General features: G+C 67.1%; 53 protein-coding genes (2 of these 53 cut by a window edge). 30 read left to right on the forward strand and 23 right to left on the reverse strand.

Features of this window, described 5'->3' with window-relative positions; translation table 11 throughout:
- The 3 genes in view from AC6I6X_RS09845 to AC6I6X_RS09855 are tightly spaced (at most 60 nt apart) and all read right to left on the reverse strand, a layout consistent with a single transcriptional unit that may run on beyond the window.
- Positions 1–194: the start of an enoyl-CoA hydratase/isomerase family protein gene (locus AC6I6X_RS09845; RefSeq protein WP_497930334.1), read on the reverse strand. Its footprint begins 613 nt before the window's first position; only the first 194 of its 807 coding nucleotides appear in the window; it begins with the start codon at positions 192–194; its stop codon lies off the left edge, out of view.
- Positions 187–1,077 (reverse strand): 3-hydroxyacyl-CoA dehydrogenase family protein, encoded by an 891-nt coding sequence (locus AC6I6X_RS09850; RefSeq protein WP_497930335.1) that lies wholly within the window; start codon positions 1,075–1,077, stop codon positions 187–189. The genes AC6I6X_RS09845 and AC6I6X_RS09850 overlap by 8 nt, the downstream gene beginning before the upstream one ends.
- Before the next feature lie 60 nt (positions 1,078–1,137).
- Positions 1,138–2,277, reverse strand: coding sequence for an acyl-CoA dehydrogenase family protein (locus tag AC6I6X_RS09855; protein WP_497930336.1), 1,140 nt, complete (start codon positions 2,275–2,277; stop codon positions 1,138–1,140).
- A gap of 227 nt (positions 2,278–2,504) precedes the next feature.
- On the opposite strand from AC6I6X_RS09855, the gene AC6I6X_RS09860 reads away from it, so the two are divergent.
- Positions 2,505–3,668 (forward strand): acyl-CoA dehydrogenase family protein, encoded by a 1,164-nt coding sequence (locus AC6I6X_RS09860; RefSeq protein WP_497930337.1) that lies wholly within the window; start codon positions 2,505–2,507, stop codon positions 3,666–3,668.
- Between the two features lie 206 nt (positions 3,669–3,874).
- Positions 3,875–4,639 carry an IclR family transcriptional regulator gene (locus AC6I6X_RS09865; protein WP_497930338.1) on the forward strand — a complete coding sequence of 255 codons (765 nt, stop codon included), beginning with the start codon at positions 3,875–3,877 and terminating at the stop codon, positions 4,637–4,639.
- 182 nt (positions 4,640–4,821) lie between these two features.
- Here AC6I6X_RS09865 and AC6I6X_RS09870 read toward each other — a convergent pair whose 3' ends face one another.
- Both AC6I6X_RS09870 and rdfA read right to left on the reverse strand, forming a co-directional pair.
- Positions 4,822–6,786: an archaea-specific SMC-related protein gene (locus AC6I6X_RS09870; protein ID WP_497930339.1), complete on the reverse strand. Its 1,965-nt coding sequence runs from the start codon at positions 6,784–6,786 to the stop codon at positions 4,822–4,824.
- Between the two features lie 62 nt (positions 6,787–6,848).
- Positions 6,849–7,481, reverse strand: coding sequence for a rod-determining factor RdfA (gene rdfA, locus AC6I6X_RS09875; RefSeq protein ID WP_497930340.1), 633 nt, complete (start codon positions 7,479–7,481; stop codon positions 6,849–6,851).
- Between the two features lie 771 nt (positions 7,482–8,252).
- Between rdfA and AC6I6X_RS09880 the strand changes: the two genes are divergently transcribed.
- Positions 8,253–8,651, forward strand: coding sequence for a hypothetical protein (locus AC6I6X_RS09880; RefSeq protein ID WP_497930341.1), 399 nt, complete (start codon positions 8,253–8,255; stop codon positions 8,649–8,651).
- 35 nt (positions 8,652–8,686) lie between these two features.
- Here AC6I6X_RS09880 and AC6I6X_RS09885 read toward each other — a convergent pair whose 3' ends face one another.
- From AC6I6X_RS09885 to AC6I6X_RS09910, 6 genes are all read right to left on the reverse strand, one after another.
- Positions 8,687–9,439: a TraB domain-containing protein gene (locus AC6I6X_RS09885; RefSeq protein ID WP_497930342.1), complete on the reverse strand. Its 753-nt coding sequence runs from the start codon at positions 9,437–9,439 to the stop codon at positions 8,687–8,689.
- A gap of 186 nt (positions 9,440–9,625) precedes the next feature.
- The gene (locus tag AC6I6X_RS09890) at positions 9,626–11,353 is read right to left on the reverse strand and encodes a cation:proton antiporter (RefSeq protein ID WP_497930343.1); all 1,728 of its coding nucleotides are present in this window, start codon (positions 11,351–11,353) and stop codon (positions 9,626–9,628) included.
- Between the two features lie 128 nt (positions 11,354–11,481).
- Positions 11,482–12,831, reverse strand: coding sequence for an FAD-dependent oxidoreductase (locus tag AC6I6X_RS09895; protein WP_497930344.1), 1,350 nt, complete (start codon positions 12,829–12,831; stop codon positions 11,482–11,484).
- A gap of 146 nt (positions 12,832–12,977) precedes the next feature.
- Positions 12,978–13,235: a DdfA family disk-determining factor gene (ddfA, locus tag AC6I6X_RS09900; RefSeq protein ID WP_497930345.1), complete on the reverse strand. Its 258-nt coding sequence runs from the start codon at positions 13,233–13,235 to the stop codon at positions 12,978–12,980.
- 3 nt (positions 13,236–13,238) lie between these two features.
- Positions 13,239–13,826 carry a DsrE/DsrF/DrsH-like family protein gene (locus AC6I6X_RS09905; RefSeq protein ID WP_497930346.1) on the reverse strand — a complete coding sequence of 196 codons (588 nt, stop codon included), beginning with the start codon at positions 13,824–13,826 and terminating at the stop codon, positions 13,239–13,241.
- A 1-nt stretch (position 13,827) separates the two neighbouring features.
- Complete coding sequence (locus tag AC6I6X_RS09910; RefSeq protein WP_250139451.1) at positions 13,828–14,073, reverse strand: sulfurtransferase TusA family protein; 246 nt, start codon at positions 14,071–14,073, stop codon at positions 13,828–13,830.
- A 246-nt stretch (positions 14,074–14,319) separates the two neighbouring features.
- Between AC6I6X_RS09910 and AC6I6X_RS09915 the strand changes: the two genes are divergently transcribed.
- From AC6I6X_RS09915 to AC6I6X_RS09930, 4 genes are all read left to right on the forward strand, one after another.
- The gene (locus AC6I6X_RS09915) at positions 14,320–15,513 is read left to right on the forward strand and encodes an MBL fold metallo-hydrolase (RefSeq protein ID WP_497930347.1); all 1,194 of its coding nucleotides are present in this window, start codon (positions 14,320–14,322) and stop codon (positions 15,511–15,513) included.
- Positions 15,514–15,521: 8 nt separating this feature from the next.
- Positions 15,522–16,079 carry a YeeE/YedE family protein gene (locus AC6I6X_RS09920; RefSeq protein ID WP_497930348.1) on the forward strand — a complete coding sequence of 186 codons (558 nt, stop codon included), beginning with the start codon at positions 15,522–15,524 and terminating at the stop codon, positions 16,077–16,079.
- Entirely contained in the window at positions 16,079–16,540 is a 462-nt protein-coding gene (locus tag AC6I6X_RS09925) for a YeeE/YedE family protein (RefSeq protein ID WP_497930349.1), read from the forward strand. Before AC6I6X_RS09920 ends, AC6I6X_RS09925 begins: the two co-directional genes overlap by 1 nt.
- 62 nt (positions 16,541–16,602) lie before the next feature.
- Entirely contained in the window at positions 16,603–17,775 is a 1,173-nt protein-coding gene (locus AC6I6X_RS09930; RefSeq protein WP_497930350.1) for an inorganic phosphate transporter, read from the forward strand.
- Between the two features lie 211 nt (positions 17,776–17,986).
- Here the strand turns inward: AC6I6X_RS09930 and AC6I6X_RS09935 are convergent, their stop codons facing one another.
- The 4 genes from AC6I6X_RS09935 to AC6I6X_RS09950 all read right to left on the reverse strand — a co-directional run bounded on the left by AC6I6X_RS09935 (position 17,987) and on the right by AC6I6X_RS09950 (position 24,130).
- Complete coding sequence (locus AC6I6X_RS09935; RefSeq protein WP_497930351.1) at positions 17,987–20,896, reverse strand: PKD domain-containing protein; 2,910 nt, start codon at positions 20,894–20,896, stop codon at positions 17,987–17,989.
- A gap of 312 nt (positions 20,897–21,208) precedes the next feature.
- Positions 21,209–22,006, reverse strand: coding sequence for a ZIP family metal transporter (locus AC6I6X_RS09940; RefSeq protein WP_497930352.1), 798 nt, complete (start codon positions 22,004–22,006; stop codon positions 21,209–21,211).
- 75 nt (positions 22,007–22,081) lie between these two features.
- Positions 22,082–22,957 (reverse strand): universal stress protein, encoded by an 876-nt coding sequence (locus tag AC6I6X_RS09945; protein ID WP_497930353.1) that lies wholly within the window; start codon positions 22,955–22,957, stop codon positions 22,082–22,084.
- Positions 22,958–23,038: 81 nt separating this feature from the next.
- Entirely contained in the window at positions 23,039–24,130 is a 1,092-nt protein-coding gene (locus tag AC6I6X_RS09950) for a CNNM domain-containing protein (protein ID WP_497930354.1), read from the reverse strand.
- Between the two features lie 120 nt (positions 24,131–24,250).
- Between AC6I6X_RS09950 and AC6I6X_RS09955 the strand changes: the two genes are divergently transcribed.
- The 3 genes from AC6I6X_RS09955 (at position 24,251) to AC6I6X_RS09965 (ending at position 27,804) form a co-directional block, all read left to right on the forward strand.
- Positions 24,251–26,833 carry a cation-translocating P-type ATPase gene (locus AC6I6X_RS09955; RefSeq protein WP_497930355.1) on the forward strand — a complete coding sequence of 861 codons (2,583 nt, stop codon included), beginning with the start codon at positions 24,251–24,253 and terminating at the stop codon, positions 26,831–26,833.
- A gap of 94 nt (positions 26,834–26,927) precedes the next feature.
- A complete protein-coding gene (locus tag AC6I6X_RS09960) occupies positions 26,928–27,221 on the forward strand; it encodes a DUF211 domain-containing protein (RefSeq protein ID WP_497930356.1) in 294 nt (97 codons plus the stop codon).
- Positions 27,222–27,234: 13 nt separating this feature from the next.
- Positions 27,235–27,804 carry a VIT1/CCC1 transporter family protein gene (locus AC6I6X_RS09965; protein ID WP_497930357.1) on the forward strand — a complete coding sequence of 190 codons (570 nt, stop codon included), beginning with the start codon at positions 27,235–27,237 and terminating at the stop codon, positions 27,802–27,804.
- A 25-nt stretch (positions 27,805–27,829) separates the two neighbouring features.
- Here AC6I6X_RS09965 and AC6I6X_RS09970 read toward each other — a convergent pair whose 3' ends face one another.
- Both AC6I6X_RS09970 and trxA read right to left on the reverse strand, forming a co-directional pair.
- On the reverse strand, positions 27,830–28,369 hold the full coding sequence (locus AC6I6X_RS09970) for a DUF1684 domain-containing protein (protein WP_497930358.1): 540 nt from the start codon (positions 28,367–28,369) through the stop codon (positions 27,830–27,832).
- Between the two features lie 82 nt (positions 28,370–28,451).
- Entirely contained in the window at positions 28,452–28,892 is a 441-nt protein-coding gene (gene trxA, locus AC6I6X_RS09975; protein WP_497930359.1) for a thioredoxin, read from the reverse strand.
- Positions 28,893–29,257: 365 nt separating this feature from the next.
- On the opposite strand from trxA, the gene AC6I6X_RS09980 reads away from it, so the two are divergent.
- The 7 genes from AC6I6X_RS09980 to AC6I6X_RS10010 all read left to right on the forward strand — a co-directional run bounded on the left by AC6I6X_RS09980 (position 29,258) and on the right by AC6I6X_RS10010 (position 34,602).
- The gene (locus AC6I6X_RS09980) at positions 29,258–29,599 is read left to right on the forward strand and encodes an SHOCT domain-containing protein (RefSeq protein WP_497930360.1); all 342 of its coding nucleotides are present in this window, start codon (positions 29,258–29,260) and stop codon (positions 29,597–29,599) included.
- 5 nt (positions 29,600–29,604) lie between these two features.
- Positions 29,605–29,844 (forward strand): sulfurtransferase TusA family protein, encoded by a 240-nt coding sequence (locus AC6I6X_RS09985; protein WP_497930361.1) that lies wholly within the window; start codon positions 29,605–29,607, stop codon positions 29,842–29,844.
- Position 29,845: 1 nt separating this feature from the next.
- Positions 29,846–30,985, forward strand: a complete 1,140-nt coding sequence (locus AC6I6X_RS09990) for an NAD(P)/FAD-dependent oxidoreductase (protein ID WP_497930362.1) — start codon at positions 29,846–29,848, stop codon at positions 30,983–30,985.
- Positions 30,986–31,612, forward strand: a complete 627-nt coding sequence (locus AC6I6X_RS09995) for a helical membrane plugin domain-containing protein (RefSeq protein WP_497930363.1) — start codon at positions 30,986–30,988, stop codon at positions 31,610–31,612.
- A 209-nt stretch (positions 31,613–31,821) separates the two neighbouring features.
- Positions 31,822–33,246: a cytochrome ubiquinol oxidase subunit I gene (locus AC6I6X_RS10000; RefSeq protein WP_497930364.1), complete on the forward strand. Its 1,425-nt coding sequence runs from the start codon at positions 31,822–31,824 to the stop codon at positions 33,244–33,246.
- Positions 33,239–34,240, forward strand: a complete 1,002-nt coding sequence (gene cydB / locus AC6I6X_RS10005; RefSeq protein ID WP_497930365.1) for a cytochrome d ubiquinol oxidase subunit II — start codon at positions 33,239–33,241, stop codon at positions 34,238–34,240. Before AC6I6X_RS10000 ends, cydB begins: the two co-directional genes overlap by 8 nt.
- Before the next feature lie 32 nt (positions 34,241–34,272).
- Positions 34,273–34,602 (forward strand): hypothetical protein, encoded by a 330-nt coding sequence (locus AC6I6X_RS10010; RefSeq protein ID WP_497930501.1) that lies wholly within the window; start codon positions 34,273–34,275, stop codon positions 34,600–34,602.
- Positions 34,603–34,801: 199 nt separating this feature from the next.
- Here the strand turns inward: AC6I6X_RS10010 and AC6I6X_RS10015 are convergent, their stop codons facing one another.
- On the reverse strand, positions 34,802–36,181 hold the full coding sequence (locus AC6I6X_RS10015; protein WP_497930366.1) for a hypothetical protein: 1,380 nt from the start codon (positions 36,179–36,181) through the stop codon (positions 34,802–34,804).
- 111 nt (positions 36,182–36,292) lie between these two features.
- Here AC6I6X_RS10015 and AC6I6X_RS10020 point away from each other — a divergent pair, with 111 nt between their 5' ends.
- On the forward strand, positions 36,293–36,946 hold the full coding sequence (locus tag AC6I6X_RS10020; RefSeq protein WP_497930367.1) for a helix-turn-helix domain-containing protein: 654 nt from the start codon (positions 36,293–36,295) through the stop codon (positions 36,944–36,946).
- Positions 36,947–36,976: 30 nt separating this feature from the next.
- Here AC6I6X_RS10020 and AC6I6X_RS10025 read toward each other — a convergent pair whose 3' ends face one another.
- The gene (locus AC6I6X_RS10025; RefSeq protein WP_497930368.1) at positions 36,977–38,908 is read right to left on the reverse strand and encodes a bacterio-opsin activator domain-containing protein; all 1,932 of its coding nucleotides are present in this window, start codon (positions 38,906–38,908) and stop codon (positions 36,977–36,979) included.
- Between the two features lie 349 nt (positions 38,909–39,257).
- On the opposite strand from AC6I6X_RS10025, the gene AC6I6X_RS10030 reads away from it, so the two are divergent.
- Genes AC6I6X_RS10030 through AC6I6X_RS10045 form a run of 4 tightly spaced genes read left to right on the forward strand, consistent with a single transcriptional unit; the run spans position 39,258 to position 45,523 of the window.
- Positions 39,258–40,289 carry a 4Fe-4S dicluster domain-containing protein gene (locus AC6I6X_RS10030; protein WP_497930369.1) on the forward strand — a complete coding sequence of 344 codons (1,032 nt, stop codon included), beginning with the start codon at positions 39,258–39,260 and terminating at the stop codon, positions 40,287–40,289.
- 2 nt (positions 40,290–40,291) lie between these two features.
- On the forward strand, positions 40,292–41,551 hold the full coding sequence (gene nrfD, locus AC6I6X_RS10035) for an NrfD/PsrC family molybdoenzyme membrane anchor subunit (RefSeq protein WP_497930370.1): 1,260 nt from the start codon (positions 40,292–40,294) through the stop codon (positions 41,549–41,551).
- Entirely contained in the window at positions 41,544–44,837 is a 3,294-nt protein-coding gene (locus AC6I6X_RS10040) for a molybdopterin-dependent oxidoreductase (RefSeq protein WP_497930371.1), read from the forward strand. Before nrfD ends, AC6I6X_RS10040 begins: the two co-directional genes overlap by 8 nt.
- Entirely contained in the window at positions 44,834–45,523 is a 690-nt protein-coding gene (locus AC6I6X_RS10045) for a molecular chaperone TorD family protein (RefSeq protein ID WP_497930372.1), read from the forward strand. Before AC6I6X_RS10040 ends, AC6I6X_RS10045 begins: the two co-directional genes overlap by 4 nt.
- 70 nt (positions 45,524–45,593) lie before the next feature.
- Here AC6I6X_RS10045 and AC6I6X_RS10050 read toward each other — a convergent pair whose 3' ends face one another.
- On the reverse strand, positions 45,594–46,211 hold the full coding sequence (locus AC6I6X_RS10050; protein ID WP_497930373.1) for a GAP family protein: 618 nt from the start codon (positions 46,209–46,211) through the stop codon (positions 45,594–45,596).
- 580 nt (positions 46,212–46,791) lie between these two features.
- On the opposite strand from AC6I6X_RS10050, the gene AC6I6X_RS10055 reads away from it, so the two are divergent.
- A complete protein-coding gene (locus AC6I6X_RS10055; RefSeq protein WP_497930374.1) occupies positions 46,792–47,535 on the forward strand; it encodes a high-potential iron-sulfur protein in 744 nt (247 codons plus the stop codon).
- Between the two features lie 48 nt (positions 47,536–47,583).
- Here the strand turns inward: AC6I6X_RS10055 and AC6I6X_RS10060 are convergent, their stop codons facing one another.
- Together AC6I6X_RS10060 and AC6I6X_RS10065 are read right to left on the reverse strand one after the other, a co-directional pair.
- Positions 47,584–48,015 (reverse strand): OsmC family protein, encoded by a 432-nt coding sequence (locus AC6I6X_RS10060; RefSeq protein WP_497930375.1) that lies wholly within the window; start codon positions 48,013–48,015, stop codon positions 47,584–47,586.
- A gap of 180 nt (positions 48,016–48,195) precedes the next feature.
- Positions 48,196–49,041, reverse strand: a complete 846-nt coding sequence (locus AC6I6X_RS10065) for a universal stress protein (protein WP_497930376.1) — start codon at positions 49,039–49,041, stop codon at positions 48,196–48,198.
- Positions 49,042–49,429: 388 nt separating this feature from the next.
- Here AC6I6X_RS10065 and AC6I6X_RS10070 point away from each other — a divergent pair, with 388 nt between their 5' ends.
- The 5 genes from AC6I6X_RS10070 to AC6I6X_RS10090 all read left to right on the forward strand — a co-directional run bounded on the left by AC6I6X_RS10070 (position 49,430) and on the right by AC6I6X_RS10090 (position 53,009).
- The gene (locus tag AC6I6X_RS10070) at positions 49,430–49,576 is read left to right on the forward strand and encodes a DUF7512 family protein (RefSeq protein ID WP_250139482.1); all 147 of its coding nucleotides are present in this window, start codon (positions 49,430–49,432) and stop codon (positions 49,574–49,576) included.
- Positions 49,577–50,617 carry a sulfite exporter TauE/SafE family protein gene (locus AC6I6X_RS10075; protein WP_497930377.1) on the forward strand — a complete coding sequence of 347 codons (1,041 nt, stop codon included), beginning with the start codon at positions 49,577–49,579 and terminating at the stop codon, positions 50,615–50,617.
- Positions 50,618–50,711: 94 nt separating this feature from the next.
- Positions 50,712–51,116 (forward strand): helix-turn-helix domain-containing protein, encoded by a 405-nt coding sequence (locus AC6I6X_RS10080; RefSeq protein ID WP_497930378.1) that lies wholly within the window; start codon positions 50,712–50,714, stop codon positions 51,114–51,116.
- 224 nt (positions 51,117–51,340) lie between these two features.
- Positions 51,341–51,751 (forward strand): helix-turn-helix domain-containing protein, encoded by a 411-nt coding sequence (locus AC6I6X_RS10085; protein WP_497930379.1) that lies wholly within the window; start codon positions 51,341–51,343, stop codon positions 51,749–51,751.
- A gap of 4 nt (positions 51,752–51,755) precedes the next feature.
- The gene (locus AC6I6X_RS10090) at positions 51,756–53,009 is read left to right on the forward strand and encodes a M20 family metallopeptidase (protein WP_497930380.1); all 1,254 of its coding nucleotides are present in this window, start codon (positions 51,756–51,758) and stop codon (positions 53,007–53,009) included.
- A gap of 270 nt (positions 53,010–53,279) precedes the next feature.
- On the opposite strand, the gene AC6I6X_RS10095 is transcribed toward AC6I6X_RS10090, so the two are convergent.
- Positions 53,280–53,963 (reverse strand): SCO family protein, encoded by a 684-nt coding sequence (locus tag AC6I6X_RS10095; RefSeq protein ID WP_497930381.1) that lies wholly within the window; start codon positions 53,961–53,963, stop codon positions 53,280–53,282.
- Between the two features lie 132 nt (positions 53,964–54,095).
- Here AC6I6X_RS10095 and AC6I6X_RS10100 point away from each other — a divergent pair, with 132 nt between their 5' ends.
- Both AC6I6X_RS10100 and AC6I6X_RS10105 read left to right on the forward strand, forming a co-directional pair.
- Positions 54,096–55,217 (forward strand): MBL fold metallo-hydrolase, encoded by a 1,122-nt coding sequence (locus AC6I6X_RS10100; RefSeq protein ID WP_497930382.1) that lies wholly within the window; start codon positions 54,096–54,098, stop codon positions 55,215–55,217.
- Between the two features lie 127 nt (positions 55,218–55,344).
- A protein-coding gene (locus AC6I6X_RS10105; protein WP_497930383.1) for a dihydrolipoyl dehydrogenase crosses the window boundary here: on the forward strand, positions 55,345–56,349 show its 5' portion. 615 nt of this gene lie beyond the right edge of the window; the window shows 1,005 of its 1,620 coding nt (coding positions 1–1,005); its start codon is at positions 55,345–55,347; its stop codon lies beyond the right edge, outside the window.

Genomic DNA, 56,349 nt, shown 5'->3' on the forward strand with positions numbered 1-56,349 from the left:
CCGCCGGTGAGCACGAGCACGCGCACGTCGTCGTCCGCGTCGGCGGCGTTCACGGCGTCTTTCAGTTCGGTCCGGACCTGGCCGTTGAGTGCGTTCCGGGCGTCCGGGCGCTCGATCGCGATCGTCGCGACCCGATCGGCGTGCTCACCGACCGCGACGCCGAGCGTGTCGTACTCGTCTTCGAGCTTACTCATCGGCACCACCCCAGTCGCCGCTCGTACCGACGCGCTCGCCGTCCTCCCAGACGTAGAACCCCTCGCCGGTCTTCTTGCCCAGTTTGCCCGCGCGAACCTTGCGCCGGAGCACCTGCGGCGGCCTGAACCGCTCGCCCAGTTCCTCGCGGAGGTGTTCGGCGATGTGTAGCCGCACGTCCAGTCCGACGTGATCCGTGAGTTCGATCGGTCCCATCGGGTGGCCGTAGCCGAGCGACATCGCCTCGTCGATGTCGGCCGGGCTGGCGACGCCTTCCTCGACCATCCGGATCGCCTCGAGACCCGTCGCGAGGCCGAGTCGCGAGGTGGCGAAGCCGGCGCTGTCGCGGACGACGACGTCCTCCTTCTCGATCTCCCGGACGTAGTCGATCGCGAACGCTTCGGTGCGATCGTCGGTCTGCTCGGCGATCACGACCTCGACGAGATCCATCACGTGCGGCGGGTTGAAGAAGTGGAGGCCGACCGCGCGCCCGGGCCGATCGAGCGCGCTGGCCATCTCCGTCACGGACAGCGAGGAGGTGTTCGAGGCGATCACCGTCTCCTCGCCCGTTGCGTCCTCGACGTCCGCGAAGACCTCCTTCTTCAGGTCCATGTCTTCGGGCACCGCCTCGATCACGAGGTCGGCGTCGACGACCGCGTCCGCGAGGTCGGTCGTCCCCGCGATCCGATCGAGGGTCGCCTGCATTTCGTTTTCGGTTACCTTGTCCCGATCGACGCCGCCCTGCAGATTTTCGCGGATGCCGTCGAGGCCGTCCTCGACGAACTCCGCCTCGATGTCCCGCAGGACGACCTCGTGGCCCGCCATCGCGGACACCTGGGCGATTCCGTGTCCCATGCTCCCGGCGCCGAGAACTGCGATCTGCATGTGCGAATGCTCTCCGGTCCGTCTCAAAAACGTTCCCATTCCGATACTCGCCTCGGCGTGCTACAGGAGCTGATCGGCGATGATGTTCTTCTGGATCTCGCTCGTGCCCTCGTATATCTTCGTGATGCGGGCGTCGCGGTAGTAGCGTTCGGCCGGGTAGTCCGTCACGTATCCGGAGCCACCGTGGACCTGGATCGCCTCGTCGGCGACGTCGACCGCGTGCTCGCTGGCGAACAGCTTCGCCATGCTCGAGAACCGGGCGGCGACCTCCTGATTGCCCGCTTCGACCTGGGTCGCGGCCCGGTAGGTCAGCGATCGAGCGGCCTCGACGTTGGTCGCCATCTCCGCGAGTTTGTGCTGGATCGCCTGGAACTCGGCGATCGGCTGGTCGAACTGCTCGCGCTCCTGTGCGTACGCGAGCGCGGCGTCGAGCGCGCCCTGTGCGGCGCCGACGGCCTGGGCGGCGACGCTCGTTCGCCCGGAGGCGAAGAACGCCATCAGCTGGTAGAAGCCCTGGTCGACCTCGCCGATGACGTTCTCCGCGGGGACGCGAACGTCGTCGATGACGACCTCGGCGAGGTCGGAGGCGCGGATGCCGAGTTTGTTGTCGATCTTCTCGGTCGTAACGCCGTCGGCGTCCATCGGGACGAGGAACGCGGTGATGCCGCGGTGGCCCTCACCGGGGCTGGTCTTGGCCATCAGGACGCCGACGTCGGCGACCGTCCCGTTGGTGATCCACATCTTCGAGCCGTTGAGAACGTACTCGTCGCCGTCTCGTTCTGCGCGCGTCTCCATCCCGGCGACGTTCGATCCGTGGGCGGGTTCGGAAATCATCGAACAGGAGGCCGACTCGCCGGCGGCGATCTTCGGGAGCCACTCGTCTTTCATCCACTCGTCGCCGAACTCGACGATCATGTCCGTCCCGAAGCCGGCGGAGCCCACTGCGGAGCCGATTCCCGGGTCCGCACGCCAGAGTTCCTCGGTGACGATCGTCGAGGCGAGTTTGTCCATCCCGGCCCCGCCGTACTCGATCGGGATGTTCGGCGCGACGAAGTCGTACTCGGCCGCCTTCTTCCGGAGGGCTTCGGGATACGTTCCCTCCCGGTCGTGTTCTTCCGCGACCGGCACGATCTCGTTCTCGCCGAACTCGCGCACGGCGTCGCGGATCGCCCGGTGCTCGTCTGACAGTCGAAAAGCCATACGCGACGATCGATCGGCAGTTACAAAATAGCTTCGGTATTTCCAAACGTTGTAAACATCTGGCAGATATAGAAGCTCTACTGTTAGTGTTCTAAGTCAATATCTGAATGATGTAATTCCGGCGTGCGGTGCGCCGCGTCGGAACGCGATCGGCGGACGACCCGCTCGAGTTCCCTCGCCGGCGACGGACCGCAATCTCTATACTCCCAATTCCGTACTACTAGCGTATGTTGGATTTCGTTCGACTCGAAGCCGATCTCGACCAGGAGGAGCGGTTGATCCGGGATACGGCCCGCGAGTTCGTCGCGGAACGCGTCAAACCCGACATCGGCGACCACTTCGAGGCCGGCACGTTCCCGAAAGAGCTCATCCCGAAGATGGGCGAACTCGGGTTCTACGCGCCCAACCTCGAGGGCTACGGCTCGCCGAACGTCTCGGAGACGGCCTACGGACTCCTGATGCAGGAACTCGAGGCGGGCGACTCGGGGCTGCGATCGATGGCCTCCGTGCAGGGTGCGCTCGTGATGTATCCGATCCACGCCTACGGGAGCGAGGCCCAGAAGGAGGAGTGGCTGCCGGCGATGGGCGAGGGCGAGGCGATCGGGTGCTTCGGCCTCACGGAGCCGGAACACGGCTCGAACCCGTCGGCGATGGAGACGCACGCGGAGGCCGACGGCGACGGCTACGTGCTCAACGGCTCGAAGACGTGGATCACGAACGCGCCGATCGCCGACGTCGCGATCGTCTGGGCGCGCGATCGCTCGGCCGAGGACGAACCGGTCCGGGGCTTCCTGGTCGAGACCGATCGGGACGGCGTCACGACGAACAAGATCACCGAGAAACTCTCCCTGCGGGCGTCGATCACTGGCGAGATCGGGCTGAACGACGTGTACGTCCCCGACGAGAACGTCCTGCCGGGCGTCACGGGCATGAAGGGGCCGCTCTCCTGTCTCACGCAGGCCCGCTACGGCATCGCGTGGGGTGCCGTCGGCGCCGCGCGAGACGCCTTCGAGGAGGCCCGCCAGTACGCCCAGGATCGCGAGCAGTTCGGCGGCCCGATCGGGCGGTTCCAGCTGCAACAGGAGAAACTCGCGGAGATGGCGACCCAGATCACGCTGGCCCAGTTGCTGGCCTACCGGCTCGCGGAACTCAAAGAACGGGGCGACATGCGGCCACAGCACGTCTCGATGGCCAAGCGCAACAACGTCCGGATGGCGCGCGACCAGACGCGAGTCGCCCGCGAGATGCTCGGCGGGAACGGGATCACGACGGACTACTCGCCGATGCGCCACATGGCGAACATGGAGACGGTCTACACCTACGAGGGGACCCACGACATCCACACGCTGATCCTCGGCGAGGACCTGACCGGGTTCCAGGCCTACCAGTAGCGACCGGTCCCGGGATCGCCCGTTCCAGGTTCCACCCGTCCGTCGGCTTCCGGTGTTTCACACAGCGGAACGATCGCCGTGTCACGTCTCCGTCGAGGACGCGCATTCCGCGCGTTCCGCATTTCACACCGCTCGCGCGTTCCGCATCTCACGCCGCTCGTTTCACTCTCCGGAACATTGATTGCGATACCCGACGACGTCACGCTATGACCTCGGACCGGAATTCGGCGGGCGGAACGGGCGTCGCGACGACGCGGAAGACGTTCGCGATCCTCGAGACGCTCAAAGCGGAGGCGGGGCTCTCGATCGCCGAGATCACGCGGCGGACGGACCTGTCAAAGAGTACCGTCTACCGGCACCTGCGGACGCTCGTCGACATGGGGTACGTGATCGAGCGCGACGACGACTACTACATCGGGCTTCGACTGCTCGAGATCGGCGAGCAGACGCGAAACCGCGAGGCGGGATACACGGCCGCGAAACGGGCGGTGTTCGAACTCGGGCAGGAACTCGACGAGCGGGCGCTGTTCCTCGTCGAGGAAGGGCTCGAAGGGGTCTACCTCCACCGGTACGGGAGCCGTTCGGAGTCGATGATCGGAAAGCGCCGTCCGCTTCACTCGCTGGCCTCGGGCAAGGTCGTTCTCGCGGAGTGGGACGACGAGAAGATCGATCGCCTCGTCGCGGAGACGGGCCTCGAGCGCCACACGTCGCGGACCATCACGGACCCCGACGCACTCGCCGCCGAACTCGATCGGATCCGCGACCGGGGGTACGCGGTCAACGACCAGGAGTACATGAACGGCCTGCGCGGGGTCGCCGTCCCGGTCTACACGCCGGACGACGAACTGCTCGGTGCGCTGGGAACGTTCGGCCCGACGAGTCGGTTCAAAGATGAGTACGTGCGTACCGATCTCGTCGATCGACTTCGGGACAAGGCCGGCGAAATCACGGTGACGCTCGCGTACGGCTAGCCGGTTCGCCCCGTCAGACGGGCGCACCGAACCGTACTCCGTTCGGGGGCGATGACCGACCTCTGCAGAGCCTCTCGCGTCCCGCTATGTGAAACGCCGGATCGCCCGCCGTCGGCGGAAGAACCGGCGAGCAGGGATCCAGCGCGGACCGAACCGATCCGAACCGCGATCGACCCGGGCCCTCAGATCTCCGAGACCACGCCGTGGTCGCCCTCGATCGCCTGGGCGTCCTCCTCGAGCAGTGCCACGACGAGGAAGGGCGCGTACTCCTCGAAGTAGTCGACGACGGTCGCGATCCGCGCGGAGTCGATCGCCTCGAGCGAATCGAGCAGCATGAACGGGACCGTCTCGTAGACGTCGTGGACGAGATAGCCGGCGAGTGCGAACACCAGCCCCGTCACCTCCCGTTCGCTCTCGCTCAGGTGGTCGATCGAGTCCTCGTAGGCCGCCCCGTCGTCGGTGCTGCGGACGATCTTCAGGTCGAACGTGGACTTCGAGACCTTGCGACGACCCTCCCGCACCTCGCGGGTCGTCCGATCGATCCAGATCCGATCGAGGTTGTCGTACTCGAGCGTGTCGAGGAGGTTCTCCATGTGCTCGTTGAACGCCTCGACAGCGTCGGCCTCGATCTGGTCGATGCGGGTCCGGAGTTCCGTCAGCGCCTCCCTGACGTCTTCCTGTTCGGCTTCGAGGCGGTCGCGCTCGTCGAGTTGGTCCTCGATCGACGCGATCTCGTCGTCGATCTCGTCGCGCTCGCGCTCTTTGCGCTCGAGTTCGAACTCGAGCTGGTTGACCTCCCGGTGTTGCTCGAGGACGTCGCCGTAGTCCTCGGTTTCGAGGTCGTCGATCGTCGCCTCGAGGTCGTCGATCTCGTCGGTCAACGCCTCGCGCTCGGCCGTCAACTCGTCGATCCGGTCGCGCCGGCGCTCGATCTCGTCGTCGATCGATTCGAGGCGTCGCTCGGCCCGGCGGTACGCCGACCGGTTCTCGTTGATCTCGTCGAGCGTCGATCGCTTCTCGTCGAGTTCGGCGCTGACCTCGGATCGCTCCTCGAGGCGGTCCTGTCGCGCGCTCTGGAGCTGTTCGATGGTGGTTTCGATCTGGTCCCGGGCGACCGACGAGCCGCAGGTCCAGCAGGTGATCGACTCGGAGTCGTCGTCGGGAAGCAACTGGTCGGTGACCGGCCCGCTGTCGGTCGCCTCGCCACCGCCGAGGATCTCGGTGGACTCCTCCAGGAGCTGTTCGTTGAACTGGATGGTGCTCTGGAGCTGCGAGATCTCCTCGCTCAGCTCGGCCTTCTCGTCCTGGAGGACGCCGATCTCGGCCTCGAGCCGATCGAGGTTCGTCTCCTCGCCCGTCGAGAGTTCGTCGAGTCGGTCTTCGACCTCCGCTCGCTCGGTCTCGAGCGCCTCGATGCTCTCGCGTTCCGTCTCGACCCGGTCTCTGGTCCGCTCGAGTTCCGATCGGGTCTCGCGCAACTCGTCGAGTCGCTCCTCGAGTTCCGACTGGTCGGCCCGTCGCTCCTCGACGTCGACGTTCGCGTCCGCTAAGTCCGCCTGCGCCGCCTCGAGTTCGTCCTGGAGCCGATCGATCTCGTCGACCACTCGCGTCCGTTTCGCCTCGAGGTCGGGCAGCCGGGTCTCGAGGTCGTCCAGTTCCGCGAGTCGATCGTCGATGTCCCGTTTGCGCTGCTCGTACTGTTCGATCTCGGTCGTGATCGCCTCCGTGTCGACCGGCCGCATGATCAGTTCCCGGAGATCGTCCCCGCGCGCGACTGCCCGGCGCGCCTCGTTCGACTCGAGCAGGAACGCGAACAGGTCGGCGAGTTCCGGATCGTCGAGGTACGGATCGCCGTCGGTGACGACCGTCCCGCCGGCCCGCTGGAGCGATCGCTGGTACGTCTCGTCGCCGAACGAGAGCGTGGCCTCGCCCTCGTCGGCGTCGGCTTTGAGGCTTACTCGATCGCTGCCGAGCGCTGCCATGATCCCCTGGAGCAGTGACGTCCGGTTCGTCGCGTTCCGCCCCGAGAGAACGGTGACGCCCTGCTGGAACGTGACCTCCGTCTCGTCGATGCCGCCGATGTTGTCGACGGAGAGGGTTGCCTGGTCCGGCATCCGCCGCTGTGCCGAGTCAAAACTGGATTCCATGGAGTCCTCTTTCGGTTCCTCCTAAATATGTATTTCCACTTTCAATGCCGGGGTCGAGTCGCTCACGTGCGATCGCAGCCACAGCCCCGTTCGTCGAGCAGGTCCCTGACCGTGTACTGTTGCTGGCACTCCTGGCAGGTCACCGTGACGGAGACGAGCACGTCGAACTCCCCGATGTCGACGACGTCGTTGCGCTCGAGTTGCGCGATCGTATCCTCCGTCACCACCGCGGTCCGGTTCTGGAGCGCGCCGAGTTTCTCCGTGGCCCGCTCGAGGCGTTCCTCGTCGTCCGGTTCCTTGAGCGACGCGTCGAGACAGTCCGTCAGGTGGTTGTAGACGGTCTGGTGGGAGACGAAATCCGACTCGACGTCCTCGATCGGGACCCCGTCGCGCTCGAGTTCGTTCCGGGTCTGGACCCGCGTCCCGCTGGTGACGTCGTCGTCGGTGAGCAGCCGATACGTGTTCTCGACTTCGCCGTCCTTGAGCGTCACGCCGGCCTCGTCCAGCGCCGCCTCGAGGACGCGCTGGTTCACCCGCGTCGCGAGTTCCCGGGTGCTGTACTGCTCGTCGCCGGTCCCGGTCCAGGACGCGACGAGGTCGTCGTCGAGGCCCGCGAGGTCGTACGCCGCCGCGACTCGGCCGAGTTTGCAGCCGCAGGACTCGTCCGCCGATCGGGATGTGGATGATTCGGTCACTGTCCTCCCGTTGGGTATCCGATCGCAAAAACGTACCGGAACCATAACTGTTTACAGACATATGATTGTAACGGATTTTCGTCGACGATAGCGCCGCAAGCCCCCGTCCATCGCCGCGCCGTCGGTGTAATTTCCGCTCCGACGCGCCCCATCCGACCGTTCGGATCGTCTCCCGTTCCGATCGTTCGATATCCCTGTTCTCCTCCGCGACCGCTAACCTCCCCAGGAGAGAGTCGATCGAACACCGCCGACTATCTTACCAATACTTATAGAGATAACGAAACCAATCAGCACTAGAATGGTTTTCTGGGAGTAGGCCCATAGCCTTCGCCGTTTGCGAACCTCGATTCGGTAATTCGGATATTACAGACGTTTGGCGCCGAAAATCGTCGAATTCGACGTGCGATGTTTCTCCAGTACGGGCGTTCGACTCCGTTACGAACGTGCATTTCGATTTGGGCGTCCGGCGATCGATCCTGTGGGATCGAATCCGGCCGCTTATTCGTCGAGACTGGCGATTAGGCCCTCTGGATCACACCGGATGCGTCTCCGGACCGGCCCGTTCGATCACCGGTCGACCCCGATCGCCTGCTCTCGATGGTTCTATGACCTCTCGTATTCACAGGTATATCTGAAGTCATACAATTACGGTTCCAGTCGAGTGCGTCTCCCGTCTCTCGGCCCGTTCGATCGGCCACGCTCCGGTTCGATCGATCACTCTTCGTTCTTCTCAGTCGCGAGTTTATAAGCAAAGGCGCGGCCAGACGGGGTATGCCAGTTCGCACCCCGCTGTCCCGACGACCGGTCGTTCGAACGCTCGGTGCTGCTATCGGCGCGACGGTCGCCGCCACGGCGGGCGTCGGCGCGAGTACGGGGGCCGATCGGGCGACCGACGGCGACGAATCGACCGCCGCGGAGCGGTACGTCGCCGTCGTCGATCGGATCGTCGACGGCAGACACGCGGTCCTCCTGCTCGAGGAGGAGGGGCAACTCGTCGATCAACACGTCGAACCGGCGTCGGAGATGCCCGACGTCGAGGAGGGCGATATCCTGCACGTCGTCGTCAAGAGCGGCGACCTCTGTACGTACCAGCACCTCCCGAAACGGCCCGGCGAGCCCGCAGATTCCGACGGTGCTCCCATGGCTCCCGATTCTGGCAGAGGCTCCTGAGGACGTGCCACCGCGATCTCGATACTGCCGATCGATCAGTCGATCGGGATCCGCGTCACCGAGCGCGAGGGTGTCTCGATCGGCACGACCACGTCCTGATCGGCGGCTTCGCGATCGAGGCTCTCGAGGACGCGTCGGATCCCGTTGTGGTGGCCGGCACCCACGACGGCGACGACGTCGTGACCCTCGCTTCGAAGCCGGTGGAGGCGGGCCGCCATCGATCGGTCCCGGCGGTCGATCAGCACCTCGGCGACCTCCGGCAGGAGCCGTCGAACGTGGTCGATCATCGGCTGGACGTCGTCGCCGTGCTCGACGGCCGCGAACGACGTCGTCATCGCCTCGACCCCCCTGGCGTAGTCCTCGGGACCCATCAGCTGTGTGCGGACCAGCAGTTTCGGCAGCGTCTCGATCCCCACGCGCCGTCCGAGCGCGTCGAGCGTGTCCACCAGCGGGTCGTCGATCAGCGCGACGTCGGTGTCCAGTTCAGCCGCGGTCTCGATCGCGGTCTCCATGTCGGTCTTCGTGGGGTCGAGCCCGTACAGTCGGACGACGGTTCGCTGGAGGGCCCGCAGCGTCGCGTACGCGGCCGCGGTCGGTGGCGGCAGTTCCTGGGCCAGGTCGACCGGCGTCGATCGCTCGTTGCGATCGAGTCGCTCGAAGCGTCGCGCGTCGAGTTCGACGGCGACGACGTCGGGGTCGACCTCGCGAATCGTCTCACGGACGCGTCTCCGGTGGGTTGGCGAGAAGTGGACGCTCGGGACGAACGTGATGGTGCCAGTTTCGGTCATGCGATCGGGTCGTTCACCGCCGACGGGTATGAAGCTAGCAGTCACTGAAACGATTTACACACTGATCGCAACGCTGCCCTGCGATCAGGTGTGCAGTGACTTTCAGTGACTACTATAACAGCCACTGGACGTCGGTGTGCACCCGATCGAACGAGTGCGGTCTCCCCGGTCCGCGGCCTGCGCGTCTCACGCGTCTTCGGTACCGGTCGCCGTCTCGTCCTCGTCGTCCCGCCAGGGACGATCGACGTCGAGGTCGTACGCGTCGATCGCGTCCGTCCAGAACTCCCGGAAGGCGGTCTCTTCGAGCCGTTGCACGTCGCTTTCGCCCTCGTCGACGCGCTCGAGGCGTTCGTCGACGGTTTCGAGGAGGCGATCGGCGTCGCGCCCCTCGACGACGCCCGCCTTGATCGCCGCCATGACCGCGTCCTTCTCGCTCTCGAGGACGCGTCGTTCACCCCCGAGTTCCGCCTGTCGGCGGACGGACGGATAGCGCTCGAGGAGTTGCGAGATCGCCGCTTCGAGGCGGTTCTTCTCCCGCCCGTACGTTTCGCAGAACTCGACGTAGAGGTCCCGCGGGAGGTCTTCACTCCGGTGCAGTTCGCTCGCGGTCGCGATGGCGGCGTCGACGCCTCGAAGCCGCGCCGTCAGGAGCCGATAGACCTCCTCGGGCGGCGATCGCTGGACGATCCCGAGGCGATCGAGCAGCGGGCCGATCGTCAGCCCCTGGACGAGGAGACTGAGCGCCGCCACGCCGAAGACCAGCGCGCGGAGTTCCTCGCGCAGGGCGACCGGCAGGTCGGTCGGGAGGCCGAGGACCAGCGCGATCGGGATCGACGCGTGGAGGCCGCTCCAGACGATCAGGTGCTGTGACGAGCGGCCGATCGACTCGTCGAGCCAGCGGTTGGCCGCCGAGACGAGCGGGTAGACGACGGCGGCCCGGGCGAGCACGACGAGGACGAACGCGATCGCCACGAGGGCGGCGCCGTCGACGAAGGCCTCGATCGGCGTCTCGAGGCCGATGAGCACGAACAGGAGCGTGTTGAACAGGAAGGCGACGGCGCTCCAGGTCGTGACGACGGTGATCCGCGTCTGGGAGTCGAGCGCCTCCGTCTCGCCGCGATCGCCGATGAACAGGCCGGCGACGACCGCCGCGATGGCCCCGCTCGCGCCCAGTGCGTCCGCGAGGAGGTACGACCCGTAGGCCAGGACGACGGTGAGGCTGACGCCGAGCATCGCGTCGTCGGCCACGACCATCGCCCGATAGACGAGGTGGCCGGCCGCGACGCCGACCAGGAACCCTCCGACGCTCGCGATCAGCAGTTCGACCCCGACGGTTCGAGCGAGGGCCGCTGGGGACGCAACGTCCGCCGGCGACGTCCCCTGCCGGGTGGCTTCGACGACGACCGCGAGGATCGTCGAGAAGAGGGCGACGCCCACCCCGTCGTTGAGCAGGCTCTCGCTCTCGACGACCGTCGAGAGTCGCTCCGGCGCGCCGAGGTCCTCGAACACCGCCACCACCGACACCGCGTCCGTCGGCAGGATCATCGTGGCGAACAGCAGGGAGACGAGCACGGAGTAGCCGAACGCGTGCCGGCCGATCGCGCCGAGCAGGAGGATCGAGAGCACGAGGCCGGGGCCGGCCAGCAGCACGACCGGGAGGAGGTTCCGCCGCAGGCGTCGCAGATCGACGTTCGCGCCGCCCTGGAACAGCAACGCGGGAAGGACGACGAGGAGAATGAGGTCCCGGGTGAGCCCGATCGTTCGGGGGAGGCCGATCGCCGACGCGCCGACGCCGACCAGGAGCAACGCGATCGTGTACGGAATGTTCGCGCGCCTCGCGAGGGCGGCGCCGACCGTGGTCGCGATCAGCAGGATGACGACGAGTTCGACCAGGACGGTCTCGAGGGCGCTCATCGCGGACGGCTACACCGCCCGGCCAGTTAACGCCACCATGGGATACGGAGCGAGACGCTGACGGGACGATCGGACGGCGAACAACGGGGGAAACGGGTCGATCCCGGTCGTCTACCGCCGCGAGCGGTTCAGTCCTCGAGTTTGCCGGCGAGGACCTTCGCCGCGGTGAGGACCGGGTCCCAGACGGGGCTGAACGGCGGCGCGTAGGCGAGGTCGAGATCCTGGAGTTCCGGTACGGTCAGTTCCGCGGTCAGGGCGGTCGCGACCGTGTCGATCCGCTTCGCGCCGTCCCGGCCGACGATGCTCGCGCCGAGGACGCGCTCGCTCTCGCGATCGGCGACCAGCGTCACGGTGAGTTCGGTCGCGCCGGGGTAGTAGTGGGGTCGCGTGGGTGCCTCGATCGTCACGGAGACGGGATCGAAGCCGGCTTCGCGGGCGCGCTCGGGGTCGATCACGCCGGTCCGGGCCGCCCCGAGATCGAAGGCCTTGACGATCGCCGTGCCGGCCGTACCGCCGGTTTCCGTCGGATCGCCCGCGACGGTGGACCCGATCGCCCGGCCGGCCCGGTTGGCGGTCAGCGCCAGCGGGACGTGATCCGGTCCGCCGGTCACGACGTTTCTCGCCTCGGCGCAGTCGCCCGCGGCGTAGACGTCCTCGTAGTTGGTGCGGCCGTACTCGTCGATCGCGATGGCGCCGGTCGGGCCGAGTTCGATCCCGGCCTCCTCGGCGAGTTCGACGTTCGGCGCGACGCCGACGCCGACGATGACGACATCGGCCGGTACCGACTCGTCTTCGAGTGTAACTGCTTCGACCTCGTCGCCGCCGGCGAACCCCTGGACCGCCGTCTCGAGGTGCAACTCGACCCCTTGGTCGCGGAGGTGGTCCTCGACGACCCGCGCGGTCTCCTCGCCGAACGGCTGGAGGGTCTGCGGGAGCATCTCGAAGATGGAGACGTCGAGACCGCGCTCGGTGAGCGCCTCGGCCATCTCGACGCCGACGTAGCCGCCGCCGACGATCGCCGCCGTCTCGAGGTCGCGGGCGTCGACGAAGTCCTCGATCGCGTCGGCCTCGTCCATGCTCCGGAGGGTGAACACGCCCTCCAGGTCGAACCCGTCGAACGGCGGCGTCACGGCGCGAGCGCCGGTGCCGATCAGGAGCGACTCGTAGGGCTGTTCGAACCGGTCGCCGTCGGCCTCGACGGTCACCGTCTTCGCCTCGGGATCGATCGCGACGACCTCGTGGCCGGTCCGGAGGTCGACGTCGCGTTCCTCGCGGAACTCCTCGGGGGTCACGGCCACGAGGTCGTCGAGGTCCTCGACGGTCCCCTTCACGTAGTAGGGCATCCCACAGGCCGCGTAGGAGACCCACTCGCCCTTCTCGAAGACGATCACGTCGAGGTCGGGATCCTCGCGCTTTGCCTTGCTCGCGGCACTCATCCCGGCAGCGTCACCGCCGACGACGACGAACGGATCTGTCATACGCGTTGCTAGGTGCGCGAGTCAATAAAGTATTTCTCAGGTTCCCCAATACTGGGAATTCTCGGTGCGTGACCGGCGGTCGCGGGGCGGGTCGATCGGAGACCGGCGGCTCTCGTCCGGCGGTCGACGGGAAAAGTGCGCAGTACTTACTCGAGTTCGACGCGACCGTCCGCGTGGACCGTCACGTCGTAGCCGCGGTAGCTGAACGAGACGCAGCCGGATCGCGGGGTGGTTCGCGCGGTCGACTCGAACAGCCGATCGAGTGCGGCCGCGTCGACGACATCGTTTAGCGGCGGTTTCACGTCGATCGGATCGACGCCGTCCGCGTCGGCGACCGCCTCGACGACCCGCAGACTCGGGCGGTCGGCGGATCGCGGTGGGTCGATGCGTCCGTTTTCGAGCATGGATCAGACCAGGAGCTGAATGTCGGATTCGGCCATGTGCTGGAGCGCGGTGGCCGCGCCGACGCCCGTCGTCACGCCGTCGTAGAAGTCGTCCTCGTCGTACTCCATCAGCTCGATCGTCATCTGGCAGGCCTGCAGGTCGACGCCGCTCTCCAGCGAGAGGTCGATCAGTTCCTCGATGGTGGCGGTGCCGTTCTCGTCGATCTTCTTCTGCATCATCTTCGTGGCCATCGAGTCCATGCCGGGAAGCGCGGCGAGCGCGTTCGGCATCGGCATGTTCGGGTTGCCGACGGCCGAGAGCTTGAGGTTCTGGGACTTCTCCTCGTGGAGAATGTCCAGGCCCCAGAAGGTGTGGAAGACGACGACGTCCCAGCCGAAGGCGGCCGCCGTGCTCGCGAGGATCAGCGGCGGGTACGCCATGTCGAAACTCCCCTGGGTCGCGACGATCGTCATCTTCTTCTGGTCGTCGCCCTCGTCCAGGTCGGCGAGCGACTCCTCGAGCTCGTCGACGCGCTCGTACAGCGCCTGCAGCTCGTCGGGGTCGATCTCGCCGTCGGCGTCGATCGGTGTCGTGGGGTTGTCCGTACTCATCTTATGCCGTTTTCTTCACGTAGTGGGTGTAGAGGTCGCCGTCCTCGACCTGATCGAGGAGTTCGACGCCGTCGGTGCCTTCGGCCCAGCCCTGAATGTCGCTCATGCTGCCCGAGTCGGTCGCGACGACTTCGAGGACGTCGCCCTCGCCGAGATCGTCGATGGCCTGCTTGGTCTTCACGATGGGCATCGGGCACGACTGTCCTTTCACGTCGAGCGTCTCCGTGGTGTCGTATTTCGAACTCATGTTTTCGATGTGCTCTGTATTGGAGCTATCGTACAATATTGGCTACGACCATAAAAGGATATCGATTATTGTGGCCGATGTGAATAGCCGTCGTTCGTCGGAATGGGATATATCACCCCACAACCCATACGTACACGCGCACATTGGATCATAAACGCGTTCGACTGACGTCAGCTGTATTGTGCAGTAAGTGAATAACTATGCAAACCCTTAAGTGCGAGCGGCCGGTACGGATGAGTGTACAACATGGACGAAATGGACTTTCCGACGCCGGACGTCGAAGTCGAATCGGTGACGCCGGACGAACTGAAAGGACGCATCGACGCGGGCGAGGAGGTTACGATCCTCGACGCGCGAATGGAATCGGACTACGATGAGTGGCGAATCGACGGGGAGAACGTCGAGTCGATCAACGTTCCGTACTTCGAGTTCCTCGAGGACGACATCGACGCGCAGGTCCTCCAGAAGATTCCCGAGGACCGCGAGATCACCGTCCTCTGTGCGAAAGGCGGTGCCAGCGAGTACGTCGCCGGCACCCTCGCCGAGCGCGACTACGACGTGCACCACCTCGAAGACGGGATGAACGGTTGGGCGCGCATCTACGAGGCCGTCGAGGTCGAGAGCTACGACGGCGCCGGTACGCTGCTCCAGTACCAGCGCCCCTCGAGCGGCTGTCTCGGCTACCTCGTCTACGACGACGGCGAGGCCGCCGTGATCGACCCCCTGCGCGCGTTCACCGATCGCTACCTCAACGACGCCGACGACCTCGGCGTCGACCTCAAGTACGCGATCGACACGCACATTCACGCCGACCACATCTCGGGCGTTCGCGCACTCGACGCCGTCGGCGTCGAAGGCGTCATCCCCGAAGCGTCGGTCGGCCGTGGGGTCACCTACGCCGACGACGTGACGCTGGCCGACGACGGCGACGAGTTCCAGGTCGGCGACGCCACGATCGAGACGGTGTACACGCCGGGTCACACCTCCGGGATGACCTCGTACCTGATCGACGACTCGCTGCTCGCGACCGGCGACGGCCTGTTCGTCGAGAGCGTCGCTCGACCCGACCTCGAAGAGGGTGACGACGGCGCGCCCGAGGCCGCCGCGCAGCTCTACGAGTCGCTCCAGGAGCGCGTGCTGACCCTGCCCGACGAGACCCTCATCGGTGGCGCGCACTTCAGCGACGCCGCCGAACCCGCAGAGGACGGCACCTACACGGCCCCGATCGGCCAGCTCGTCGAGGAGATGAACGCGCTGACGATGGACGAGGACGAGTTCGTCGAGCTGATCCTCTCGGACATGCCGCCCCGACCGGCCAACTACGAGGACATCATCCCGACGAACCTCGGACAGCAGGAGGCCGACGACGAGGAAGCGTTCGAACTCGAACTCGGCCCGAACAACTGCGCCGCCAGCCAGGAATCGCTCGCGGGTGACTAATCCGACCGATGGTAGCTGATCCGGTACCGCTTCAGTTGGCCGCCGAACTGTTCCCCAACGGGATCAGTCGCTACGCCGTCGGCGGAATGCTCGTCGGCCTCGGCACGGTCGTCATCTACGTCGGGACCGGCATCCCGGCCGGGGCGAGCACGTTCCTCGAGTCCACGCTGTCGTACGTCTCGGACCAGCCGCGGTTCAAGCGGTACATCTCGTCCCGCGACTGGCGCGTCGTGTTCACACTCGGGATCATCCTCGGCGCACTGGCGTTCGCGGCGACGGTGCAGTCCGGCGTGATCACGACGTCGCTTTACCAGCCCGGGTCGACCGGCGAACTGTACGAGGTCGGCGGCGTGACGCTCTGGCTGACCGAGGTCCAGCCCTGGCGGCTGTTCCTGGGCGGCATCCTGGTCGGGATCGGTACCCGGATCGGGAAAGGGTGTACGTCCGGTCACGGGGTCTGCGGCGTCGGCTCGGCGTCGAAGACCTCGATCGCCGGCGTGGTGACGTTCCTGCTCGTCGCCATCGCGACCGCCCAGATCGTCGCGGCACTGGGGGTGAGTCCGTAATGAGTCAGAACCGACATCCCCTGTTCATGCCGCTGATCTTCGTCGGCGGCCTGATCTTCGGGTTCGGTCTCGGGTTCAGCCACATGGCGCGGCCGGAGGTCGTGCTGAACTTCCTCCAGTTCGACGACTTCGGGCTGCTGTTCGTCATGTTCGGCGCGGCGATCGTCTCCGGAATCGCCTTCGCGGTGATGCCCCGGATCCGCGACAGCGCGCCGCTGACCGGCGACCGGTACGAACGCCGATTGAAGCCCTTCGACCGGAACGTCCTGGTCGGCGGGGCGATCTTCGGCGTCGGCTGGGGCCTCTCGGGGATCTGTCCCGGAGCCGCCTACGCCAGCCTCGGTGTCGGCAACGTCACCATCCTGTGGGCGCTCGGCGGGATGTTCCTCGGCGCCTACATCCAGGGCCGCTGGCGCAGCCACCGTACCGCGTCCAAAGCCTCCCCAGCGGGTGCTGACTAGTCCCGTTTCCCACGTATCGTGGTACACGAATCGCTGACCGACCGTCTTTTCGTACACTACTGATGGACCTCACGACGATACTCCTGTTCAGCCTCGCCGCCCTCGCCAGCCTCTTTATGGCCTGGGTGATCGGTGCCGGATCGAGCGGTGCGACCCCCTTCGCCCCGGCCGTCGGCGCGAACGCAATCTCGACGATGCGCGCGGCGTTCGTCGTCGGGATTCTGGGCTTCGTCGGCGCGGTAACCCAGGGCGCGAGCGTCTCCGAAGCCGTCGGCCGCGACCTCGTCCACGGCGCCAGCCTCCCGCCCACCGCGGTCATCGTCGTCCTCCTGATCGGGGCGGGACTGATGGCGATCGGGATCGCCACCGGCTACCCGATCGCGACCGCGTTCACCGTGACCGGATCGGTGATCGGCGTCGGGTTCGCGATCGGCGGGCAGCCGGCCTGGTCGAAGTACGTCGAGATCGGTGCCCTGTGGGTTCTCACCCCGTTCGTCGGCGGCGCGATCGCGTACGGGATCGCGAGCGTGCTTCCGCGTTCGGACGTCCCCGAGCGGGTCAGCGTCCCGCTACTCGCGGCGGTCGTCGGCGCCGTCGTCGCGAACCTCGAGTTCGCGTTCCTCTCGTCGGTCGGCGGGACCCTCGCGGCGGCCGGGAGCACCGTCGTGCCGATCGACGGGGTCGTCGCGACGGCCGCGGTCTCGCTCGGCTTCGGGGCGCTTTCCGCGCTGGTCGTCCGCTGGGACGTCGCCCGCGATCAGGCCGGCGGACTGCGACGCTTCCTGCTCGCGCTCGGGGGCCTCGTGGCGTTCTCCGCGGGGGCGAGCCAGGTCGGCCTCGCCGTCGGCCCGCTGCTCCCGCTGTTCGAGAACCTGTCGACGGTGTCGCCGATCGCGATCCTGCTCGGCGGCGGCCTCGGCATCCTCGTCGGCTCCTGGACCGGCGCGCCGCGGATGATCAAGTCGATCTCCCAGGAGTACGCCTCGCTCGGCCCGCGCCGATCGATCGCGACGCTCGTCCCTTCGTTTCTCATCGCCCAGACGGCGGTCCTGCTGGGGGTCCCGGTCTCGTTCAACGAGATCATCGTGAGCGCGATCGTCGGGAGCGGCCTCGCCGTCGGCGGTGGCGCGGGGGTCAGCCCCCGGAAACTGGGGGTCACCGTCGTCGCCTGGATCGCGTCGTTCGCCCTCGCGTTCGGCCTCGGCTACGCCGCGATGACGCTCGTCGGGGTGTAGCTGTCCCGGCTCACCAAGCGCGCCGGCCGTACCAGACGATCGGCGCGGACGCGAGCGAGCCGGCCGCGAGGACGATAAGCCCCCCTTGAGAGGGGACACTGTGCGGACGGCGACCGAGTCCGAAGTCACTTATATTATTTTTCGAAGATATTAACTGAGTCGTGCAGAGTAGCAGCACGGATCGAAGCGGAAACCTATAGATGACACCACGTCACCGCTTTGGTGAATCGTTGCCAGCGAACCGTCTCTTTAGGACGTAACTCGCACCACCGACCCCTGCAAGCCCACTAGCGATGCCAAAACCCGACGTTTCCTCAGCTGTCGACTCGTCGGCACCCGGTGTTTCCTCGGCTGCTGACTCGTTGGAATTGCCGGCGCTTTTGGATGATTCGTCATCGGGCGTCTGTGGCTCAACCTGCTCGGGCTCTTCTTCGATATAGAGCTGTTCCGTCGCTCGATGCCGTTCTCCAGTACTGTCCGTTACAGTCAGTGTAATCTCCTTTCTTCCTGTTGTTTCGAATGTGTGAGTGACGGCGTCCCCACTCACCCGTTCACCGCTGTCGAAGTCCCATTCGAAGGTGACGGGATGTCCGTCCCACAGTTCAGTACCGGTTCCGTGGAACGCGATTTGCTCGCCGACGTATGCAGATTGCGGGGTGTATTCGATGGCTGCTCGCCGATTGGGTGTGTTTCCACCGAGGTCCGCCCGGATGTCTTCGATATCGTCCTCCCCGTAACTCCGCTCGTGGAACTCTATGAGGTCGAGTTCTGCCGGTACCGGGTCGTGTGAGACGCCCTCGTACGTTCGGAACACTGCCGAGGCCCCCACCTCATCGTAGACAGCCCGCGAACACGGAAAGCGCTCGTCCTGCATGTTGTAACCGTACACGTCGAGAGCGATCTCCCGGAGATCGTCCGTCCACGCGTCGTCGTACGGGATCGTGTCGCTCATATCGATTTCACCCATGTAGAGGAAGCGATCGACGTCGCAGAAGGCCTCCGGATCGAACGGCTCACCGGTCAGTTCCTCGACGTTTGCGATCCCTACCGGATAGTCCAGGGTATGGCCTTTGGCTTCCTCGATCGGGAGGATCGGCATCCCGTTGAGTCCGCCCGCCGTGACCGACGTTACCTCGTCGGGGTGGAGCGCCGCGAACCGTTCGACGAAGTTCCCCGCCGCCGAAAACCCGTTGAGCATCAGCCCCTCGGCAACCGGATACCCTCGCTCCCTGAGCCGTCTTCGGGCGTCCTCGACCATCCGCAGCAACTGGAGGTCGACTCGTTCCAGCGGGCCGTGGCCGATCTCCATCGTCCGGTCGTCGAGTGCGTGGACGTAGTGTGTCGAGTCGACGGGTCGATTTCGCGGCCGGGGGAACACCGGGACGATAAACGGGGCCTGGATGGCGTCGGCTACACGCCGGCCGATTCCGCCGTCGACTGTGCGCTCAGCGGCGGCCAGGTGGTCGCCGAACTCGTCGGTCGACGTCCCCGTGTTGACGGGCTCGGCGAGGATCGGCTTCGGTTCGTCAGTCTCGAATCGGGGCGGGGCGTACAGGTAGTACGGGTAGTTGAAGCCCGCGGCGGAGTCTTCCTCGACGAGCGTGGGTTCGATCGGCGAAACGTCCCGCTCGACAGTGATCTCGGCACTGGCCGTCGCCGGCGGCGACTTTCTGTCGGGGTCCGCGAGCTGCACGTCGAGCGTCGCGGACTCCGACAGCGGTTCCACCGATTCTAACCACGGTTCCTGTAGCGTGACGACGACGTCTTCGTGAACGCCGGGTTGGAGCGATTCTACCCAGCCGATCCACTGGTCGTCCCGGAACACCTGGAGATGAACCTCGGCGTCGGCGACCACCTCCGAAACGACCACCGTCGTACCCGTAGAGGTCTGGTCTTCGAAGGTGATCGACGGTTCGCGACGATTGTCGCGGACCGTACACTGGGTGACCGTTCGATGCGTCTCCCCCTCATCGTCCGTGACCGTCAGCGATACGTTGTGGCCGCCGCGCCGCTCGAACGCGTGACGCACGCGTTCGCCGTCGGCCGTCCGGCCGTCGCCGAAGGTCCACTCGAAGTTCACGACGTCCGCTCCCGAGACGGCCGACCGGCCCGCGTCGAAGGTGACCTCTTGCCCGAGTTCGGGCCCCTTCGGGGCGCGTTCGACGTGCGGGCCCAGTTCCCGAACGTTGCCGCCGAGGTCCGCACGGAGGCTCTCCACGTCGTCCCCGTCGAGCCACCGTCTGTGGAACTGAACGAGGTGGTCCCGCATCGATCTCGACCCGTGCCTCTCGCCTTCGTACATTCTGAACACCGCGGACGCGTTCACATCGTCGTACACGGATTTCGCGTACGGGAACCGATCGTCCAGCATGTGGGCGCCGTACACGTCGAGGGCGGTCTCCCGTAGCTCGTGGTCCGTCCAGGCATCGGTATACGGTATCGTGTCGCTGTCGTCGAACTCGCCCATGTAGAGGAAGCGGCCGACGTCACGGAAGGCCTCCAGGTCGAACGGCTCACCGGTCAGTTCCTCGACGTTTGCGATCCCTACCGGATAGTCCAGGGTGTGCCCGCCGGCCTCCTCGATCGGGAGGATCGGCATCCCGTTGAGTCCGCCCGCGGTGACCGATGTCACCTCGTCGGGGTGGAGCGCGGCGAATCGCTCGACGAAGTTCCCCGACGCCGAAAATCCGTTGAGCATGAGGCCGTCAGCGACCGGATACCCTCGATCTCCGAGTCGCTCTCGAGCATCCTCGACCATCCGCAGTAACTGGAGGTCGACTCGCTCCAGGGGCCCATCGTCAATCTCCATCGTCCAATCGTCGAGGGCGTGGACGTAGTGGCGCCAATTGACGGGCTCATCTCTGGGCCGAGGGAACACGGGGACGATGAACGGGGCGGGGAGGTTGTCGGCGAGGTATCGACCAGTCCCTTCTTCGATCGTTCGTTCGGCAGCATCGAGATGCCGACCGAAATCGTCAGTAGACGTCCCAGTGTTGACGGGTTCGGCGAGGATCGGCGTCGGATCGTCGGTGTCTCGGTGAGACGGTGCGTACAGGTAGTACGGGTAGTTGAAGCCCGCAGCAGGGTCCTCGTCGACGAGCGTCGGCTCGATCCCCGACACGCCTCGACCGACGGAGCCACCACTGCCACGGGCACCCCGGCTGATCGTTTCGAGTGCCGCGGTACTACCGGCACAGAGTCCAGCCGCCTTTAAAAGATTCCGGCGAGTACGGAATCCCCTCGTCATCGTCCCACCCTCCTCTTCTCGACTCCCGACAGACAGACGAACACTGTTCGCTTCGATAAGTTACATTGGAACGGTAATACAGTCTCGGTGATCAGTTCACGCATTGCTGCGCTTTCAAAGAGTGAGGACTTGATTCTTTGGCCCGTCGAAAGATGTAAACTATATCGCCGAGATCTCTGTTCCCCGTTAGATGAACGTCAGCGGCACCATCACTAGCACGCCGAGGAGGATCCCGCCCGCGAGTTCCGGCTTGCCGCCGCTCGGGAGCCGATCGCCGACGTCCAGCGCCTCGGGAATGAATTCGGAGAGCACGAGGTAGATCATCGCCCCGGCGGCGAAGCCGAAGCCGTAGGGGAGCAGTTCCCGGGCGATCCGGACGAACGTGAACGCGATAGCGGCCCCGATCGGCTGCGGCAGACTCGAGAACACCGCCCACCAGACCATCTTCCACCGGGCGACGCCCATCGCCTTCAGGGGGATCGAGATTGCCGTCCCCTCCGGCACGTTGTGGATCGAGATCGCGACCGTCATGAAGATCGCCAGCACGGGGACGGTCGCACCCAGGATCGACACGCCGCCCTCGAGGCCGAGGTCGGCGAACGAGACGCCGACGGCGATCCCCTCCGGAAAGCTGTGGACGGTCAGGATGCCGAGGATGAGCACGAGTTTCTTGAAGTCGGCCTCCTCGTACTCCTGCGGGTCGATATCGGCGTCCATCAGGACGTCGTGGGCGACGACGACGAGGACGACGCCGACGGCCATCCCGACGGCGATCTCGATCGGCGTCCCCTCCGCGAGCCCCTCGTCGATGAGGCCGAATACCGACGCCGAGACCATGATCCCTGACGCGAGCCCCCAGAGAACGACGTTGCCGCGATCGCTGATCTCGTCGAAGAAGAAAAACGGCAGCGCGCCGATCCCGGTCGCCAGCGCCGTGACGAACCCCGCGACGAACACGATCACGAGATTCTCGAGAAAGGCCATCCGTACCTCACCTGTCGAACCGGCGGTATAAATCGTCAGCGAAAGCGGCGCCACCCGGGGGTTCGAATTCCGCGGTCAGTCCCCGCCGGCGTCCGCCGAGTTCGTCGTCAGGACGGGAACCGGGGCCGTCCGGAGGACCCGCTCCGTGACTGATCCGAGCAGGTGCTGGTCGAGTCCGGTGCGTCCGTGGGTTCCCATGACGACGAGGTCGACGTCGGCCGCGTCCGCAACCGACGTGATCTCCCGCGACACCGATCCGAACTCGATCGCCGTCTCGACGTCGTCGACCCCCGCGTTCGTCGCGACCGACGTCGCCTCCTCGAGGACCTCGCGTGCCTGTTCCTCGAGCCGATCGGCCGTCGGCGTCGAGCCGACGGCCAGCCCCAGCGTCGGCTCGTCGACGACGGACAGCAGGTGCAACGTCGCGTCGTGGCGGGCCGCGATCTCTGCGCCGTATCGCAGCGCCGTCCGCGCGTGGTCGCTCCCGTCGGTGGGCACGAGCACGTTTTCGTAGGGATATCGCGTCGCGTCCTCGGTGCGGACCGTCAGGACCGGCGGCTCGCTTTCGTTGACGACGCCTTCCGCGACGCTCCCGAGGACGTACTCCTTGAGGCCGCGGTGGCCGTGCGTGCCCATCACCACGAGGTCGACGGGCCCCTCGGCGGCGGCGTCGACGATCGCCGGTCGCGGCTGGCCCTGGACGACGTCGTCGACGACGGGAACGCCCCGTTCTTTGGCCCGGTCCCGTGCGTCCGAAAGGATCTCCTCGCCCTCCTCCTCTAACACGTCGACGACGTTCCCCTCGTATCGGACGAGACTGGGTTTGTTCGTGTCGGCGACGTAGAGCAACTGGACGGTGGCCCCGTGATCGGCGGCGATATCGAGCGCGTGGTCGAGCGCGGCGATCGACGAGTCGCTGCCGTCGACGGGGACGAGGAGGAACTCGTACATGTGCCAGTATTCGTCCGGATGTGGTATACGTCTATCCGTCGGTCGGACGACGGGGGTCTCCCGCTCACCCGTGGACGCCGATCACGTCACGTCGCTGGCGTTCCGCCGGTCCACGGACAGGAGTTCGTCCCCGTCGAGCGGGTCCTCGAACTCGCCGACCAGCGCTTCGAGGGCGTCGGTTACCGTCAGCAGCCCGACGATGTCGCCGTCGTCGTCGATCAGCGCGAGTTCCTGGTGTTCGGCCTGCAGCTGGTCGATCGCGTCGCTGACTGTCGTCTCGGCGGGCATCGTCACCGGCGGCGTCGCGAGGTCCGCGAACGACACCGTGCCGCCCCGCAGGTCGTCGATCCGGTCGACGACCGTCGGGACGTAGACGATGCCGACGAACTCCTCGGGCGCGTCGTCGATCAGCGGGAATCGCGTGTGCGGACTCGAACCGATCCGATCGAGGTTCTCCTCGACCGACGCCCGCGTCGAGAGGAACTGTACGTCCTCGACGTCGGTCATGGCGTCCGTGACCGGTTCCTCACCGACGACGAACGCGTTGAGGATCTCCTCCCGGCGCTCCTCGGGGAGGTCGCCCCGTTCGAGGACTGACCCGAGTTTCTTCCGGAGATCGGCGCGCGACTCGATGATCTCCGTCTCGGTCTCGAGCCACGCCCCGGTCATCTCGACGCCGAACCGCCGGAGCGTCCACTTCGCGACGGCGTCGCCGAACCAGATCACGGGCCTGAGAAGCGCCGCGAACCAGTACAGCGGCGTCGCGCCGTACCGGGCGACGAACTTCGTCCGCTCGACGCCGAGGTAGGTGGGTGTCTGCTCGCCGTGGGTGAGGTGGAGGAGGTTGATGACGACGAACGCGAAGACGGCACCTGCGCCCGCCGACGCGAGCGCCGTGTTCTCGAAGACGGGTTCGACGATCGAGGCGAGGGCCGGTTCGGCGATGATGCCGACGGCGATGCTCGTCGCGCTGATCCCGACCTGACAGCTGGTGAGGTAGATCTCGAGGTCGTCGGTCATCTCCCACGCCCGGCGGAGTCCCGGTTCGTCGAACGCCGACTCCGGGTACTGCCGCACGCGAGTGAGCGCGAACTCGATCGCGACGAAGAACCCGTTCGCGAGGATGAGCGCGATCCCGGCGAGGAGGCGGAGTGAGATCTCGAACCCGTTCATTGGTGAAATAATTCGACGGAGTGTGTAACTTTGTATCGGTTCGGCGACGAGTCTCGACTCGATCGCTCTCGACTCCAGGCCTGGGGAAGTCTATAGGGATTCGACTGGAAAGTCACGCCAATGCCCGATCCCCCACACGAGGTGCCCTCCGATCGCGTCCTCGATCGCCTCGACTCGCGCCCCGACGGCCTGTCGGGCGAGGAGGCACGTCGACGGCGCGAGGAGTACGGGGAGAACGACATCGTCCGTGGCGGCGGCCGATCGCCGCTTTCCATCTTCCTCGCGCAGTTCGACAGCGTGCTGATCTGGGTTCTGCTCGCCGCCGCCGGACTCTCGGTCTGGGCGGGGCAGGCGGTGGACGCGATCCTGATCGCGATCATCGTCGTGGCCAACGGAATCTTCGGGTTCGTCCAGGACTACCGAGCCGAGCGGAGCCTCGAGTCGCTTCGCGAACTGGCCGCGCCGACGGCCACGGTCCGCCGGGACGGGGAACCGATCGAAGTCGACGCGACGGCGCTCGTTCCCGGCGACGTGGTCGTCCTGCGCAGCGGCGACGTCGTCCCAGCCGACGGCCGGTTGTTCGACGCGACCGACCTCGATGTCGACGAGGCGGCGCTGACCGGCGAGAGCGTCCCGGTCTCGAAGTCGTCGACTGCGGTCGAGGCGGGGACGCCCCTCGCCGATCGGAGGAGCATGGTCTACAAGGGGACGAACGTCACCCGCGGCAAGGGCGTCGCCGTCGTCACCGCGACGGGCATGGACACGGAAGTCGGCGACATCGCCCGCGAACTCGCCGCGACCGAGGAGACGCGGACGCCGCTCCAGGACGAACTCGATCGGCTGGGTCGAACCCTCGGGCTCGGCGTCCTCGTCCTCTCGGCGCTGGTCGCGCCGCTGTTGGTCCTCCGGGAGACCGACGCGGTCCAGGCCGCGCTCACCGCGGTATCGCTGGCCGTCGCCGCCATTCCCGAGGGGTTGCCGGCGGTGGTCACCCTCACGCTCGCGCTCGGCGTTCGCGCGATGTCGGCGGAGAACGCGCTCGTCCGTCGGCTCCCGGCGGTGGAAGCCCTCGGGGCCGTCGACGTCGTCTGTACGGACAAGACCGGAACCCTCACGCGGGGGCAAATGACCGTCAGCAAGCTCTGGACGAACGATGCCGTCGTCGACGTCGACGCCGACGAGGGAGCCGGGGCCGGCGACGCGGAGCAGGTTTCCGATCGCGGGGAACTGCTCTTGCGAATCGGCGCGCTCTGTAACGATTCGACGCTCGAGGACGGCGATCCGACCGAGCAGGCGTTGCTCGAGGCGGCCGATCGGCACGGCCTCGACATCGACGGCCTCCGCGCCGAGAACCCGCGCACCGGCGAGGTCCCCTTCTCGTCCGAACGGAAGTGGATGGGTACCGTCCACGACGACGTCGGTTACGTCAAGGGTGCACCGGAGGTCGTCCTCGAGCACTCCGATCGGATCCTGACCGACAACGGGCCGAAACCCCTGACCGACGATCGGCGCGATCGGATCGAGGCGGTGGTTCGGGAGTTCGGCGACGACGCGTTGCGCGTGCTGGCGATGGCGTACCGCGAGGATCCGGCCGACGCCGACGACCTCGCCGACGGGCTGACCGCCGTGGGCCTCTCGGGGATGATCGATCCGCCGCGCGAGGAGGTCGCGGACGCGATCGCGGCGACGACGCGGGCCGGCATCGACGTGAAGATGGTGACCGGCGACAACGTCCGGACGGCGCGAGCGATCGCCGACTCGCTCGGTCTCGGGACCGCGGTCCTCGAGGGACGGGCGGTCGAGGAGATGGACGACGAGACGCTGCGCGATCGGGTCGAGTCGATCGACGTCTTCGCGCGGACGTCGCCCGAGCACAAGGTTCGCATCCTCCGTGCGCTCCAGGCCCGGGACCACGACGTCGCGATGACCGGCGACGGGGTCAACGACGCGCCCGCGCTGAAAAACGCGGACGTCGGCGTCGCGATGGGGATCCGCGGCACCGACGTCGCGAGACAGGCCTCGGACATCGTCCTGCTGGACGACGATTACGCGACGATCGAGCGCGCCGTCGAACGGGGACGGGGGATCTTCGACAACATCTGGAAGTTCGTCGCCTACCTCCTCAGCGCGAACGTCGCGGAGGTGGCGCTCGTCTTCCTCGCCTCGCTGTACGGCTACCTCATCCTGCCCGCCGTCCAGTTGCTGTGGATCAACCTGCTGACCGACGGCCTTCCCGCGCTGGCGCTCGGTGCCGATCCCAAGAGCGGCGAGGTGATGGATCGGCCGCCGCGCGATCCCGATCGAGGGATCATCGACCGGCAGATGCTCGGCCTGATCGGCGGCACCGGCGTCGTGTCCACGGTCGTCATGCTCGCGCTCATGCTGTACGCGCTCGACGGCGCCCCCGCGGTCACGCCGTACGCGATGACGATGGTGTTTACGGGCTTCGTCTGCCTCGAGTTCGTGAAGCTCTACGTCATCCGCTGGCTTCGCGAGACGCCGACGCTGTCGAACCGGTGGCTCGCGGCCGCCGTCGCGACGTCGTTCGGCCTCCAGCTTGCGGTGCTGTACACGCCGCTCAACCGGTACTTCGGGACGGTCCCGCTCGACCTGGCGGACTGGGGAGTCATCGGCGTCGTGCTCGCGGTCTGTCTGCCCGCCTACGTCGCGATCGGCGTCCTCGTGCGACGGCTCGATCGGTGAGGGACGCGTCGGACCGCGCGAACGAACTCCGTCGTCCCGAGTCCATCGGTACCGACCGCCGTCACTAAGGGCGTCGACGGAGACCGTACGCACCATGAGTTCGCCGATACGCCGTCTCGTCCTCGACGTCCTGAAGCCACACGAACCGGATATCCTCGCGTTCGCCGATGCCGCGGCCGGCTGTGCGGGCGTCGACGCCGTCAACGTCGACCTGGTCGAGACCGATCGGGAGGTCCAGAACATCAAACTCACGATCGAAGGCGACGACGTCGACGCGCCGGGAGTCGAGGGGACCATCGAGGACCTCGGTGGAACCGTCCACTCGATCGACCAGGTCGTCTGCGGTGACCGCCTCATCGAGCAGAGCGGGACGCCACAGGATCGCTGAGCGGGTGAGACGAGTGGTTTCTCTTCGATCCCTCCTCGTGGACGAAGACGTCCGGTCGATATCACGGCGGTACTTCATCTCCAACGGGTTCGACGGCACGCTGACGAGCATCGGAATCGTCGTCGGCGCGTACCTCTCGGGCGTCTCCGAGGGGATCACCGTGGTCACGATCGGCCTGGGTGCGGCCGTCGGCCTGGGCACCTCGGGCGTCTGGAGCGTCTGGGAGATCGAACGCGCCGAGAAACAGGCGGAACGGTTACGGATCGAGCGAGCCATGCTGACCGATCTCGACGGGACGACGCCCCAGGAGCGCCAGGCCGGAGCCAGGAAGATCAACGCGATCGCGAGCGGGATCGGACCGCTCATCGGGATCGTCCTGCCGCTCCTGCCCTTTCTCGCTCACGGCGTCTTCTTCTCCCTGCTCGAAGCGACGCTCGTCGCCGTCGCGATCGGCGTGGCCGTGCTCTTTACGTTCGGCGCGTATCTCGGCTCGATCTCGAAGCAAAACTGGATCGTCGCCGGGATCAGGATGGGGCTCGCGGGGATCGTGGTCGCGTTTCTCAACCTCTTCCTGCCCGGCTGACGCCGCTTCCGATCAGCGGTCGCGCTCAGTGGTACGCCTTCTCGCCGGCCTCGATCGGTACCTCGAGCCAGTTCTCGGTGGGCGGGAGCGGGCACTCGTACCGGTCGGAGTACGCGCACGTCGGGTTGTACGCCTCGTTGAAGTCGAGGATCCAGATTCCCTCGTCCGTCCGGTGTGACTCGCGCTCGAGGTCGAGGTACCGGCCCGCGCCGTAGGTCTCCTCGCCGCTCGTCGCGTCGCGGAACGGGACCCAGAGCCGATCGTCGTCCGGATCGGATTTGTAGGCCTGCAACGCGACGTCCTCGCCGCCGACGGTGAACCGGAACTCGCCCCAGCGCAGGTACTCCCGCTCGCCGTCCGTGCTCGTGCCGACGGTGACCCGATCGGGGTCGTCGTACTCCTCGAGCGGGAGTTCGAACCGGTAGTCCGCGTCGATCGGGTAGTACGCGAGACCGTCGAACTCCTCGCGCTCCTCCGGCGGCAGCGGCGAGCGCCGGCTCTCGCCGAAGTACTGGTCTTTCTCCGCCCGCTGCGTCTCGATCGCCTGTTTCCAGTCGGTTGTCATGGGTGAATGCGGTGGTCGCGCGGTCGGTAGTCGATTCGAGAACCGGCCGGTCGCTTTGTCGTCGATCGACGCGCCGATCGTGCTAGCCGTGCTGTTCGATGAGTCCCTTCAACGACGCCTTCTCCTGGACGCCGACCATGCGCTCGACCGGTTCGCCGTCGGCGTAGAGGACCAGCGTCGGGACGCCGCGAGCGCCGAGTTGCTGGGCCAGCCGCTGGTTGGCGTCGACGTCGACCTTCGCGACGGCGGCGTCGGTCTCCGCGGCGAGGGCCTCGATCGTCGGTTCGAGCATCTGGCACGGCCCACACCAGTCGGCGTAGCAGTCGACGAGGACGACGTCGTGTTCACTGACGACCTCGTCGAGGTGGTCGCCGCCCCGGATACCGATCGGCTCGTTCGGGGCCGCCGCGCCCTCGACGGCGCTGGCGTCGCCCGATCCCGCCCCGTTCTCGATGCGATCGCGCAACTCTCGTTTCTTCTGCTCACGGATTCGCTGCCGTTCGTCGTCCATGGAGTCGCTCATCGATCGATCGTACGGACTCCGCCACCATAATAATTGTGTGTGGCACGGACAATATTGACCCGGCTAACCGGACCGGCCCGAGATCGATCACGGCGCGAATCGCCGGTCCCGACCGTCGATCGACGATCGCGTCGCTCCGACGGCCGGCCGAAAACGATCGCCAACGACGAACACGCGGGTCGCGTACGGACGCTGTCGCGAGCACGCTGGCTGGATCGGCCCTGCGTTCCGGTACGAAGCCGTGAGACGTCTCCGCGATCGTCCGGGGCGCTTTCCACGTATATACTCTTCGCCTATTCCTGGCCAAGTGTATTTCGCGATAGTGGTTTATCTACGCAATACTATAGTACGACTGTGACCGGACCATGAGCCAACTACCCGACGCACTCGGACGGTACGCGGGACGAATCACCATCGGTGTCGTCTTCCTCGTCGCCGCGACGACGGCGGGTGCCGCCCAGGGCCCCGGCCACGGCGGCGGAACGATGGGCGGCTGGGGGGCGTTCGGCGGCTGGATGTTCCTCTGGCCGGTCCTGCTCCTCGGCTTGCTCGCACTGCTGGTCTTCTGGGCCGGCGACCGCGGGCGGGACGTCGACGACGGCCGGTCCGATCGGGCGCTCGCGGAACTGCGCGAACGCTACGCACGGGGCGACCTCTCGGACGACGAGTTCGAACGACGACGGCGGAACCTGCGAACGCAGGGGTGAATACGATGACAGAGATTACCGAACCAGACGTGACGATCGACTCGAAAGACGCAACGTGTCCCGGTCCGCTGATGGACCTCATCGGGACGGTGAAAACGCTCGATCCAGGCACCGTGGTCGAACTCCAGACGACGGCGCGCAACTCCACGACCGACGTGCCGGAGTGGCTAGACGAAGCGGGCCACGACCTGCTCGAGATCGAGGAGCACGACGACCACTGGAACATCTACATCGAGGTCAACTGACATGCACCGAATCGCGATCGTCGGCGGCGGAACGGGCGGGACAGTACTCGCGAACCGACTCGCGAACGAACTCCAGCCGGAACTCGAGTCCGGCGAGGTCGAGGTCCGCCTGATTACGGCCGATCGGGACCACGTCTACAAGCCGACCTTCCTGTACGTGCCGTTCGGGAAGAAGACGGTCGACGACGCCAGACGGCCGATCGAGGACCTGGTCGACCGGCGGGTCTCGCTCACGATCGGCGAGGTCACCGGCGTCGACACGGACGCGAAGAAGCTGACGTTCGCCGACAGCTCGATCCTCGCCTACGACCAGCTCGTGCTGGCGACCGGCGCGTCCCTCGACCCGGAGGCAGTCCCCGGACTCGCCGAGGGCGGCCACCACTTCTACGGGCCCGAGGGCGCCGAGGCACTGCGGGACGACCTCGCCGAGTTCACCGAGGGCCACCTCGTGTTGAGCGTCGTCGGCGTGCCGCACATGTGCCCGGCCGCGCCCGTCGAGTTCACCCTGATGGTCGACGACTGGCTCCGCGAGCAGGGCCGGCGCGAAGACGTCGATATCACCTACACGTACCCGATCAACCGCGCCCACGGGCTCGAGTCGATCGCGGACTGGGCGACCGACCTGTTCGAGGAGCGCGATATCGCCCTGGAGACGTTCTTCAACGTCGACGAGATCGACCCCGACGCGGAGATCATCCAGACGGTCGAGGGCTCGGAGATGGACTACGACCTGCTCGTTGCCATCCCGCCCCACGCGGGGAGCGACCTCGTGACCGACGCGGGGCTTGGCGAGGACGGCTGGGTCGACGTCGACAAGCACACCCTCGAGGCGACCAACGCCGAGGACGTCTACGCGATCGGTGACATCGCGGACGTCCCGACGAGCAAGGCGGGCAGCGTCGCCCACTACGAGGCGGGCGTCGTCGCCGACCGACTCGCCAGCCGCGCCCGCGGGACGGTCCCGACGGCGACCTACGACGGCAAGACCGTCTGCTTCCTCGAGGCGGGGATGGACGAGGCCACGTTCATCGAGTTCAGCTACGGCGAGGAGCCGTTCGTCCGCGAGCCGTCGAAACCGCTCCACTGGGCGAAACTCGGCTACAACGAGTCCTACTGGCTGACCGCACGGGGGTTACTGTAGATGTCCGAGACCGAACCCACGACCGTCGACGAGCCAGGGGAACCGACCCTCGAGGAACTCGTCGCCGAGAACCCCGACGAGGTCGCGCGGTTCCTCGAGCGGATCGACGTCGTCAACGACCTGCTCGACACCGCGGACCTGGCGACCGCCGCGATGGACGATCGCATGGTCCAGGAACTGTCCGGTACCGCGACGAACCTCGGCGCCGCGGCGGACGGGCTGGCGACCGACGAGGTCGCACGGCTCGGCGAGGCGACCGGCGAGAACGCCGACGACCTCGCCGAGGCGATCGAGACGCTCGCCCAGTTGCAGCGATCGGGGACGCTCGACGACCTCGTGGCCGTCGCGGACGTCGCCGCGCTCGGTTCGTCAGCGATGGACGACGAGATGGTGACCAAACTCGCGGCGACCGGCACCAGTCTCGGCGAGGTGGCCGACACGGCAGCCGACGACGACGTTTCCCGGACGCTCGAAGCGGTGCTCGAAGCCGTCGGCGACGCGAGCGCCGAACCGACGGAACCGGTCGGCGTCCGCGGACTGCTACGTGCCCTCCGCGATCTGGACGTCCGCCGCGGCCTCGGGTTCGCGATCGACGTCGCCCGGAACCTGGGCAAGCGGCTGGGGTAGCGACCCGACCGGTGCCGCCCGTCGTTCGGTCCGTCTCCACCTCGCCGCAACCGGCGCGTCGTCGATCTGCGTCCGTCTGAGCGCTGCGCTGGCTCTTTTCGACGTTCGTACCGCAAACACTACTTCTCGACGGTCCGTACCCTCGATCGAAGTCGTCCCGCCGCTTCGCGGTCGTATCGGGTGTCCGGACAGACGTCAGATTTCACGCTATGATCGATCCAGTTCTCGGCAGTCGGCTGCAGTTCGCGCTCACGACGATCGTCCACATCATCTTCCCGGTGATGAGCATGGGTCTCGCGCCCTTCCTCGTCTACTTCACGTGGAAGGACATCCGCTCCGGGAAACCGATTTACGAGCAGTTACGCAGGTTCTGGACGCGAATCTTCGCCGTCAGCTTCGTCGTCGGCACCGTGACGGGCATCGTCCTCGAGTTCGAGTTCGGCACCAACTTCGCGGCGTTCTCGACGACCGCCGGCGAACTGTTCGGCGGTCCGCTCGCGCTCGAGGGGATGATGGCGTTCATGCTCGAGGCGACGTTCCTCGGCATCTTCGTCTTCGGACGCGATCGCGTCGGGAACGTGCTGTACATGATTTCTGCGATTGCGGTCGGACTCGGGACGTGGCTCTCGGCGGTCTGGATCCTGATCGCCAACTCGTGGATGCAGACGCCGCGGGGCTACGAACTGGCCACGGAGAACGGGCAGACGATCGTCCACCTGGTCGATCCGATCGCGGCCTACGCGAACCCGCGCTTCCCGTGGATGTTCGTCCACATGCAAAACGCCGCCGTCGAGTCCGTCGCGCTGTTCATGGCGGGTCTCGGCGCCTACTTCGTCTTCCGCCATCACGTGTGGGGGTATCCCGTCGAAAACGTCGGGTTCTGGGAAACGACGCTCAAGATCGGGCTCGTCGCTCTGCTCATCACCGCGCCGTTGCAGGTGCTCCACGGCGACCTGTACGCCCGCCACGTCTTCGAGACCCAGCCCCAGAAGTTCGCCGCGATGGAGGCCGTCTGGGAGACCGACTCCTACGTCCCCGAGTACATCGTCGCCTTCCCGACGAGCCTTCAGGACCTGCTCGATCCGCGCGCCAAGGACATCTTCGGCATCGGCATCCCCGGCGGCGCGTCGTGGCTCGCGAGCGGCGGCGATCCGCAGGCGTCGATCCAGGGGCTGAACGAGTTCGAGGGGCCGCAACCGCCCGTCGCGATCGTCTTCTGGGCGTTCCGGATCATGGTCGCGCTCGGGTTCTGGTTCGTCCTGCTCGCCGTCTGGGGCGGCTACCGCTGGTGGCGCGGCGAACTCCTCGAGGACGACCTCCTCCACAAGGCGCTGATGGCCTCGACGCCGCTCGGGATCGTGGCGGTCGAACTGGGCTGGATCGTCACGGAGGTCGGCCGCCAGCCGTGGGTCATCCAGGACGTCCTGCGGACGAGCGACGGCGTGTCGCCGGGCCTCACCGGTGCCGAGGCGACGGTGACGCTCGTCGGCTTCGCCGTCGTCTACCTCGGACTGCTCGCGCTCTATACGTACGTCATCGTTCGAATCGTCCGGGCCGGACCGCCGGAGGTGGACGGTCCCGGCGTGGCCGACCCGGCGGAGGCGCCGGCCTCGGAGGTGCAGGTCGATGACTGATCCGGCCTCGCTCGCGTCCGAACCGCTGTTCGGGCTGCCGCTCGCCGACCTCTGGTTCGGACTGTTGTTCTTCATCTTCGCGACGTTCCTCTTTCTCGACGGCTTCGATTTCGGCGTCGGCGCGCTGTTCGCGACCCGCGAGGACGACGACGAGCGCGAGCAGTTACTCGCCGCGATCGGGCCGTTCTGGGACGGCAACGAGGTGTGGCTCGTCGTCTTCGGCGGTGCCATGTTCGCGGCCTTCCCGGCCGTCTACGCGAACCTGTTCAGCCGCCACTACCTGCTGATGTTCGCCATCCTGGGCGCGCTCATCGTTCGCGGCCTCGCCCCCGAGATGTACGAACAGCGCCACGACGCGGCGTGGCAGCGGTGGTGGGGCCGGGCGTTCGTCGTCGGCAGCCTCACGGCCCCGTTCTTCCTGGGGATGTTCACGGCGAACTGGCTGCTCGGAGCGACGACGATCGTCACGCTTCCGGGACTCGTCGTCGGCCTGGCCGTCGTCGCGCTGACCGTCGTCGACGGCGTGGCCTTCCTCCGACTGAAGACGCGCGGCGACCTGCGCGAGGACCTCCGGACGGACGGCTACCGCGCGCTCGCGGCGTATCTCGTCCTGGTCGTGGTGACGCTGGGATACGTCTACGGGGCGGCACCCGCGCTCCGATCGTCCCTGTTCTCCGCGCCGGTGGCCGCGCTCGTCCTCGCGACGCTCGTCCTCGCCGGGGTGTACGCGGCGGCGACGCGGGCGGACCGCTACTACGTGGCGTTCGGCGCCGCCGCGGGTCTCGTCTTCGCCCTGGTCGGCATCGTCGCCGGCCTGATGTACCCGGCGATCGATCGCGCCGGCGGGCTGACGGTCGAGACGGCCATCGTCTCGACGCTCCCGCTCAACCTCATGTCGATCGGGGCGGCCGTCCTGCTTCCGCTGATTTTCGTCTACTTCGCGGTCCTCTACTCCGCGTTCAGCGGGCCGATCGAGGCGGGTGAGTCCTACTGATGGGGGCCGACGGCGACGACCGCGGCGAAAACCTGCCTGTCGACGGCGACGACTCGGCCGCCGAGGATCTCTCGCCGGTCCGCGACGCGGCGTCTTTCGATCGCCACGACGGCCGATCGGCGAGCGGGTCGGGGACGGGACCGTCACCGCCGCGACTGGGCTCTCGGATCCTGGTGACGTGGATCGAACTCACGGTCGTCGGCATCACCGGCGGCCTCCTCGGTGCGGCAGTGGGCGGCCCGCCGGGGTTCGTGATCTACCTCGCGACGACCCTGCTCACCGTCGGGATCATCTTCCACAACGTGAACGAACTCGTCAAGGCCTGGCTCCGGGCGTCCCGGACCGGGAGCGCGATCGAGTGATCGACGGTGTCGCTGGCGGCGCCGCCACTGGGCCCGATTACCCGCGGACGTATCGCGTCCAGGAATAGTGGTCCACGAGGGGATTACACCTTTTGGGAACGAGTCTGCAGTGGTACCGGAGCACGGAGGCCGGTCTCGAATCCGGTTCGACCCGGCGAGGGCGTCGACGCACACGGACGCACGGAGAAAGCCCGCGACTTCAGTCGTGGGCGACTGACGGCGCCGCGTCCGCGCGCGTCGTCCACCACCGACCGACGATTCTGTACACCGAGTACCCCCAGATCGCCAGCAGGACGGCGTACCCCGGGCCGTGAAGGAGCGCCGACCAGGCCTGATCCTGGTAGAAGAAGCCGATCCCGACGGCGAGCACCGCGGCGTTCCAGGCGAGAACGGTCCAGGGGCCGACGATCGAGGGGACGCCGGTCGCGGGAACGAGGCCGCCGGGCCGATCGCCGGTGGCGCTCTCGCCGCCCGCGTCGTCGGTTTCCGTTCGCTCGCGGGGGGAGACGACGAGCAACGCCCCGGCGAGCGCGATCGGGAGCGCCCACCCGAGGAAGAAGAAGTGTAACGCTCCGGTCTCGATCCAGGGTTCGGGGATCCCGAGCGGAACCCCGAACAGGATGAACGGGGCGAACGCGGCCGGGCCGAGGATCCAGCCCTGCGCGACCAGCACCGACAGCGCCGTCCCGTTCGACGTGCCGGCCCGGTACGTCCTGGCGAGCGTGTAGACGTAGAGCACGTAGCCGGCGGCGTACAGGGCCAGCCCGGTTCCGGTCACCGTCCGCCCCATGCCGAGCACCGGCCCGACGACGAGCGGGAAGATACCGAGTGCGAACAGCGGGAACGAGTACCGTCGCAGGCGATCGCTATAGAGGTCCGCGTCGACGAGTCGCGGGAACTGGTCGTACAGGGTGCCGATCGCCGCGAGGCCGAGAAAGCCCCACGCGTTGGCGTGGACGTGTGCCTCCCGGAGACCGTACCAGCCGCCGGGGACGTCCCAGCCGTGGCTGTACAGGCCGAACGCGAAGCCGAGTCCGATCAGGTAGACCAGCGGGGGGAGCAGGTAGAACCCCACGGTCGGATCGCGCGCTCGCCCGCCGTCGCTCCGGAGCGCCATCCCGAGCACGACGGCGAACAGCCAGAGCGCGAGCAGCCAGATCGTCGCGAGGCCGACGTCGAACCACAGCGGGTCGCCGAACGCCCGGCCGTACCACGCGAGCAGGAGCCCGCCGTTCAGTCCGACGAAGGCCGCTCCGGTGGCCCGCGACGAGGGCGCCGGACGATCGAGTTTTCGGGCCGTCAGCTGCGGGAGCGTGCCGAAGAGCAACTGGGTGAACGCGCCGATCGTGACGAAGTGGATGTGGGTCCACGTGACCCACGCAACCTGGGGGACGAGGTCGAACGCCTGGAGTCCCTGGTAGAGCGCGAGGCCGAACCCGGCGGCGAGAAAGGCGATCCCGGCGACGTGGAAGGGTAACACCGAGAGGGACGAGTCGTCGTCCGATCGACGGGTGAGGCGGCCGGCGAATCGGCCGTCGCTCGCGGACCGTCGCGGCTCCTGGGTGGACGTATCGGTCATACGTGTTCGAACGAACGCCGATCGGGTAGCGCTTCCCGCGAACCAGTCGGACCGATTCGAACATGTTCGAAGCCGTCTTCTCGACGGCGGCCCACCGAGTACTCGTATCGAATGCCTCGCGCGAAACTCACCGTAGATATTCCCGAGTCGCTCTGGATTCACGAGGTCTCGACGGCGCATCCGGAGGTCACGTTCCGGGTCACCTCGGTGCTCCCCGGGACGGACGTCGCGACCGGCGTCGTCGAACTGACGGCGTCGAACCCGGTCCCGATACTCGCGGCCATGGAGGCGCGAGACGACGTCCGCGACCTCGAGTTGCTGTGGACCCACGACGAGACGGCGCTCCTCCAGGTGGAGACGGTCGAGCCCTCGCTGCTCGTGCCGATGCAACGCGCGGGCGTCCCGATCGAGACGCCCTTCGAGGTCGCGGACGGCGTCGTAACCTGGGAACTGACGACGAGCGCGGATCGGCTGTCGGCCCTCGGCGCGTCGCTCGACGAGAACGGGATCGGCTACCGCATCGAACGCGTCCACGCGGTCGATGCGAGTCGCGCGACGCAGCTGTTGACCGATCGCCAGCTCGAGGTCTTTCTCGCCGCCCTCGAGGCGGGCTACTACGAGGTTCCGCGCGAGGCGACGCTGACGGACGTCGCGTCGTCGCTCGAGGTCACCAAGTCGACCTGTAGCGACGTCCTCCACCGGGCGGAGAGTGCGATCGCCCACTGGTTCGCCGAGGAACACGTCGCCGTCACGCACGATCGGTGAGCGGTTCCGGGGTCGCCCCGAGCGGCCCCGCTAGTCCACGCCGGCCGTTTCGGCCGCGATTCCCGACGGCTGGCCGGCGTCCGTCGCCCGATCGGGATCGAAGAACGTCTCGTAGACCTTCCGCTGACCGGCACGGAGGTGCTGGAGGTACGTCGACTGGCAGACGCCCATCCGGTCGGCGAGTTCGTCGCCGCTCGACTCACGCGGCCACGCGAAGAAGCCGCCGAAGTGAGCCAGCTGGAGCGCCTCGAGCTGCCGATCGGTGAGGCGATCCTCGACGGCCGACCGGAACTGGCTGCGGGTTTCGGGCGACCGATCGCGTTCGCGCTGGCCGACCAGGTCCGCTCCCGGATGCGTCTGGGAGACTGCCTCGACGACGCTTCGCACGTCGGCCGTCTCGGCGAGTTCCGCCACCAGCGTCCCCGCGGCACCGTCGGCGGTGAGCGATCGGACGACCGCGCCGTAGTTCGCGAGCGTGGCGACGACCGATCTCTCCGGCACGGTGACGCGAACCAGCACGTCGTCGGCGTTGCGGAGCGGCTGAACGGCCGCGAGGTCGTCGGCCGCCGCGACGGACGCCAGCACCTCGTCGGCGTCGAGGTCCCCGCCCTGGAGGGTCACGAACGCGGCGAGGTCGCCGTCGGCGCCGGTCGTCACCCGCTCGAGGTCGAGGTCGCACTCGAGGGCCGCCGCGAGCGCTACCAGCGGATCGTCGTCGGGCGTCAGCGTGAACGTGAGCGCGGTGACGCGATCGGTGACCAGCGAGCGCTGGCTCTCCGCGGCGGTGATGGCGTAGGCGATCGTCTCGCCGAGTTCGTCGAGGATCTCGCCGTCCAGGGCGGCGGCGGTGTCGGCGTCGCTCGCGTGGAGCACGAGCGCACCGTAGTGGGCGTCCCGGTAGGTGAGCGGGATGGCGACCGTGGCGGCCGCGCCGCCGTAAGAGTGACACTCGCAGGCCTTCCGTTCGCAGGCCGGGCGTCCCGCGTCGCAGGTCCGGACGACGTGGGTCGTCTCCGTCTCGAGGGCGCGATCGACGACCGTCTGCCGATCGGCGTCGTTGACCGCGGTGACGATCCCGGTCAGCGTCCCCTCGTCGATGCCGGCGCCCGTCTGCGAGCGGACGCTGTCGGTGACCGCGTTCCGGGCGGCGACCCACGCCGACTCGTAGGGGCTGGCGCTCGCGAACCGCTCGCAGGCGATCGCCTCCACCTCGGCTTTCGAGTCCGCCCGGAGCAGTTCGCGGTTGACGTCCCGGACGATCTCGTTGGTGGTGTTCAGGACCGCGAGTTCGGCGTGCTGGTCCTGGATCTGCAGTTCGCGCTCCTTGCGCTCGGTCACGTCGGTGTCGACCGCGACGAACTGCTCGACCGTCCCCGACTCGTCGGTGATCGGCGCGATCGTCATGTCGACCCAGCAGAGGTCGCCGTTCTTGCGCCGGTTGACGATCTCGCCGTCCCAGACCTCGCCGTCGGTGATGGTCCCCCAGAGGTCCGCGTAGAACTCGTCGCCGTGCTCGCCGGACTTCCACAAGGCCGGCGTCTCCCCCACGACGTCCGCCGGCGCGTACCCCGTGACGTCCTCCGTCGCGGGATTCGCGTACTCGATCGTCCCGTCGAGGTCGGTCAGGAAGATCGCGTGGCCGGCGTGCTCGACGGCTTTCCGGAAGCTCCGGAGCCGATCGTTCGCGGCGGCCAGTTCGGCGGTGATGCGGGCCTCCTCCTCGACGTACTGCGAGAGGTAGTGAACCGTCGCGACCGCGAGGACGCTCACGACGAGCCCGGGAAGTTCCGCCAGCCCGCCCCCACCTACGGCCAGGAGCGTCCAGAGCTGTCGCGACGCCATCAGCCCGAGCATCACGCTCAGGAAGGCGAACCGCCGATCCCCGCTCCGGGACAGCAACAGGACCGAGTAGCCGGTCCCCACGAGCCGGAGCAGGATCGATGCCGCGAGGACGAGACTCATCCGCCCCACCTCGATCGATCGATCGTCCGTACCGCCGGTCCCGGGGTCATGGGTTCTTCTACGCGGTGGCGGTGGATAGGGACTAACCGGATTCCTACGCCGTTGGAAATTCGGTTTCTGGCCTCTTGCGAGCGCTATATCGGGCGATATCGCCTATTCGATCGGTGCGGGCGCGATCGCGTGGTCGCCGCGACCCCAACAGTATCGGTACGCGCTCCAAGGGCGGATTCGGCGGACGAAACCCCGCCCAAGAGTATTGGTAGTACGCTGAGCCCCCTGGCGCCCCTCCGTCTACCTGTATGACATCGAGACGACCGACCCCACGGCGGCCGTCGGCCGGTGATCGGCGATGAGCAGTGCGGACGAGCCGATGCCGAGCGTCCCCGAGTCGGCCGGGGAAGACTCGTACGACGCCGTGGTCGACGTCGAGTCGACGGATCCGCGGGACGAACTCGCGAAGACGACGTATCGAACCGACCTCGGCATCGAGATGGCCGCGGACGCGCGTCGCGTGAGCCGCGGCGAACTGTCGAGCGACGCGTACTGGGAGAAGTACGACGGCGAGGCGGCCGCGGAGTTCGGCGAGGCCTACCGCGAGACGCCGAACCCGGCGGTCGACTGCGCCGACGGAACGATCGACGACGAGACGGCCGAATCGCTCGGCTGTTCGGTCGGGTCGATGGCGAGCGTCGCCGAGGCCCTCCAGGAGGGCGAGGAGGGCGACGAGAGCGAAGCCGACGACGCCGACGACACGCGCTGGGGGATGGTGATCGACCTCCAGAAGTGCGTCGGCTGCGAGTCCTGTACGGTCGCGTGCAAGGCCGAGAACCGGACGCCGCCGGGCGTCTCGTACAACGTCGTCCTGGAGCGAGAGGAGGGCGAGTACCCGAACATCACCCGGACGAACGTGCCCCGCCCGTGCATGCAGTGTGAGAAACCGCCCTGCGTGCAGGTGTGTCCGGTCAGCGCGACCTACAAGATGGACGACGGCGTCGTGAACATCGACTACGATCGCTGTATCGGCTGTCGGTACTGCATGGTCGCGTGTCCCTACGACGCGCGGTACTTCGACTTCGGGGAGAACTACGACGGCGAGTTCGAGGAAGGCGGCGAGGTCACCAGCCCCGAGTACGGGATGGACCGCGGTCCGCGCGAGGACGGCGAATCGCCGATCGGCAACGTGCGGAAGTGCAACTTCTGTCACCACCGCCTCGGACGCGGCGAGGAACCGGCCTGCGTCGAGACCTGCGTCGGCGACGCCCGCTACATGGGCGACCTCGAAGACACCGACAGCGAGGTGAACGAACTGGCCTCCTCCTCGCGGGCGTTCCAGTTGAAAGAGAAGGAGGGGACCGACCCGAACGTCTACTACCTCAAGTGACCATGGCAACGCAAACGCACACCGTAACCGGCCGCTTGCAGGTGAATCGCCTCCGGATCGTCTGGTACGCGCTGCTCGTCGCCCTGCTCGCGATCGGCGCGTACGGCGGCTACCTGCGCGTCACCGAGGGACTCCGATCGACGAACCTCTCGAGTACGGTTCCGTGGGGCGCGTGGGTCGCCTTCTACATCTACTTCGTCGGCCTCTCGGCGGGCGCGTTCCTCGTGAGCACGCTCTCGAACGTCTTCGAGGTCGAGGGGATGCACGAGATCGAACGCGAGGCGCTGTTCGTCGCGATCGTCTCGATGATCGTCGCGCTGACGTTCGTCATGGTCGACCTCGGCCGGATGGACCGGCTCTGGCACCCCTTCGCGTGGCGCCAGCCGCTGTCGGTCCTCTCCTGGGAGGTCCACGCCTACGTCCTCTACGTGGGCGTCCTGATGGGCGAACTGTACTTCTCGATGCGACGTGACCTCGTCGAGACCAGTGAAGAAGACGATGGGCTTCGCGGACGGATCGCCGACCTGCTCACGCTCGGCCGGACGGACACGAGCGACGAGGCCCTCGAGACCGATCGCACGTGGCTCAAACGGCTCGGCATCGTCGGCATCCCGCTGGCGATCGTCTTCGTCCACGGCGGGACCGGAAACCTGTTCGCGGTCGCGGCCGCGCGCAGCTACTGGTTCAGTGCGCTGTTCCCGGTGATCTTCATCACCTCGGCGGTCGTCAGCGGCATGGCGCTGATCGCCCTGCTGTACGTGCTCCGGTCGTGGCTTGGCAGCCGGACGCTCGAGACGCCCCTGCTCGAACGCATGGCGGCACTGCTGGCGGGCTTCATCCTCCTCGACGCGTCGCTGAAGGTCCTCGAGGCGTTCGTCGGACTCTACAGCCTCCACCCCGGCCACGTGGAGTCGTGGCTGACGATCATGACCGGCGAGATGTGGTGGTCGTTCTGGCTGGTGATGGTCGGCCTCGGCTGGATCGCACCGCTCGTGCTGTTACACCGGCGCGACTGGCGGCGGCGGCCGGCGTTCGTCGCCGCCGCGGGCGCGAGCGTCGTCCTCGGCGTGATCGGCACGCGCTTCAACATCGTCGTGCCGGCCCAGATCGAGCCCGCACTCTACGGCCTGCCGACGGGCTACTACGTCCCGTCGACGCCGGAATGGTTGCTCTCGCTGGGCATCGTCGCGCTCGGCGTGCTCCTCTACACGATCGGCACGGAACTGCTTCCGCTCGTTCCACGCGGTGAGACCCATGACTGATTCGAACGCGACCCACACGGACCCCGAGACAGAACGGACGGACGAACCACCAGCTGACGGGATCGATCGCCGCGACTTCGTCAAGGCGGTCGGCGGCGTGGGAGCGCTCTCGCTCTCCGGCGGCATCGCGAGCACCGCGCTCGACGTCGACGGCTGGTTCGGCGACGACGGCCACGGCGTCGGCACCGACTACGGCGACTACGAGGCGTCGGACGTCATCTACACGACCTGCGGGCAGTGCAACACGTTCTGCCCGATCAAGGTGCGACTGGCCGACGAGAGCGGGACCGGCGAGTACAGTTCGCTCGTGCGCAAACTCGCGGGCAACCCGTACTCGTTCCTCAACACCCAGCCGAACGCGCAGGTCCCCTACGCCAGCGACCCCGAGGAGGTCGCGACCGGCGACCTGGAGGGGACCGGCGAGGTCGACGTGAGCAAGTGGTCGCTCTCGGGCGGGCGCATCTGCCTGAAGGGCCAGGCCGGCATCCAGACGGCTTTCGACACCTACCGGCTGCGAAAGCCGATGAAACGCGTCGGCCCGCGAGGAAGCGACGAGTGGCAGACCATCTCCTGGGAGCAGGCGATCGAGGAAATCGTCGAGGGAGACGACGAACTCGGCCACGACGGCCTCCAGGACCTGTGGGGCTACGCGCCCCAAGACGAAGTGATGGCCGACTGGGAGGCCGTCCAGGAGGGCGACCTGAGCCGCGAGGCGTTCGACGAGCGATACGAGGACGTCCTGATCGACACGGACCACCCCGATCTGGGGCCGAAAGCCAACCAGATCGTCGACGTCGGCGGCTTCCGGCGAAATTTCATCCGGAACCGGCTCTGGCACCGGGGGCTGGGCTCGGTCAACAGCATCCACCACGCCGGCGTCTGCGGCCTCTCCGGCGTCGTGGGGTTCAACCGATCGCACGACGGCCAGAAGAAACGCCAGTACCCCGACGTCGAGAACTGCGAGTACCTGCTGGTCTGGGGGACCAACCCGATGGTCGCGAACAAGGGCCCGACGTGGCTCGCCCCGAAACTCACGAACGCGATCGAGGACGGCATGCGGATGGACGTCGTCGATCCGCGCCTCTCGAAGACGGCCGAGAAGGCCGACGAGTGGATCCCGGTCAAACCCGGCGCGGACGCCGCGCTCGCGCTCGGGATGGCACGCTGGATCGTCGAACACGAACGGTACGACGAGACGTACCTCAGGAATCCCGGCGAGGACGCCGCGGCCGACGACGACGAACCGACCTGGAGCGACGCGACGCACCTCGTGCTCGTCGACGAGGACGATCGGCCCAAGGCGCGGGCGAGCGATCTGGGACTCGACGCGGCCGACGAGGACGCGTTCGTCGCCGTCGACGCTGCGACGGGCGAGCCAGCGCCCGCGAGCGAGGTCGACGAGGGCGTCCTGGACGTCGATACCACGATCGACGGGCGGTCCGTCAGGAGCGTCTGGACGCTGTACCGCGAGCGGGTCTTCGAGCACTCCCTCGCGGAGTACGCCGAGATGGCCGGCGTGAGCGTCGATCGGATCGACGAACTCGCCGACGAGTTCACGAGCCACGGCAAGCGCGCGGCGATCATGGCCTACCGCGGGCCGGCCAAGCACACGAACGGCTTCTACGCCACGCGCGCCATCTCGACGCTCCAGCACCTGATCGGCAACTTCGACTGGAAGGGCGGACAGATCACGCCCTACGCGGACTACGAGACGATGAGCGGCCGGTACGAACTCGGCCAGGTTCCGGACGGCCACGAACCGTGGGGCATCCCGCTGCTCCGGGGCGGCGTCAACTACGAGGAGACGTCACTGTTCGATCGCGACGACGGCTACCCCGCGAAGCGGCCGTGGTTCCCCGTCGCCCCGCCGATGGCGACCCAGGAACTGTACGCCAGCGCCGACGACGAGTACCCCTACGGCGTCGAGGCGCTGTTCATCCGCCCGTACTCGAACAACCACGTCATGTCCGCGGCCGGCGGGGACACGATCCCCGACGTGTTGCAAGACGAGGACGCGATCGGGCTGATCGTCGCCTCGGACACGGTGCTGGGGGAGACCAGCCGGTACGCCGACTACGTCCTCCCCGAACCGACCTACCTCGAGCGCTGGGAGAACTTCGGGACCTACCCGAACAAGCGCCTGGCCGACGAGAAGATCAGCCAGCCGACGATCCGGGTCGTCCCCGACGCGCGGCCGTTCGAGGAGGTGCTGATCGACCTCTGGAAGGAACTGGACCTGCCGGGCGTCGGCGAGGACGCCATCCCGGACGCCGACGGCGATCTGTGGCCGCTGGACGCCGCCGAGGACTTCTACGTCAAACTCGCGACGAACATCGCCTACGATCGCGAGCCAGTTCCCGACGCCGACGACGAGGAACTCGAGTCGTTCGAGGCGGCCCACGAGAAGGGACTCGGGGAACACTTCGACCTCGAAGACTGGAAGGGAGCCGTGACCGACGAGGAGTGGCGCAAGGCCGTGACCGTGCTCAACCGCGGCGGCCGGTTCGAGGAGCCGATCGACGGCTACGCCGAGGCCTTCGCCGAGCGGGGCCACGATTACGACTACGCCGGTCGTCACCCCGACACGAACGCCTACGACGGCGACCACCTGCGCTACAAACTCGCGAGTCGGGTGAACTTCTACGACGAGGTCGCCCCGACCGGGAAACACGCCTACGACGGCGATCGGTTCGATCCGCTCCCCCGGGCCGAGGACGTCGTCCACTACGACGGCGCGGTCCAGATCCCGGTGACGAGCGACGAGGAGCCCGATCGCCCCCTCCAGTTGACGAACTGGAAGCCCCGCACGCAGGGGATGCACCGCACGACCGGGTCGGCGTGGCTCCGCGAGACGACGCCGGAGAACGCCGTCTGGATCAACCCCGGGGACGCGGCGGATCGCGGCATCGAAAACGGCGATCGCATCCGCCTCGACGCCGGCCGCCGGACGGTCGAGGCGACCGCCCGCGTCACGGGCGGGATCCGGCCCGGCGTCGTCGGCACCGCCTGGGGCTTCGGCCGCCAGGGTGGCGGCGCGACCGAGACGACGATCGACGGCGAGCGCCGCGAGGGCGCGACCGGGGGGTACGGCCACACCGACCACGACTACGACACGCCGGGCGAGGACACTGGCGGCTACGCGAAGGGCCGCGACGCCGGCTTCGCGGTCAACCACGTCCAGCCGCTCGACGACGAACTCGGCGACATCGGACTGAGCGACCCCGTCGGCGGGAGCAACGCGCAGTTCGCCGCCTACGTGGAGATCGAACGGGTGAGCGACCGATGACCGCGACCGCGACGAACCCGGCGGACGCGGCGGTCGCCGACGCCCGCGCCGACCTGTACGACCTGCTGGCGGCCGCGTTCGACGGTGAGACGGAGACGCTCGCGGCGGCGATCCGGGCGGGTGCGCTCGTCGACGTCGCGGCGTCGCTCCCGATCGACCTCGACGTGAGCGCGCTCGACCGCGAGTCCGTGGACGAGGTAGCGCTGGCGATCGCGTACGACAACCGCTTCGTCGTCCCCGGACCGCGGTACGTCCCGCCGATCGCCTCGGCTCACCGCGATCGGCCCTCGGCGTCGTTCGAGTCCGATTCGCCGTTCCACGACGAGGGGAGCGCCGGCGAGTTGCTCGGCGACCCCGCGGCCGCGATGGCCTCGCTGTACGATCGGGCGGGCGTCCGACCGGAGCGGGGCGACTTCCCGGACCACGTCGCCGCGCAACTCGAGTTCCTCGGGGCGGCCGCGCGATCGGAGGCTCGACGGCTCGAGGACGGCGATCACGCGGCCGCCGATCGGTTCCGGACGATACAGCGGGAGACGCTGTCACGGCTCGGCTGGCTCGACGCGTTCCACGAGGCCGTCGCGGACGTCGACGGACGTGCGGGGGTCTTCACGGCGCTCGTCGCGGTGACCCGAACCGCGACGGCCTGGCACGCTCGCGACCTCGATGCGGCGGACCGAGAGCAGTAGCCCGGCGAACTCGCTGTGCGTCGGGTTCTCCGACCGTCACTCCCTCGAAGCCCGGCGCGACCGCCGGGACCTACCCCAGCAGGTTAGAGAGCGACATCGCGAGGAAAAAGAGGATCACGACTTCGCTGACGAGCCACGAGTTCGCGTTCATCCAGTCGCGCGCCTTCGGAAGGGCGGTTTCCGCGCGCTCGCCGAAGGCGACCAGGGCGAGCGACGGGAGCGAAAGGGTCAGGAGCGTAAGCAGGATAAACGGGACGGCGTGCACCCACGGCGCGTCGCTGGCCGCCAGGTAGGAGCCGACGGTGACGGACGTGAGGATGTCGGTCGGGAAAAATCCCATGAGTAGAAAGCCGAGCCGGAACGAAAACCGCGGCGACGCCGACTGGAGCGTCCCTATCCACCGCGGCGGTTCCGACGTCGACCGCGTCCGGTAGGTGTGAACCATCGCGAGCGAGAGCGCGACGACGACGATCGCGCTGACCGTCGTGTTGGACGCCCGCTGGCCGATCGTCCCGGTGCTGAACGCGTACGCGATCGTCACGATCAGCGTGATCGAGATGGCCGCACCACCAACGAACGCGGCGGAGTTTCGCCGCCAGCGCTCGCTCGTCGCGAGGAAGATGGCGCTCAGGATCTGGGGGCCGGCGATCATCACGAAGACCAGTGGCAACACCTCGAGGAATCTCATGGCCCGGTCACCGCCGCGCCGTTTTCCGGGTGCCGTGCCGTGGTAACTCCGGAGGGGCCCGTCGATCCCCCTCGGGAGTCTCCGCCGGTGCGGGGACTGTTTTCGCCGCCGATCGCGGATCGGTCGTCGGAGATCGAACTGCAGCTGGGGACCGACATCGACTGTCGATCCCTAGTTAGATCCGGACCATACTAACGCTTGGCCGGGCCAACTGCGATGGATACACGACGGAACTGGAGGTCGGGTCGCCTGCGTCGGCCGATCGATTCGATTCGGCACCCTGCATGGCGATCCTCGCTGACGAGCGGTTGTCCTCTCGATGCGATGGATCACTCCGCCAAGTAATCGCCCATGAAGCGGTCCGGTGGTCGATTCGCTCTCGCTATCACCACCGCTCGAGATCGCCGGCCCTCGATCGGCGCGTGTTGCGTGCGGAAAACCTAAATTCTGCTTACCTCGTTCCAGCCGACGAAAACGGTCGGTTTCCGTCGAACGGAGCTATGTATTTTTGTAGTATTGGAAAGTCTACCCAATTATGGTATATGACGGTTCTCGAGGGGGGCGAGAATCCACCGCTCACATGTGGGGCCGACGCCACTACCTCGTTGCGACCGTCGGCATATCGGCACTGAGTGGGTGTATCGGGGATACCGAACAGGACGAAGCGGATACCGAGGACGACGACGAGGACGAAGCGGAAGCCGAGGAACGTCCCGAGGGCGTCTCGGAAGAGGAGTTCGAACGTGGTCCCGTGCCGGACGTCTACCTGTCGGCGACGTCACTGGGCGGCGACGAACGCGATCCCGACGAGTTGCAATCGAAAGCGGACGTCGACTTCTCGGAGTACGAGGAGGCCGAAGAGGACGAGACCCATCAGGCCGGCACGTGCTGTGCGAACTGTGACGAGTTCGTCCCGGACAGGAACGGCGACGAGTTCGGTGCGTGCGTGGCGGTCGAGGGCTACATCGACGGCGCCGACTGGTGTGCGATCTGGGAGGAGTTACCCGAACCCGAGGTTCCGGACGGACTGTCCGAGGCGGACCTGGCGACGGCCGAGGTGCCGGATGAGTACCGAGCGGCGAGTTCCCAGACCGGTGAGGAGCGCGATCCCGACGACCTGCTCACCCAGGAGGAGGTGAGCCTGATGGAGTCCGTCGACGCGATCGCGGCGGAGACGGCGCCCCCGGGACAGTCCTGTGGAAACTGTGCGGAATTCATCCCGGACGAGAACGGCGACGGCTGGGGTGCATGTGCGAGAGTTGAGGGGTACGTTGCGGTCGAAGACTGGTGTAGCGTCTGGGAACACGTCAGCGAGGAACTCTGAAGGCGGCGACGGTGCAGTACGATCGGCCGGTGAAGACGACCGAACCGATCAGGCCGACTCGATGGCGACGTCGAGCGACGTCTCGTTCTCGACGTTGTCGGTGACCGGACACCGGTCCTCGATCGCCGCGAGCCACGCGTCGACGGCGTCCTCGTCGGCGTTCGTCTCCACGGTAATCGTAACGTCGAGGTCCTGGAGGCCGGGGCGCGCGTCGGACTGCTCGCCGCGGTAACTCGCGTAGTCGACGCCGCCCGCGATCGTCACCCCCATGTCGTCGATCGCGATGTCCATGTCGCGGGCGACCATCGTTCCCGTCGAGTTCAGACAGCCGAGGATCGCGCCGAGGAAGTATTCGACGGGATTGACGTCTTTGCCGACGACGAACTCGGCGTCGCCGGTGTCGATTCGCATCCGTTTCGGGCTGTGTCGCTCGCCGGTCAGTTCGTACGTCGTCAGGTCGTCGGAGTCGGATCGTGTCATCGTGTGCTGGTCGGTGGCGGGTCGGCAGGCGGTCGCGCGAGTCGATCACAGTTCGGTGTCGCCGGCGGCGCCGTCCACGTCGTCAACGCTCGTCGCAGTTCACTTACGTCTTGTTCGATTTCCACAAGTCTGGGAACACGATCGGCGGACCGTGCCACCGCGAGGCTGGGTTCGGGGACCTCAGGCCGTCCGCTCCGGCGGCACGAGCATGACGTTCCCGTTCGCCCGCGCGACGATGTCCTCGGAGACGCTCCCGAGCAACAGGCGACGGAGCCTGCTGTGGCCCCGCGAGCCGACGAGGATCGTCGTGGGGTCGTACTCGGCCTCCGCGGCGAGGATCTCGTCGGCCGGATCGCCCTGTCGGACGTCGGTCCGCGTCTCGATCCCCCACTCCTCGAGCTGGGCGGCGAGTTCCGCCAGCCGCGCTTCCGGGTCTTCTTCCTCGGGAAGCCCCGGATCCTTCGGCGTCTCGACGTGGACCAGCGTCGCCTCCTGCGTGGCGTGGCGCAGGTACGAGAACGCATCGAACGCCCGATCGGCGTTCTCCGAGAAGTCCGTCGCGTACAGCATGCGCTGGAACAGGTGTTCCCGGACGACGTCCGGGTCGTCGGCCTCGCGTTCGATCCGGTTGACGAGGAGCGGCGTCACGGTCGTCCGCGCGAGGTTGCGCGCGGTCGAGCCGATGACGCGGTTCTCGAGCGGGCTCTTCCCGCGCGAGCCCACGATCGTCATGCTGGCACCGATCGTCCCCGCGATGCCGGTGATGCGTCGGTGTGGCGTGCCGCGGACGACGTGGGTCTCGACGTCGAAGCCGGCGTCCTCGATGACGCGGCGGTATCGATCGAGCGCCTGCTCGCGCCGGCCTTCGAAGTCCATGCCGGGCATTCCCGCGTGCACATTCGACGGAATCACCGTCACCAGGTGCATCTCGTCGACGCCGATCCGGCCGAGACACTCGAGGCAGGTCTCGCTCTCGATCGTCGCCTCACTGGCTGCCGATAGGTCAGTCGCACAGACCGCTTTCATACTCTCCGGTAGGGTCCGACGGTATAATATTGTTTGGATCGCCCAATATAGTGTCGTGTCTACGCGGCGCGGGCGGACGACTCGTGTGCGGCGATCGGCCCGCGATCGGTCCCGACGATTCGCGTCGGGGAGGGGTCGATCCGGTGTCCGGAACGGAGTATCACGATCACGTGACTGATTTCGGCGCGCCCGAGCGCTGAGGGGCCTCGCCGAAGACCGAGCCATATTCACAAAACCTATGAGAATATTCTCGTTGGTTAGCCGTGAGATAGCCTGCAGTAATATTGTGCGTCAATCCCAAAAGCGTTATACGCGCTCTTCGGGTAGTGAGTATTGAGCAGAAACCCATGAACTACACACGATCGAATCCGGACGGGGGTCGAGACGCATGATCGACCTCGCATCGCTTTCACAACCAGTACAGGCAGGCGTGCTCGTCGGCGCCGTCCTCGTCGAGGCCATCGTCCTCTACGTGGGCTACGGCGCCCTCGAACAGGTCGCAAAACCGCTCGTCGAGAGAATCACGCACACATAGATGGAACTGTTTGGAATCGCACTGACGATGCTCGTGCTGTTCGTGAGCTTCGGCTTCATGGTCGGCGTGCTGTTCGGCTTCTTCGGCATGGGCGGGTCGTTCCTCGTCACGCCGGCGCTCCTCGTGATGGGCTACCCCGCCCGGGTCGCCGTCGGGAGTGGGATGGCGTTCGTCTTCGGGACGGCCGTGATCGCGACGCTGAAACACCACGACCTCGGCCAGGTCGACTACAAACTCGGCGGGTTGATGATCGTCGGGACGTCCGTCGGCATCGAGGTCGGGCGAATCGGGGTGTTCTACCTCGAGGAACTCGGCCTCGCCAGCGGGGTCATCGGCGTCACGTACGTCGTCCTGCTGGGCACGATCGGCCTGTTCGTCACGCGCAACGCGCTCAAGAACGACACCGATGACGATTCGGGCGGCGGTCACCACGACGCCGCGAACGAGGAGATCGATCCGGACGCGATCCCGGACATCGCGAAGAAGATCCAGTCGTACCGCGTCCCGCCGATGATGACGATCGCCGGCGGGATCCAGGTCTCGCTCTGGATGGTGCTGGGCGTCGCGTTCGCGACGGGACTGCTGTCGGGCTTCCTCGGCGTCGGCGGCGGCTTCATCCGCATGCCCGCGATGTTCTACCTCATCGGCGTGCCCGTCCCCGTGGCTGTCGGGACCGACCTGTTCGAGATCGTCTTCTCGGGCGGGATCGGCTCGTTCCTCTACGGGATGGAGGGCGGCGTCGACCTCTCGATCGTCGCGCCCCTGCTCGCCGGGAGTGCGCTCGGCGCTCGCATCGGCTCGGCCGCGACCGGGATCGTCGACGAAGGCGACATCAAGATCTACTTCGGGCTGATGCTCCTGGGCGGATCGGTCGCCGTCGCGTTCCGCCAGGCCGGCGACTACCTCGGGATGGAGGTCCTGAGCACGATCAGCTTCGCGCTGATCCTGCTGTCGGCGTTGCTGGTCAGCGGCGCCGTGATCTACAGCACGATCACGACGATGCGCGCAGAGCCCGACACGGCTGGCGTGAGCGCGGACTGACCGCTCGCCTCGGTTCTCGCCGACCCGATCGCCGAGATTGTACAATACCCACAAAACCCTTTTATCGGCGGGGCACCTACGCTCGTCTAGTACAATGGCTAGTTCGATGGCAGAACAACTCCAGCAGGACATGCAGTGTGAAGGGCTGCTGGAGTGCATTCACGGACTCAAACAGCTCGACAAGGACTGCTTCCGCGTGATGGTCGAAAGCGACGAGCCCCTGACGATCGACGAGGTCGCAGAGCGCGTCGATCGCGAGCGCTCGACCGCCTACCGGTCGATCCAGCGACTGCTCCAGAGCGGCTTCATCCAGAAAGAGCAGGTCAACTACGACCAGGGTGGCTACTACCACGTCTACTACCCGACCGATCCGTCCCAGATCGCAGACGACATGCAGCGGATGTTGAACGACTGGTACGCGAAGATGGGCCAGCTCATCCAGGAGTTCGAGGACAAGTACGAACACGTCGACGACGGCGCACAGGCCGTCGAGGGATAGGGCCGCGATCGGCCGGTCGTCCCGTGGTCGTCGTTCGTGAACCGGGCCGATCGCGATCGGTCGTGAGTATCGTGTGATCTCTCGTGTCTCTCCCTGTCTCTAGCGGACGGCATATCGACGCATCCGGTGTTCGGTGCACCCGTAAGGGGAACGATCGCGATTTAGTATTGCATAGTTTCCACAAAACTCTTATCACCGTGCGGATCCAACGTCGAGGTAGAACCATGGCGAACTCGATGGCCGATCAACTCCAGCAGGAGATGGTGTGTGAAGGCCTGCTGGAGTGCATCCACGGCCTCAAAGGACTCGATACGGAGTGTTACCGGACGCTGGTCGAGAGCGACGAGCCCCTGACGATCGACGAACTCGCGGAGCGCGTCGATCGCGAGCGCTCGACCGCCTACCGATCGGTCCAGCGGCTCCACCAGAGCGGCTTCATTCAGAAAGAGCAGGTCAACTACGATCAGGGTGGCTACGTGCACGTCTACTCGCCGGCGGACCCGTCCCGGATCGCGAGCGACATGCAACGGATGGTAAACGACTGGTACGCGAGGATAGACGGCCTCATCGAGGCGTTCGAGGAGGAGTACGACGGCACCGACGTCGACCACGACGCGATCGCGCCGGAGGACTAGCGCCGTGACCGTTCCGGTCGTCGATCGCGACGTCTCGCGGGCCGACCTCGCCGAGACGACGCTCGATCTCGTCGCGTTCGACACGGCCAACCCGCCCGGCGACACCCGCGAAATCGTCGCGTGGCTCGAATCGACGGTTCGCGACCTCGGGATCGAGACCGATCGGTTCGCGGCCGACCCGACGAAGCCGAACCTGCTTGCGACGATCCCCGGCGAGCGCGAGACGACGCTGCTCTTCAGCGGACACCTCGATACGGTCCCGTTCGACCCCGACGGCTGGTCGTTCGATCCGCTCGGAGAACGCGTCGACGACCGCATCTACGGCCGCGGGACGACGGACATGAAGGGCGCGATCGCCGCGATGCTCCACGTCGCCCGTGCGTACGCCGACGCCGACACCCGTCCGCCGGTGACGCTCGCGTTCGCGTTCGTGAGCGACGAGGAGGTCGGCGGCGACGCCGGCGTCGCGGCCCTGCTCGAGGCCGATCGACTCGACGCGGACGCCTGCGTGATCGGCGAACCGACCTGCACCGCGGACGCCCGCTCGATCACGGTGGCCGATCGGGGGAGCATCTGGCTCACGCTCGAGGCGACGGGCGAGGCCGCCCACGGTTCGCGACCGATGCTCGGCGAGAACGCGATCGATCGCCTCTGGGCAGCGATCGAGACGGTCCGGACGCAACTCGAAAGCCGATCGCTCGCGATCCCGGAACCGGTCGCGCCGATCGTCGAGGAGTCCGTCGACTACTACGCACCGTCGATGGGCGCGGGGACCGCCCGACGGCTGTTCGAGCGCCCGACGGTCAACCTCGGCACGATCGAGGGCGGCGAGAACGTCAACAGCGTGCCGCGACACGCGAGCGCGCGGCTGGACGTTCGCCTCACTGCGGGGGTCGAGACGCGGGCCGTGCTCGACGAGGTCCGCGAGTGGATCGCCGACCGCGAGGGCGTCTCGATCGCGGACGCGTCCTGGAGCGTCGGGAGTTACGAGGACCCGGACGCGCCGATCGTGACCGCGACGCGAGCCGTCGCAGCGGACGTGCTCGACGATCGCGTCCACCGCCGGAGCGCGACGGGCGGCGGCGACGCGAAGCGGCTCCGGAACGCCGGGATTCCGACGATCGAGTTCGCCGTCGGCACCGATACGGTCCACGCCTGCGACGAGTACGCGACCGTCGACGCCCTCGCGGCGACCGCTGAGACGTACGCACGACTGCCGGCCGCGTTCGCCGCCCGACTGGACGAAACCGATCGGTAACGTCGCATCCGCTCACGCCGGCCGTGCCACCCTCGAGACGGTGTGCAGTCGGTCTCCGCTGACGTGTCTCCGTTTTCGGCCGCCCCGTCGTCGGTTCCGATCGACGGGAGTCCGCGCATCGCCACGACTCGACACCGCCGATCGCGCCGAGGCTCCCGAACTCGGCGAGTAGTTCCCGTCGACGTCTCTCATACGGTTTACTGTGAGTCATTTCCGGCACAACCGCGATCCGACGGCGGTTGCGCCGGTATATCGTTACAGCAATCCGCATCAGGCGGTCGCCACGGTTTCGAAGTCGTCGACGACGCGCGATACCTCGATCGTCGCTCCGTCGGGGTAGACGCGCTCGACGATCCCCCGCTCGTTGACGAGGAAGATGTAGGCGTAGTGGGGGAACATGTACTCGAGGTTCTCGTAGTCCTCGGCCGGTCGCTTCTCGAGGGGGAGCCCGAACTCGTCGCCGACGATTTCTTTCGCCGTCTCGTACGCTTCCGGCCGCAGGAAGTGCCAGTTCCCGGCCTCGAGGTCGGCGCCCTGTTCGCCGGCGTACGTTCGCAGTACGTCCGGCGTATCCCGCTCGGGATCGAACGTCATCGCGAGGAACGCGACGTCGTCGCCGAACCCCTGTTCGGCGGCGACTTCCTGTGCCCGCCGGAGTCGCAGTATCAGCGCGGGACACACGCCGTCCGGGCAGTTCGTGTAAAAGAACGTCAGCAGGACGGTCCGATCGCCCTCGAACTGGGCCGTCGAAATCTCCTCGTCGCGCAACGGGTCCGGGACACTGACCGCGGGGAGGTCGTCGCCGTAGCTGGGATGGCTCGCCTCGCTCAGGTCCCGCTCCGGGGCGTCGAGCACCGTGTTCCCGTCGTCGACACCCGGGATCGACCCGAGACAGCCGGCAACGGCTCCGACGCTCGCCACGGCGGCCGTTCGAAGGTAGTGACGTCGATTCATATCTGGGGCTTGCGGTCCGGCTCGTAAATCGTCTCCGACGTTCTGCCGATCGAGCAAATCCCCCGATCGGTCTCGCGGTCGGGGCATCCCGACCAATGGATTTAATACCTGTCTCCAATAGTATTGGGTTAAATGAGCAATACCGACATCGAACCTGCGGAGATCGCCCGACGCATTCACGACGACGATTCGGCGGACCTCTTCGTGCTCGACGTCAGGAACGAGGCCGACTACGAGGAGTGGCGGATCGACGGGAGCCGGAACGTCCCCATCTACGACGACCTGCTGTCGTACGACTACTCCACGCTGGAGGCGCACCTCGACGACCTGCCGGCGGAGACGGAGATCGCCGTCGTCTGCGTCGCCGGCATCACCTCGGCCCGCGCCGCGGAGTTCCTCCGCCAGCACGGGTTCGACGCGAAGTCGGTCGTCGACGGGATGAACGGCTGGGGGCGCGTCCACCGCGGGTACGACGTCGATAGCGTCGACGGCGTCGTCCAGATCGTCCGCCCCGGGACGGGCTGCGTTTCGTACCTCGCCCACGACGGCGATCGGGCCGTCGTCGTCGACCCGAGCCAGTACGTCGATCGGTACCTGGACGCGGCCGACGAGCGCGACCTCGAGATCGTCGGCGTCGCTGACACGCACGCCCACGCCGACCACGTCTCGGGCGCGCGCCGCCTCGCGGGCGACCTCGACGTGCCGTACTACCTCCACGGGGACGACGCCGGCGACCTCGACGTGGCCGAACTCGAGGACGGCGAGACGATCGCCGTCGGAAACCGGGCTCTCGAGGTGCTCCACACGCCGGGACACACGCCCGGGAGCGTCTCGTTCCGGTTCGGGGACGCCCTCCTCGCCGGGGACACGCTATTCCTTCGCAGCGTCGGCCGTCCCGACCTCGAGGATAGCTCCGACGACGCCGTCCGCGAGGCCGCGAGCCAGTTGTTCGACAGCCTCGATCGCCTGACGGCGTTCGACGACGGGACCGTCGTGCTCCCCGGGCACTTCAGCGACGAGTCGATCCGGCCGCTCGCGACCGAACTCGGCGCGCTCCGGGCGGAGACGACGAACGAACTCCTGAGTTACGTCGCGGACGACGACGAGACGGCCTTCGTCGAGACCATTGTCGAGAGCCTCGCGGACGAGCCGGCCAACTACAACGAGATCAAGCGGATCAACTGGGGGAAAACACGGCCCAGCGGCGACGTCGAGGCGCTCGAACTGGGGCCGAACAACTGCGCCGCGAACTGAGACGGTCCCAGCGGGCGAGATATCTCGGGGTCGTCGCCGATCGCGTTCTCCGCTCGCGTATCGTCGCCAGCCTGCTGACACCAGTCGCCGGGGAGGTTTCATCGGGCTGGCCGTCGTCGGGACGCGTATGGACGCTGGAACTGCGGAGTTCGACTTCCTCGTCGTCGGCTCGGGATCCGGGCTCGACGTCGCGAACGCGGCCGCGAACCGCGGGCAGTCCGTCGCGGTCGTCGAGAAGGGGCCCCTCGGCGGCACCTGTCTCAACCGCGGCTGTATCCCCTCGAAGAAGCTGCTGTACCACGCGGAGGTGATGGAGACCGTCGATCGGGCCGACGAGTTCGGCATCCACGCCGACGTGACAGGCGTCGATTTCGCCGACATCGTCCGGGACGTGAACGAAGACGTCTCCGAGAGCGCCGAGTCGATCCACCACGGATTGGGCACGTCGAACCGCCACACGCTGTTCGAGGGCGAGGCCGAGTTCGTCGACGATCGGACGGTCGAGATCACGTCCGGTCTCGACGCGGGCAAGCGCGCCCGGGCCGACACCGTCCTCGTGGCCGCGGGGACGCGGCCGGCGATCCCGCCGATCGACGGCATCGAGTCCGTCGACTACCTCACCAGCCGGGAGGCGCTCCAGCTAGAGACGCCGCCGGACCACCTCGTGATCGTCGGCGGCGGCTACATCGCGGCGGAACTGGCGCACTTCTTCGGGACGTTCGGCAGCGACGTGACGATCGTGGGCCGGCGTCGATCGCTCCTCCCGGAGGCCGACGACGAGGTCGCCGCCGCGTTCACCGAGCGCTACGCCGATCGGTTCGCGATCCACACGGGGCACGAGGCCGTCGCCGCCGCGGAGTCCGGCGGCGAGGTAACCGTCGAGGCGCGCCCGTACCCGCCGGCGTGGGACGACGCGGACGAGCGCGACGACGTGACGGTGACCGGCGACACCCTCTTAGTCGCGGCCGGCCGGCGGCCCAACTCGGACACGCTGAACCTGGCGGCGACGGGCGTCGAAACCGACGCGAACGGGTTCGTCGAGACCGACGAGTACCTCCGGACGTCCGCCGACGGGGTCTGGGCGCTCGGGGACATCGTCGGCGAGTACCTGCTGAAGCACAACGCGAACCAC

The sequence above is a fragment of the Halosolutus sp. YCN4 genome, assembly GCF_059736495.1.

Coding starts and splice junctions, on each gene's coding strand:
- AC6I6X_RS09850 (WP_497930335.1), bottom strand. CDS start 1,077: ATGCAGATCGCAGTTCTCGGCGCCGGGAGCATGGGACACGGAATCGCC.
- AC6I6X_RS09855 (WP_497930336.1), bottom strand. CDS start 2,277: ATGGCTTTTCGACTGTCAGACGAGCACCGGGCGATCCGCGACGCCGTG.
- AC6I6X_RS09860 (WP_497930337.1), top strand. CDS start 2,505: ATGTTGGATTTCGTTCGACTCGAAGCCGATCTCGACCAGGAGGAGCGG.
- AC6I6X_RS09865 (WP_497930338.1), top strand. CDS start 3,875: ATGACCTCGGACCGGAATTCGGCGGGCGGAACGGGCGTCGCGACGACG.
- AC6I6X_RS09870 (WP_497930339.1), bottom strand. CDS start 6,786: ATGGAATCCAGTTTTGACTCGGCACAGCGGCGGATGCCGGACCAGGCA.
- AC6I6X_RS09880 (WP_497930341.1), top strand. CDS start 8,253: ATGCCAGTTCGCACCCCGCTGTCCCGACGACCGGTCGTTCGAACGCTC.
- AC6I6X_RS09885 (WP_497930342.1), bottom strand. CDS start 9,439: ATGACCGAAACTGGCACCATCACGTTCGTCCCGAGCGTCCACTTCTCG.
- AC6I6X_RS09890 (WP_497930343.1), bottom strand. CDS start 11,353: ATGAGCGCCCTCGAGACCGTCCTGGTCGAACTCGTCGTCATCCTGCTG.
- AC6I6X_RS09895 (WP_497930344.1), bottom strand. CDS start 12,831: ATGACAGATCCGTTCGTCGTCGTCGGCGGTGACGCTGCCGGGATGAGT.
- ddfA (WP_497930345.1), bottom strand. CDS start 13,235: ATGCTCGAAAACGGACGCATCGACCCACCGCGATCCGCCGACCGCCCG.
- AC6I6X_RS09905 (WP_497930346.1), bottom strand. CDS start 13,826: ATGAGTACGGACAACCCCACGACACCGATCGACGCCGACGGCGAGATC.
- AC6I6X_RS09910 (WP_250139451.1), bottom strand. CDS start 14,073: ATGAGTTCGAAATACGACACCACGGAGACGCTCGACGTGAAAGGACAG.
- AC6I6X_RS09915 (WP_497930347.1), top strand. CDS start 14,320: ATGGACGAAATGGACTTTCCGACGCCGGACGTCGAAGTCGAATCGGTG.
- AC6I6X_RS09920 (WP_497930348.1), top strand. CDS start 15,522: ATGGTAGCTGATCCGGTACCGCTTCAGTTGGCCGCCGAACTGTTCCCC.
- AC6I6X_RS09925 (WP_497930349.1), top strand. CDS start 16,079: ATGAGTCAGAACCGACATCCCCTGTTCATGCCGCTGATCTTCGTCGGC.
- AC6I6X_RS09930 (WP_497930350.1), top strand. CDS start 16,603: ATGGACCTCACGACGATACTCCTGTTCAGCCTCGCCGCCCTCGCCAGC.
- AC6I6X_RS09940 (WP_497930352.1), bottom strand. CDS start 22,006: ATGGCCTTTCTCGAGAATCTCGTGATCGTGTTCGTCGCGGGGTTCGTC.
- AC6I6X_RS09945 (WP_497930353.1), bottom strand. CDS start 22,957: ATGTACGAGTTCCTCCTCGTCCCCGTCGACGGCAGCGACTCGTCGATC.
- AC6I6X_RS09950 (WP_497930354.1), bottom strand. CDS start 24,130: ATGAACGGGTTCGAGATCTCACTCCGCCTCCTCGCCGGGATCGCGCTC.
- AC6I6X_RS09955 (WP_497930355.1), top strand. CDS start 24,251: ATGCCCGATCCCCCACACGAGGTGCCCTCCGATCGCGTCCTCGATCGC.
- AC6I6X_RS09960 (WP_497930356.1), top strand. CDS start 26,928: ATGAGTTCGCCGATACGCCGTCTCGTCCTCGACGTCCTGAAGCCACAC.
- AC6I6X_RS09970 (WP_497930358.1), bottom strand. CDS start 28,369: ATGACAACCGACTGGAAACAGGCGATCGAGACGCAGCGGGCGGAGAAA.
- trxA (WP_497930359.1), bottom strand. CDS start 28,892: ATGAGCGACTCCATGGACGACGAACGGCAGCGAATCCGTGAGCAGAAG.
- AC6I6X_RS09980 (WP_497930360.1), top strand. CDS start 29,258: ATGAGCCAACTACCCGACGCACTCGGACGGTACGCGGGACGAATCACC.
- AC6I6X_RS09985 (WP_497930361.1), top strand. CDS start 29,605: ATGACAGAGATTACCGAACCAGACGTGACGATCGACTCGAAAGACGCA.
- AC6I6X_RS09990 (WP_497930362.1), top strand. CDS start 29,846: ATGCACCGAATCGCGATCGTCGGCGGCGGAACGGGCGGGACAGTACTC.
- AC6I6X_RS09995 (WP_497930363.1), top strand. CDS start 30,986: ATGTCCGAGACCGAACCCACGACCGTCGACGAGCCAGGGGAACCGACC.
- AC6I6X_RS10000 (WP_497930364.1), top strand. CDS start 31,822: ATGATCGATCCAGTTCTCGGCAGTCGGCTGCAGTTCGCGCTCACGACG.
- cydB (WP_497930365.1), top strand. CDS start 33,239: ATGACTGATCCGGCCTCGCTCGCGTCCGAACCGCTGTTCGGGCTGCCG.
- AC6I6X_RS10015 (WP_497930366.1), bottom strand. CDS start 36,181: ATGACCGATACGTCCACCCAGGAGCCGCGACGGTCCGCGAGCGACGGC.
- AC6I6X_RS10020 (WP_497930367.1), top strand. CDS start 36,293: ATGCCTCGCGCGAAACTCACCGTAGATATTCCCGAGTCGCTCTGGATT.
- AC6I6X_RS10025 (WP_497930368.1), bottom strand. CDS start 38,908: ATGAGTCTCGTCCTCGCGGCATCGATCCTGCTCCGGCTCGTGGGGACC.
- AC6I6X_RS10030 (WP_497930369.1), top strand. CDS start 39,258: ATGAGCAGTGCGGACGAGCCGATGCCGAGCGTCCCCGAGTCGGCCGGG.
- nrfD (WP_497930370.1), top strand. CDS start 40,292: ATGGCAACGCAAACGCACACCGTAACCGGCCGCTTGCAGGTGAATCGC.
- AC6I6X_RS10040 (WP_497930371.1), top strand. CDS start 41,544: ATGACTGATTCGAACGCGACCCACACGGACCCCGAGACAGAACGGACG.
- AC6I6X_RS10045 (WP_497930372.1), top strand. CDS start 44,834: ATGACCGCGACCGCGACGAACCCGGCGGACGCGGCGGTCGCCGACGCC.
- AC6I6X_RS10050 (WP_497930373.1), bottom strand. CDS start 46,211: ATGAGATTCCTCGAGGTGTTGCCACTGGTCTTCGTGATGATCGCCGGC.
- AC6I6X_RS10055 (WP_497930374.1), top strand. CDS start 46,792: ATGTGGGGCCGACGCCACTACCTCGTTGCGACCGTCGGCATATCGGCA.
- AC6I6X_RS10060 (WP_497930375.1), bottom strand. CDS start 48,015: ATGACACGATCCGACTCCGACGACCTGACGACGTACGAACTGACCGGC.
- AC6I6X_RS10065 (WP_497930376.1), bottom strand. CDS start 49,041: ATGAAAGCGGTCTGTGCGACTGACCTATCGGCAGCCAGTGAGGCGACG.
- AC6I6X_RS10070 (WP_250139482.1), top strand. CDS start 49,430: ATGATCGACCTCGCATCGCTTTCACAACCAGTACAGGCAGGCGTGCTC.
- AC6I6X_RS10075 (WP_497930377.1), top strand. CDS start 49,577: ATGGAACTGTTTGGAATCGCACTGACGATGCTCGTGCTGTTCGTGAGC.
- AC6I6X_RS10080 (WP_497930378.1), top strand. CDS start 50,712: ATGGCTAGTTCGATGGCAGAACAACTCCAGCAGGACATGCAGTGTGAA.
- AC6I6X_RS10085 (WP_497930379.1), top strand. CDS start 51,341: ATGGCGAACTCGATGGCCGATCAACTCCAGCAGGAGATGGTGTGTGAA.
- AC6I6X_RS10095 (WP_497930381.1), bottom strand. CDS start 53,963: ATGAATCGACGTCACTACCTTCGAACGGCCGCCGTGGCGAGCGTCGGA.
- AC6I6X_RS10100 (WP_497930382.1), top strand. CDS start 54,096: ATGAGCAATACCGACATCGAACCTGCGGAGATCGCCCGACGCATTCAC.